Source organism: Nonomuraea sp. NPDC046570 (genome assembly GCF_040645915.1).
Taxonomy (GTDB): Bacteria; Actinomycetota; Actinomycetes; order Streptosporangiales; family Streptosporangiaceae; genus Nonomuraea.
In genome coordinates this window covers 1-56,130 of sequence record NZ_JBEYZF010000003.1, presented here as the reverse complement: position 1 = coordinate 56,130, position 56,130 = coordinate 1, and the positions used below count along the sequence as shown (strand labels likewise).

Here is a 56,130-nt window from a genome sequence, read left to right as displayed (position 1 = left end):
TCGGTGACGAGTTCGCGCATCTCCGGCTCGGAGAGCTCCGCCATCCGGGCGATCACCCAGTTGAACCGCAGGGACGACTCCTCGGGCAGGAGGAACTTGGCGGGCTCGGCCGCGATCAGGGCGTCGCGTTCCTCCTTCGGGAAGGCGAAGCCCATCAGCGTCTCGTCCCGCGAGAACGAGACGTAGACGATGCTCCCGACCCGGAACTTGACCCGATCCCTGATCAGGTGCTCCGACGAGCGCGGAAACCGGGACACCACCCGCCGTACGTCCTCGACCGTCACCATGCCGCGACCCTACTTGGTCGCCAGGCTGGCGGCGGCCTGCCGGGTGCCGCTCACTGCGGCCCTGACCGAGTCCGCCGTCGCCGACCTGCCCGAGCAGGTACGGCAGGCGAAGGAGGTCCTCGATGTGGCCCGCTGGTTCGGCAAGGGCCCCGGCGTGTACCTGCTGCCGGACGTGCTGGTCGAGTACCAGCTCACCCGCCCCACCGCCGCGACCCCCGCCTTGGCCGCCCTCCTGGACCCGCTCGACGGGCATCCCGAGCTGCTGGCCACGCTGGAGACGCACCTGGCGCTCGGCCGGGCCCGCCGCCGGACCGCCGAGGCGCTGCACCTGCATCCGAACACCGTCGACTATCGGCTGCGCAAGGCCGCGGGCCTGACCGGGCTCGACCCGTCCGACGACGCCCACCTGCAGCGCATCGCCGCCGCGCTGGCCGCGCGGAAGGCGTCAGGGCAGGCGCGGGCCGTACAGCCAGGCTGAGAAGAACGGGCCGAGCGGGTATGGGGTGTGGCGTTGGGCGTGGGAGACGAAGGTTTCGGTGGTGACGGTGCCGTGCCGGTGTTCGGCGGTCCAGGAGCGGAGCATGGTGAAGAACACCTGGTCGCCGAGTTCGTGGCGCAGGCCGTGCACGGTGAGCGCGCCGCGTTTGTAGACGCGGTCGTCGAAGAGCAGGTCGGGGCCGGGGTCGGCGAGCAGGAAGTCCTGGGGGAGGATCGTCAGGCGGCGGTGCCAGCGGCGGGCGTGCTCGGCGGCGGGCGGGCCGCCCGACTCCTCCGACCACAGCCACTCGGCGTAGGCGGCGAAGCCCTCGTGCAGCCAGATGTCGCGCCAGTGGCCCGCGGTCAGGCTGTTGCCGAACCACTGGTGGGCCAGTTCGTGCGCGACCAGCCGCTCGCTGCCGCGCCGCCCGTCCACGTGGTTCCTGCCGAAGATCGACAGTCCTTGCGCCTCGACCGGGATCTCCAGCTCGTCGTCGGTCACCACCACCGTGTACCGGTCGAAGGGGTAGGGGCCGAACCGGTCGGCGAACAGGGTCATCATCGCGTCCTGCCGCCCGAAGTCGTGCCTGGCCCGCGCCGCCAGTCCCGGCGGGCAGGCCAGCCCTCCGGCCAGCCGGTACCTGCCGATCTGCACGCTGGCCAGGTAGCTCGCCATCGGCTGCTCCTGGGCGTACACCCAGGTGGTGGCTCCGGCCGCGCGCCGTCGCTCGACGAGTTCGCCGTTGGCGACGACCAGGTACGCCGAGGCGGTGCTCACCGTGATCCGGTAGGTCGCCTTGTCGTCCGGTCGGTCGTTGCACGGGAACCACGACGGCGCCCCGATCGGCTGACCGGCCACCAGCGCGCCGTCGGTCAGCTCCTCCCAGCCGAGCCCGCCCCACACGCTCTGCACCGGTCTCGGGGCACCTGCGTACCGCACCTGGACGGCCAGCCGTGTGCCGGACGGCCGGGCGGAGGCGAGGGTGAGGCGCAGTCTGCCCTGCTGGTGCGTGTACCGCACTGCCGCGCCGTCCACCGTCACCCCTGACACCCGGAACGGGCCGAGGTCCAGGGTGAGGTCGGCGGTGCTCTCGGCCAGGACGACCGACAGTACGGCGATGCCGTCCAGCCAGTTCGTCGTCACCCGGTAGCGCAGCGACAGGTCGTAGTGCTCGACTCCGAACGCCCGGTCGCCGTGGCCGGGAAAGTAGGAGCTCAGCGCCATGGCGTGATCGGGTTGCCGAACCATCGCGTCCCCTCCGGCACCGACTCGCCGCGCATCACCAGCGACGCCGGCCCCACGGTCGTGTGCGCGCCCACCGACGCCGCCGGCAGCACCACCCCGTGCGGGCCGAGCGTCGCCCCCGCGTCGAGTCTTACGGTGTCGATGCTCATGACCCGGTCGTGGAACAGGTGCGTCTGCAGGACGCAGCCGCGGTTCACGCACGCGCCGTCGCCCAGGCTCACCAGGTCCGCCTCGGGCAGCCAGTAGGTGTGGCAGGAGACCCCATGACCGATGCGTGCCCCGAGTGAGCGCAGCCACACGTTCAGCGGCGCGGTGCCCAGCCAGGGTTCGGCGAACCAGGGCGCGGCCAGCACCTCCACGAACGTGTCGGCCAGCTCGGTACGCCACACGAACGAGCTCCACAGTGGCCGGCTGCCCGCCGTGATCCTGCCCGCCAGCAGCCACTTGGCCAGGCTCGCCGTCACCGCGGCGGCCGTCCCCGCCAGCGTCATGACGACACCGCCCAGCAGGGCGGCCACCGCGAAGCCGTACCCGGCCGCGAGCGCCTCGAAGGCCGCCACGACCAGCACCGCCAGCGCCACGGTCGCCATCACCGCCACCAGCCTGCACACCTCCACGAGCGCCCGCGCCGCCTTGAGCCGCGCGGGCGGATCGTAGGTGCGGCCCCGATCGCCTCTCTCGCTGGTACGGCGCAGCCGCACCGGCGGCATGCCCAGGTACGACGAGCCGGACTTGGCCTTCTTCGGTGTCGCCGACAGCACTCCGACCAGGCCGTCCTTGGGCACCTTGCGCCCGGCCGCGGTCATCCCGGAGTTGCCGAGGAAGGCCCGCTTGCCGATTCGGGCGGTGGCCAGGCGCATCCAGCCGCCGTCGAGCTCGTACAGCGCGACCATCGTGTCGTCGGCCAGGAACGCGCCGTCGCCGACGGAGGTCATCGTGGGCAGGGCGAGCACGGTGGACAGTTCCACGTCGCGGCCGACCCGCATGCCGAGGGCGCGTAGCCAGGCGGGGGTGAGGACGCTGGCGTACAGGGGGAACAGCCAGACGCGGGCGGCGGCCATCAGCCGGCCGGTCGCCCATGCCTGCCAGGCTTGGCGGCTGTGCACGGGGTGCTGTCCCGGGTGCAGGCACACGCTCAGCAGTCGCACGCTGACCAGGGTGATCAGGGCGAAGGCGGCCATGCCGGTGAGGGTGGCCAGGGGTACGCCGTACAGCGCCTGGAGCGGCGAGCCTTCCGGGGGTAGGAAGGCGAGGAGGACCGTGAGGCCGGTGAGGATCGCGGCGACCGGGGGCAGGCTCAGCGCGATCGCGGAGACGCCGTAGACGGTGATCCAGAATCTGGAGCGGGCGGGTCGTTCGGCGGGGCGCGACCTTCGGGCCTTGCCCTGGCGGGTGGCGGGTACTCCGGCCCAGCGTTCCCCCGCGGGGATCGTGCCGGCGACCGCTGTACCTGGCGCCACTTGGGCGTTCTTGCCGATTCTGGTGCCGGGTAGCAGTGTGGAGCGGGATCCGACGGTGGCGCCGGCGCCGATTCGGACGCCGCCGATGTGCAGCAGGTCGCCGTCGTACCAGTAGCCGCTCAGGTCCACCTCGGGCTCCACCGACGCGCCTCTGCCCAGGCGTAGCATGCCGGTGATCGGCGGGGCGGCGTGCAGGTCGGCGTCGTCGCCCACCTGCGCGCCGAGCAGTCTGGCGTAGTGCGCCATCCACGGCGCGCTCGCCAGGTCGGGTACGCCGAGCCTGGCCGCGAACCCCTCGGCGAACCACAGCCGCAGGTAGACCCCGCCGCCGCGCGGGTAGCTGCCCGGTCCGACCCCGCGCAGCAGCAGTCTGGCCACTGCGGCGGCCAGCGCCATCCTGCCCGGCGGCAGCACCACCAGCACCCAGCCGAGTGCCACCCACCACCAGGACAGCAGCGGCATCCAGGGCAGCTCGATCAGGTTGTTCGCCGTCGCCAGCAAGGTCACCCACCGCAGCGCCCCCACGGTGAGGAGCGGTACGGTCAGCGCCGCCTGCAGCAGTGCCTTCGTCTTGGGCATCGGCTGGACGGTCCGGCCGGTCGGCTCGGGCGCGTCTCTGGTCACGTCCGCGCGCATGGCGGTCAGGTGCGCGGCCAGTCCGCCGAAGGTGGGGTGCTCGTAGACGTCGGCGACGACGAGGCCCGGGTAGCGCTCGCGTAGCGCCGACACGAGTTTGGCCGCGGCCAGGCTGCCGCCGCCTTCGGTGAAGAAGTCGCCGTCGGGGCCGTCCGGGGCGGCCCCGAGCATGCTCTCCCAGTGCCCGGCCAGCCACGCGTCGACCCCGTCCGGCACGGCCGCGTCCATGTCCGTCGTCTCGTGGGGGAGTGGCCAGGGGAGGGCGTCGCGGTCGATCTTGCCCGAGGTGCGGGTGGGGAGGGAGTCCACGACGGCGATTTTGGGCACCAGGGGTGCGGGGAGGCGGTCCTTCAGCAGGTCGCGGGCGTGGGGGAGGTCGAAGTCGGGGTCGGTGACGAGGTAGCCGATCAGCAGGTGGTGGCCGCCGCCCGCGGTCCGTACCGCCGAGGCCGCGCCCGCGACGCCGGGCAGGGCGCGCAGGGCCGCGTCCACCTCGCCCAGTTCGATGCGGCGACCGCCGAGTTTCACCTGGTCGTCGGCGCGGCCCAGGAACAGCAGGCCCTCGGGCTCGGCGCGGACCAGGTCGCCGCTGCGGTAGGCGCGGGCCCAGTCCAGCGAGGGGAGCGGCGCGTACTTCTCGGCGTCCTTCACCGGGTCCAGGTAGCGCGCCAGCCCCACCCCGCCGATGACCAGCTCGCCGGTTTCGCCCATCGGCACCGGCTCACCGGCCGGGTCGACGACGGCGAGGTCCCAGCCGCGCAGGGGGAGCCCGATCCGCACCGGGCCCTGCCCGGTCAGCCTGGCCGCGCACGCGACCACGGTCGCCTCCGTGGGGCCGTAGGTGTTCCAGACCTCTCGCCCCGGTACGGCCAGCCGGTCGGCGAGTTCGGGCGGGCAGGCCTCACCGCCGAAGATGAGCAGCCGTACCCGGTCAAGGGTGTCCACCGGCCAGAGCGCCGCCAGCGTCGGCACCGTCGACACGGCCGTGATCTGCTGATCGACCAGCCAGGGGCCGAGGTCCATCCCGGTGCGTACCAGCGATCTGGGCGCGGCGACCAGGCAGGCGCCGTGCCGCCACGCGAGCCACATCTCCTCGCACGAGGCGTCGAAGGCCACCGAGAGGCCCGCCATCACCCGGTCTCCCGGCCCGAGCGGGGCGTCACGGAGGAAGAGCGCGGCCTCGGCGTCCACGAACGCGGCGGCGCTGCGATGCGAGACCGCCACCCCCTTGGGCTTCCCCGTGGAGCCCGAGGTGAAGATCACCCACGCGTCGTCGCCCGGGCCCGGCGCACGCGGAGCCGCGCCGGGGCCGGTGTCGGCGAGGAGGTGGAATTTGTCGGTGAGGACGGCTGATGCGGCGGCCTCGGCGAAGACCAGGTCGGCGCGCTCTTCGGGGTCGTCGGCGTCGACGGGGACGTAGGCGGCGCCGGCGGCCAGGACGGCCAGGATCGCGAGGTAGAGGTCCGCGGTGCCGGAGGGGATGCGGACGCCCACCCGGTCACCGGGGCCGATGTCGGAATCGCGTAGCTCCTGAGCCCGCTCCTCCACCTCGGCGCGCAGCTCCGCGTAGGTCAGGCGGCGGCGGCCGTCGTCCAGCGCGGGCGCGTCGGGATGGGCGCGGACGGTGGCGTCGAGGATGTCCAGCAGGGTACGCGAAGGTGCGGCGGGCGGGCCGCCGGGGAAGACCGCCGCAGAGGCGATCCGCACGGAGTCGTCCAAGGACGGTGGCAAAGCGCTACTCCTGAACTGGGGCGGGCCTGGTTCGCCGCCCGGGGGGCCAACGGCGCGAATTTGCCGACTATTCCACGGTTTTCGGCGTTGATCGAGCCTAGCGTCCACTATTCAAGACATATCCTCTTAAAGGGTGAGATTCTGGTTAATCTTTGCCTGTCGCGAGATGAACAAGGGAGTTCCCCATGAAGGCTGTATACACGCATGGTCATCACGAGTCGGTGCTGCGCTCGCACCGCTGGCGTACCGCGGAGAACTCCGCCGCCTACCTCCTGCCGCACCTGCGCGACCACATGACGCTGCTGGACGTCGGCTGCGGCCCCGGCACGATCACCGCCGACCTGGCGGGCCTGGTCGCGCACGTCACCGCCGCGGAGGTGAAGGACGAGGCGCTGAACCTGGCCAGGGCGGAGGCCGCCGCCAGGGGCACGGCCAACGTGGGCTTCGCCGTGACCGACGCGCACGCCCTGGACTTCCCCGACGACACCTTCGACGTGGTCCACGCCCACCAGGTGCTGCAACACGTCGGCGACCCGGTGCGGGCCTTGCGGGAGATGCGCAGAGTGACCAGGCCGGGCGGTCTCGTGGCGGTCCGCGACAGCGACTACGCCGCCTTCGCCTGGTACCCGTCACCGGCCGTGCTGCAGGAGTGGATGGCCCTCTACCAGAAGGTCGCCAGAGCCAACGGCGGCGAGCCCGACGCGGGCCGCCGACTGCTGTCCTGGGCGCGCGAGGCCGGCTTCGAGGACGTGACGGCGACTTCCTCGACCTGGTGTTTCGCCACCCCGGAGGACCGCGCCTGGTGGGGCGGCATGTGGGCCGAACGCATCCTGAAGTCCGACATGGCCGCCCAGGCCCTCGCCTCCGGCGCGGCGACGGAGGACGACCTGCGCCGCATCTCCGACGGCTGGCGCGGGTGGGCCGCCGCGGAGGACGGCTGGATGTCCGTCCTCCACGGCGAGATCCTCTGCCGGGTCAGCTGACCAGGCGGCCTTCGCGCAGGTCCACCCGGGTGCCGGTGAAGCGGGCCCGGAAGCGGCGGTCGTGCGAGACCACCAGCAGCGACCCCGCATACCCGGCTAGGGCCTCCTCGAACTCCTCGATCAGCCCGAGCGAGAGGTGGTTCGTCGGCTCGTCCAGGATCAGCAGGTCCGCGGGACGCGTCACCAGGCGGGCCAGCTCCAGCCGCCGCCGCTGCCCCACGGACAGGACGGCGGCGGGCTTGGGCAGGTCCTCCTCGGCGAACAGGCCGAGCGCGAGCAACGCCTGGGCGTGCTCGTCGATCGGCCCCGGCAGCCCCTCGGCGAACACCCCCAGCACGGACCTGCGCGGCGCGGTCACGGGCACCTCCTGGCGCAGGTAGCCGATCCGGGGAGGCCGCAGCACCTGGCCCGAGTCGGGCGCGAGGTCGCCCGCCAGCACCCGCAGGAGCGTGGTCTTGCCCGCCCCGTTGGGACCGGTGATCAGCATCCGCTCGCCCGGCGCCAGCGTGAAGGCGTCGACCTGGAGCCGGTCGCCGACGACGACCCCCTCCAGGGAGGCGGCCAGCCGGTCGCCGCCTTCGAGCCGGGCGGTGAAGCGCAGCGGGTCGGCGGGGCGGGCGACCGGGTTCTCCGTCAGGCGGCGCAGGCGTTCGCGGGCGTTGCGCACCACGCCGGACAGGCCCGCCTCGTGCGACCTGCGGTGCCCGGCCGTACGCGGACGGTCGGTGGAGCGCTCGCCCGCGGCGAGCCGCTCGATGCCGCTCTCGGCCAGCCGGGACTGCCGCGCGATCTCGGCCCGCCACTCCTCGTGCTCCTGCAGCCTGCGCCGCCGGTCGGCGGACTTGGCGGCCAGGTAGCCCTCCCAGCCGTCGCCGTAGCGGGCGACGGCCCGCAGGTCGCGGTCGACTTCGAGGATGGCGGTGGCGAACCGGTCCAGGAAGGCCCGGTCGTGGGTGACGGCGACGACGGTGCCGCGGTGGCCGCGCAGATGGTTCTCCAGCCAGGACACGGCCTGCTCGTCGAGATGGTTGGTCGGCTCGTCGAGCAGCAGCAGCTCGGGCCCGGAGGCCAGGACGCAGGCCAGCGCCAGGCGCGACTGCTCGCCGCCGGACAGGCCGCCGAGCGCACGGTCGCGGCCGATGCCGGACAGGCCGAGGCCGTGCATGGCGGCCTCGACCCGCGCGTCGGCCTCGTAGCCGCCGCGCGCCTCGAAGGCGGTCAGCAGCTCGCCGTAGGCGTCCATGTCCTCGGCCTCGGCCGCGGCGAGCATGCGCTTCTCCAGGTCACGCAGCTCGCCGAGCGCGGCGTCGACCGCGTCCTGGACGGTGTGGTCGCCGGGCAGGCCGAGCGTCTGGGCCAGATGCCCGACGCCCTCGGCTTCGACGGTCAGCTCGCCGCCGCCGGGGACGTGCGCGCCGGCGATGACGCGGAGCAGGGTGGACTTGCCCGACCCGTTCTCCCCGATGACGCCGACCCGCTCGCCCGTACGGACGGAGAAGGAGACGCGGTCGAGCACGACCTGATCGCCGAAGGAGACGGAAATATCGCGAAGAGTGAGTTGGCTCATGGATGAGCTCTCCAGGTTCACATCAAAGGTTCAGGGGATGCGGAAGCGGGCGGTGGTTAGAAGAACCACAGCCGGTTCGGCATACCTGAACATGAACCCATGTCTGCGACCGTACCGGATCGGCGTAAACGGGGCGAGCGAATTATCGGCCGAGCTGCCGCGCCCGCTGCCATCGCGGGTCGCGGTACAGCACCACGTCGGTGCCGTCGAGCAGCTCGTCCGGCGCGGAGAGCATGACGATCTCACCGGCGGCCTGGAGTTCGAGCAGCAGGTCGCGGACGCGGGGCCCGACCGGCAGCCGCCCCACGGGCAGGCCCAGCGCGGCCCGCACGGAGTCGGCGACCTCCGACAGATGGAAGGGGCCGTCGAGGCCCGCGACCATGCCGCGCACGACGCCGAGCGTGATGAGCCGCTCGGCCTCGGTGTAGGCGAGCTGCCAGACGATCTGCTCGCGGCGCCTGCCCGTGCCCGCGCACGACGGGCACTCGCGGGCGAAGTCCGGCACCACCGGCTCCGTGGCCGTGCCGAGGCAGGCCGTGCAGCGGTTGTTCTCCATCGCGTGCAGCTCGGCGGTGACCCGGTCGGCGAGGACGGTGCCGCAGTCGCAGGCGAAGCTGTCGCCGAGCAGGCCGCCGCTCTGGTGGGAGATCATGTGCTTGGTCATCGCAGGTGACTCTACCTCCGCCGCTTGGGCTTCCTCGGCTTGCGCCCCCGGGCGCCCGGCCGCTCGTCGGCCAGGCCGCGCAGCCGCCGCAGGGCCTTGCGCGCGGCGAACGTCACCGACTTGTCCGGATGGTGCTCGATCATGAAGGCCAGTACGTGCCCGGTGTCCTCGTGGTCGCCCACGGCCAGCATCGCCACCATGTCGGCCAGCTCCGCCGCCTGCCCGCCGGGGTTGAGCTCGGCCAGGATCTCCTCGGGCGCTCCGCCGAACTCGATCAGGGAGGCGGCCATGTCGGTGAGCACCCAGGCCACGTCCCCGCTGTCGTGCACTGCTGAAGCCTCGGCGTCGAGCCGCGTGGAGACCAGCGCCCCCAGTCTGGGCACCTCCAGCAGGCCGTCGAGGGCGGTACGGCCCTCCTCGCCGAGGTCGTCGGCCAGCAGGCTGAGGCCGATCGCCCGGCTGAGCGGGCTCACCTCGGCCAGCGCGGCGGCGACCTGCCCGGCCGCCTCGCCCGGCTCGCGGCCCGCCAGCCACCCGGCCAGCTCCTCCGCCTGCTCGGGCGCGGGGTAGCAGCGCAGGGAGTACAGGAGCGTCGCGGCGTCGGCGTCGGCCAGCGAGCCCACCTCGGGCACGTCCTGGCCGGTCATGTCGTAGAAGTACTCCCGGCCCGCCCACAGGCCGAGCGGGGTCAGGGCGACCCGGTCACCGCGCCGCTCGACCAGGCCCAGCGCCTGCAGCGGCTCGTGGCCGGGCAGTTCGGCCGCCTCCATCGGCACCCGCAGCGCGAACAACTGCAGCAGCGGCAACCCCGTCGTCTCCCCGCCCAGCTCCTCGGGGTGCAGGACGGCGTAGCAGACGTCCGTCCAGACCTCGAGCACCAGGTCGTCGGCGCCGTCCAGCAGGCGCGTCAGCGCGGGGCCCGGTGTGGCGGCGGTCTCGGCGTCGTCGAGGTCGAGGAAGGCCGTCCCCGTGGCCAGCGCCCAGAACCAGTCCGCGTCGTGGCCGAAGCCGGGCACGGCCTCGGAGGTCACCGGCGCGCCCATGGACGTGGCCCAGCGGCCGAGGCGGATCAGGTCGGCGGCCAGCGGGGCGGCGCGGACGGCCGCGGCGAGTTCGGCCGCGGGCGCCAGCCGTACGGGCGGGAGGAGAGGCACTTCTGAGGAATCCACTGACCTATAGTGTCGGACGCCGCGCCCCATTTAGTCCCGCAACGAGGGGCCACCGTCCCCCGTGCGAGCCGAAGGAAGCCTCCGACATATGAGTGACCGAGTACCCGCCGACCTGCTGGAGATGGCCGACGCGCTCGTGCCGGGCGCCCCGCTCGGCGCGGCGAGGCTCGCCCGGGGCGGGATCCACGACGTCGTCCTGCTTCCCGGTGTCGCGGCTGTGCGGATCAGTCGGCGGCCGTCGGGCGCGGAGGCCCTGCCGCGCCGTACCGAACTGCTGCGGGTGATCGCGGCCTGCGGGCTGCCGTTCGCGGTGCCCGAGCCGTTGACACCGGTGACGATGTTCGGCGATCGTGCGGCCGTCGCCGTGTCGTGGATCGACGGCGCCGGACTGCGCGACGGCGAAGGCGATCCGGCCAAGATCGGCGAACTGCTCGGGGCTTTGCGGGAGTTTCCCGTCCCCCCGGACCTGCGGGCCCTGCTGGCCGTGCCGCGCAGGTACGAGGGTGCTGACAGCTGGGCCGGCATCCTGGCCGAGGAGGTCATCCCGCGCTTCCCCGAGAAGTGGCGCGAGGAAGGCCGGCGGCGCCTGGAGGAGGCGCTGGCCCTGGAACCGGTTCCGGATTCGCTCGTTCACGGCGATCTCGTCGGCGGCAACGTCCACTGGAGTGAGGACGGCAAGCTGATCGGCGTCCTCGACTGGGACCGGGCCCACCTGTTCGACCCGGCGATCGACGCCGCTTTCATGGGGTGGCACGGCTGGGACACCCTGCGCCAGGCCGTCGACGGCGACACCTACCGGCGGGCCCGGGTCTGGGAGAGGACGTTCGGCGTCAACCAGCTCGTCGCGGTTCTCGAACTCGGCGGCAAGCCCATGGCCAGCGCCGACAGCTACGCGAAGCACATCGTCGCGTGGCTGGAAGAGGAAGCCGGCCGGGACCTGCCCGATCGCGGGTGACCTACTCGCAGGTCTTCGTCTTCGGCGTGCAGAACGTGACCTCGGGGTAGCGCGTCGACGGCTTGTCCAGCAGGGGGTGCGGCCTCTTGCGCAGGTGCAGGTCGAAGAAGGCAAGGGTGTAGCCGCGGGTGATCTCCAAGGAGCGGGCCCCGGACAGGCCGGCGCCGTGGGCGATGCCGAGCTGGTCGGCCAGCAGGGAGATGTCGGTGAAGGAGGCGTGCTCCGCGCCGGTCACCACGAGCCAGCGCTTCCAGCCGGTCAGGCGTTTCCAGTCCCGCTCCCACGTGGGGTCCTCGTCTCCCGGCTTGTGCATCGCCTGCTGGCCCAGGAACAGGAACGGCCGTGACAGCCCGCTCTTCGGGATCGGGGCGAAGGTGGTGCCGTCCATGTTGATCCCGGCGCGCACCCGCTCGTCCTTCACCATGGCGGCCAGCGCGCTCGCGCCTCCGACGGAGTGACCCGCCATCCCGATCCGGGACGGGTCGATCAGGGGGGCGCCCGTCCACTTCGGGCGTGCCCCGGTCAGCTCGTCGAGGACGAAGGAGACGTCGGCCGCCCGGCTCCCCACCCCCTTCCTACCGAACTCCTCGTTCTTTTCGGCCCCGCACGCGACACAGGTGGTGACCCGGCCGTCGGGGAAGGTCGTGGCGAAACTCTCATACGTGTGATCGATCCCGGCGACCACGTAGCCGTTGCTCGCCAGATCCTCGGCCAGGGCCGACAGTGAGCCGCGCGGCATGCCGAAGCCGGGGGAGAGCACCACCAGGGGCAGACCGCGCCTACTCCCCGCCGGTTTCGCGTCGGTGAACGCGTTGGTCCGCATCCTGCTCAGCGCGTCGGCCGGCACGCCGGATATCCGCCCGCCTCTCAGGATCAGCTCCGACTCCTTCGGCGTCACGTACGGCGCCCGCCGCCCGCCCGGAGACTTCGCCGGATACCACAGGGAGACCATGAGCTCCCGCGCTTTCGCCGTAGGGACCCAGGGGTCGGGGCGGGAGAGGTCCTTCAGATGCAGGGAGGTGGTGCCGACCGGATGGGGGCCGGTCGGCTTGGGCAGAGACGGCGCCTTGCCCGGCGCGGCCGAAGCGGCGGCGGCATGAGACGCGGAGGGGGCGGGAGCGGATGCGCAGGAGGCGGACGCCATGACGGCGAGCACCGCGGCGAGGCCGCCATGGAGGATCGGGTTCCGGTGCGCCGGTGCGCTCTTCGGCTCTGTCACATGGCCCATGGAGTGTCCGTTCTTCCGGTCGGGAGGGCCGCCTCCGCGGCCTGATGACGTGAACGAAGCTAGGCGCGGCCGGCGTTCACGCGCGTCGGCCATCGCGCCGACATCGGATACCTCCCAAGGAGGACCCGGCCGGGGTGTCATCCCCGCGATGTACACCCCGGGGACATGAGCCTGGTCACTGAGGCGGATGTGGCCGAAGCGCGCAGCCGTGACAATGTGCCAGTGGAAACAGACGAACGACGGCTGTGGCGGCAGTACGTGCTCGACGTGCTGCGCCCGGAGCGGAAGCCCGCCAGGCCGTCGCGCGGAGCGCTCGTCGCCGACGGGGTGCTCGCGATCGTGCTCACCGTCGCCGCGGTGGTCGCGGCGGTGCGACTCACCGGCGGTGACCCGCTCCTCGGCGAGCAGACGCGGTACATGATCGAGCCTGTGCTGTTCCCGCTCTCCGCACCGCCGAGCATCGGCCCTCCGGACTACGAACCGCCCATGGTCCTGGTGGCGCTGACGGCGCTGCCGTTGGCGGCGAGGCGCCGGTATCCGCTCATCACCTTCTGCGTGGTGCTGTCCGCGGCACTGGTGGCAGCCGCGGGCGCGACCTGGATCACCGTTCTGACCTGCGCCATCGCCGCCTACGGCGCCGTCGCCTACAGCCGCGACCGGGTGCCGGCGGTAGCCGGTCTGGCGCTCGCCTCCGTGCTGGCCGGGTTCGCCTTCCGAGACGGCGCCCCAGGGCTGCCGAGCTGGCTGGGGCCGTTCGTCGTGCTGCTCAGCGCCGGCGTCGCGGCGAGCTTGGTCCGGTTCTGGCAGGAGCAGCTCAGGGCCGGGCGGCACCGGCTCGCCGCGTTGCGGCTGTCCCAGGAGGAGGCCACGCGCAGGGCGGTCGAGGCGGAGCGCTCCCGGATCGCCGGCGAACTGCACGACGTCGTGACCCACAATGTGAGCGTGATGCTGATCCAGGCCGGGGCGGCCCGCAGGGTCATGAAGGCGGCGCCCCAGGAGTCGGAGCAGGCCCTGCTCGCGGTCGAAGCCAGCGGCCGGGCCGCGATGGCCGAACTGCGTCACGTCATGGGCCTGCTCGCCGGGCCGGAGAGCGAGCGCCCCGGCGACACGCTCGAACCGCAACCCGGACTCGAGCAGCTCGACACCCTCGTCGAACGGGTACGCGCCGCCGGGATACCGGTGAGCGTCACGCTGTCGCCCCCGGCCTGCCCTCTGCCTCCCGGAGTCGACCTGGCCGCCTACCGCGTCGTCCAGGAAGCCCTGACCAACACGATCAAGCACGCGGCCGGCGCGACGGCGTCCGTCGAGATCGGCCACCACGGCGACTGGCTGGAGATCGAGGTCACCGACACCGGCGGGGTGGCGGGAGGCCCCTCGCGGACCGGCGACGAGCTCGGCGGGCTCCGGCCGTCGCGGACCGGCGAGGGCCGCGGGCTCATCGGGCTGCGCGAGCGGCTCGCCCTGTACGGCGGAACCCTGGACGCCGGACGGAGAACCGACGGCGGATACCGGCTCAGAGCCCGGCTCCCGTGGACGGCCGCGTGACCCCGCCGCCGCGCGTCGTCATCGTCGACGACCAGGCGCTGGTGCGCACCGGGTTCCGGATGATCCTCGCCTCCGACGGCATCGACGTGGTGGCCGAGGCGGCCGACGGAGCCGAGGCGGTCGCGGCCGTCCGGCGCACCAGACCCGACGTCGTCCTCATGGACATCCGGATGCCGCGGATGGACGGCCTCGAAGCCACCCGCCGGATCCTCACCGGCGGCGCGGACGAGACCCGCGTACTCATCCTGACCACCTACGACCTCGACCAGTACGTGTACGCCGCCCTCACCGCGGGCGCCAGCGGCTTCCTGCTCAAAGACGTCACGCCCGAACACCTGGTGGCCGCGGTACGGCTGGTGCGCTCCGGCGACGCCCTGCTCGCGCCGACGATCACCCGCCGTCTGGTCGAACGCTTCGCCCGCCGCGACGACGCGAAGGCCACCCTCCACCGTGACCTGTCCGAGCTGACGCCACGCGAACTCGAGGTGCTGCGCCTGCTCGCCACCGGCCTGAGCAACGCCGAACTCGCCGATCGGCTGACCCTCAGCGCGACCACGGTGAAGACCCACGTCACCCGCATCCTGTCCAAACTCGGCCTCCGCGACCGCGTCCAGGCCGTGGTACTCGCCTACGAGACCGGACTGATCTCCCCGGGCGGCCCTGGATGATCCGCGCGCATCGACTCTCCGGCCGCCTCGCTGAGAATGCCGCGGGCGATCTCCACGAAGCGGGTGACCAGCGGATGGGCGTCCTTGGCCGGGAAGACGATCATCAAGGGCGCCGGTGGCGCGTTCTTGAGCTTGATGTAACGGATGTCCGGATGCGAGTAGCGGCGCACCGACTCGGGCGCCACCCCGACTCCGTGGCCCGCGGCGACAGCCTCCAGCCACTCGTCGAAATTGTCGGCCGTGCACCGGATGGTCGGACGGCGGCCCTCCGGCCAGAGATCGGGTGTGGTCGTGCCCGTCAGCGTGTTGGCCACCAGCGGCCACTCCGGCAGCTCCGCCCAGTGCAGCACCCGCCGCCTGGCCAGGGAAGAGCTCCTGGCGACGGCGGCCACCCTGGCCTCATGCCGCAGCAGGTGGCCGTTGGGGTGCTCGCCGTGTAGCACCGCCACGTCACAGTCACCGGTGTCGAGCCCGGCCAGCGGGGTGTCCCTGCGCACCAGCCGCACTCTCGCGCCGGTGACCGTCTCGAACGCCTGACTCACCCGGGGCCAGCCATCCGGGAGCAGCCAGGTGAAGCCGAGCCGTACCAGAGAGCCCGCGCAGGGCGCGCGCAGCGCCTCGTCCAGACGCGGCAGCAGGCCCGCCAGGTCCTCGCGCAGCCGCCGCCCCGCCTCCGTCAGTTCGACCCGCCGCGTTGTACGGTCGAACAACCGGGCACCCACGGCCTCCTCCAGGGCACGGATGGTCCGGGAGAGCACCGGTTGCCCCAGCTGCAGGCGGGCGGCCGCGTAGGAGAACCCGCCTTCTTCCGCCACCGCCATAAAGGCCCGCAAATGCCGCAGCTCAACGCCATCCATGCTTCACAAGCATAAATCCAGCGTCGGGCGCATTTCCCTTCACCGCTGAGCGCTTCCTACGCTCCGCCGCATGATGCGCAAAGTCCTCGTCCTGGCCACGGGCGCGTTCGCCCTCGGCCTGGACGCGTACGTGATGGCCGGACTGCTGCCCGTGATGGCCGCCGACCTCGGCACGACGATCGCGGTGGCCGGGCAGACCGTGACCGCCTTCACCCTCGCCTACGCGATCGCGGCCCCGCTGTTCGCCACCGCCCTGGCCGCCGCGCGTTCGCGGACCGTGCTGGTGCTCGCGCTGGCGGTGTTCACCGCGGCCAACGCTCTGACCGCCGTACTGTCCTGCCTGCCGCTGCTCCTCGCCGCGCGCGTGATCGCCGGTGTGGGCGCCGGGCTGTACTCCTCCCAAGCCAGCGCCGCGGCGGCCGAACTGGTGCCTTCACGGTCTCGCGGCCGGGCGCTCGGCCTGGTCATGGGCGGGATGAGCGCCGGGACCGTGCTCGGCGTCCCGCTCGGCGTGCTGCTCGCCGAACAAGCGGGCTGGCGGGCCACCATGTGGCTGATCACCGCACTGGGCGCGGTGGTGGCGGTCGCGGTGTACGCCCTGCTGCCCTCGGCGTCGACGGGCCCGGTCGCCTCCGCCAGGGAACGGCTGGCGGTGCTGGTCGACCGGCGGATCGGCGCCGTGGCCATGGTGTCGTTCCTGGCCGCGGTGGCCAGCCTCGGGCTCTACACCTACCTCGCGCCGGTGCTCGAGGACGCGGGCGGCATCCACGGCGTGACGCCCTATCTGTGGGCCTGGGGCATCGGCGGGGTGCTGGGCAGCCTGGCCATCGGGCCCATCGTCGACCGGTACGGCCGCGCGTCCGGGCTGGTCGTCGTCATCCTGGCGACGCTGCTGCTCACCCAGGCCCTGCTCCCGGTGTTCGCGCACGCTTCGGCGCCCGCGGCGGCGGTGCCGCTGCTCGTATGGGGCGCCGCCGGGTGGGCACTGCAGGTGCCGCAGCAGCAACGACTGCTCGACCTGGGCGGGGAGCGGCGCGGCCCGGTGGCTGTGGCGATGAACAACTCGGCCCTCTACCTGGGCAGCGCGGCCGGCTCCGGCTTGGGCGGGGCCGCCATCTCCGCAGGACTGCCCGCGTCCGCTCTCCCTTGGGCCGCCGCAGCCGTGGCCGCCCTGGCTCTGCTGACCCACCTCCTGACCACCCGACGCCAGGCACACCTCGCCACGCGCCAAAGCGCGGCACTCTGCGACGGCGCCTGAAAGATTTGGACTCTTTGTCCAAGCTGGATGTATAGTCCAAAGATGCGGAAAGTGGATGCGGGTCGAGACCCTCGTGTGCGGACATGGGCGCCGGTGTGCCAGGCCGTCGCGCTGTTGCTCGGCCCGTACGCCGAGGTCGTCCTGCATGATCCGGAGACCGACCGGGTCCTGGAGATCTGGAACCCGATGGGCTCCCGCGGCCCGGGGGATCCTTCGCTGCTCGGCGAACTGGACGAGCTCGACCCGTCGGCGCAGGACGTGTACGGGCCCTACGAGAAACTGATCGCGGACGGCCGTCGTCTGTCATCGGTCAGCGCGGTCCTGCGGGATGCGCAGGACCGGCCGTCGGCGGTGCTGTGCATCAATCTCGACCGCACACCACTGGAACAGGCCGCGGCGGTCCTGTCCGCCTTCGGCGCACCGACCGTGCAGCGTCCCGAGCCCTTGTTCGAGCAGGACTGGTACGAGCGCATCCAGCATGTGATCGGCAGCCATGTCCGCGAAACGGGTCGCCCGGTCGAACGCATGACCCGCCAGGACCGCCTGGCCATCCTCGGCCGGATGGATGAGGTCCGGGTGTTCGCGGTGCGCCGCGCCGTCCCGGTCGTCGCTGGTGCGCTGCGGGTGTCCCGGTCCACCGTCTACGGCTTGCTGGCCGAGCTCAGAGCACCAAGCGCAAAGGACTGACAACCATGACCCGGCTGCCCGACTTCCGGCTGGAGACGTACTTTTCCCGCTGGGAGTTCACCGCCCGCCACCACCTGACCGCCTCCGACGTCCAGACCATGACGCTCAGCGAGTTGCTCGGGCTGGCCGACGACAAGGACCGCGACGCCTTCGAGAACCTGTCTCTGGGCTACACCGAGACCTTCGGCGACCCGGCCCTGCGTGAGGCGATCGCCCAGACGTACGAGCGCGCTGACGCAGACGACGTCATCTGCTTCGCGGGCGCCGAGGAAGCCCTCTACCTGGCGATGAACGTCCTGCTCGACGCGGGTGACCACGCGGTGGTGGTGACCCCGAACTACCAATCCGCCGAGACCGTGCCGCTGGCGCTGTGCGAGGTCACCGGCGTGGCTCTCGCCGCGGACCAGGACTGGGCCCTGGACCTCGACCAGGTGGCGGCGGCGATCCGGCCGAACACCCGGGTCGTCTCGGTGAACTTCCCCAACAACCCCACGGGAAAGGTCATCGACGCCGCCGATTTCACCGCGCTGGCCCGCCTGTGCGACGAGCGCGGCATCCATCTGTTCAGCGACGAGGTCTACCGCGGCCTCGAGCGCGACCCGGCCCGCACCTTGCCGCAAGCCGCCGACCTGTCCGAGCGCGCACTGTCATTGAACGTGACCTCGAAGTCCCTGGGCCTGCCCGGGCTGCGCATCGGCTGGATAACCTGCCGCGACCGCGCGCTGCGCTCGCGCCTGGAGCGGGCCAAGCACTACACCACCATCTGCAACTCCGCGCCGAGCGAGGTCCTGGCCCGCATCGCGCTGAAGGCCAGAGAGACGATCCTGGAGCGCAACCGGGCCCTGATCAGGACCAACCTGCCGGCTTTCGATGAGTTCTTCGCCGAGTTCGCAGACGACTTCGAGTGGCAGGCGCCGGACGGCGGATGTGTCGCCTACCCCCGTTACCTCGGCGCCGACGGGGTGGAGGAACTCTGCACCCGCCTGGTGGAGGAAGCCGGCGTCCTGCTGCTGCCGGCGAGCATCTACCGCTCCGAACTCACCGCCACCCCCGCCGACCGTTTCCGCATCGGCATCGGCCGCCACAACCCGGAAGAAGGCCTGGCCGCCTTCGCCGAGTGGATGCGAGCGCGCCGATGACTCTCCCCGTTTTCGACACGGCCGCCATCACGAAGGCCGCCACGTCGCAGCTGGTCCTCGACACCATCCGTGACGCGCTGATCGCTCATGCCGAAGGCCGCACGATCGTGCCGCCGCCGCTGCACATGGACTTCCCCGAAGCCGAGGGGGACTGTCACGTCAAAGCGGGGTGGATCACCGGCGCCACCGACTTCACCGTCAAGATCGCGACCGGCTTCTACGGCAACCCCCGCCTCGGCCTTCCGTCCAACCACGGCCTGGTCTGCGTCGTCAGCGCCCGCACCGGGCAAGTACGCGCGCTCCTCGATGACCGCGGTCTGCTGACCGCCTGGCGCACCGCCGCCGCGGGCGCGTTGATCACCCATGCCATGGCCCGGCCCAGTGCCGTCACACTGGCCGTCTTCGGCACCGGCGAACAGGCCCGCCTCCAGGTGTCCTGGCTGGCCAAGCTCCGCCCGGTCAGCATGGTGCTGGTCCACGGCCGTAATCCGCAAAGAGCCGACGCCCTGTGCGACGAGCTCAACGCAAGCGGCCTGCACGCCCGACCCGCATCGGCACAAGAGGCGACCGCCGCCGACATGATCATCACCACGACTCCGGCAACGGCCCCCGTCCTGGATGCCGCCCAGGTTCGCGAGGGCGCGCACGTGACCGGCATCGGCACGGACATGCCGCACAAGAACGAGCTGCCACCGGCGCTCTTTCACCGCGCACACCTCATCGCGACCGACGACCACGCCCAGTGCCTCGACCATGGCGACTTCGGCCACGCAGTCCGCGCCGGGGCCGCCGCCCAGGACGGCGACATCGCGGTCGGCCTGCTGCTCAAAGCGTCCGTCGACCGGCCGGACACGGCGATCACGGTCGCCGACCTCACCGGTGTCGGAGCGCTCGACGCGGCACTCGCCTCGGCCGTCCTCGGCCGGCTCCAGCTGTGAGTGTCCGACAGTGACCACGAGCAAAGGTCTTTTAGGAAGGAACCATGTGCACGCACCAGCCTCCGTGCCCCTCCGCATATGCCGCCCGTATAACGCTTTGTTAGAGCGCGTTACGTGACTGGGGCGGAGTCCAGGCCGAGAATGACCTCTATCGAGGCTGAGAGGCGCAGAGGTAGAACACCTCGGGATCGCCGTCATCGAGGCCGTGGAGCATTCCGACCGATCGCCAGCCGAGCCGCTGGAGTAGCCGCTGCATGGGCTGGTTGGACAAGTTGGTCGAGGTGAACAGCTTCGCGGTCAAGCACGAAGCCGCTGCGGCGCGCAGAAGCCTTTCGCCGATGCCGTGACCTCGGACGGACTCGGCCACCATGAGCATCGCCACAAAGCCCTGCTCGAAGAAGGTGTACTCCACGACGCAGTAGCCGACCGGCCCGACCGGAGTGTCAGCGACAAGGACCGATCCCTCGCGACACCAACGTTCAACGCTGCTGCGCCGCTGACCACCATCGGATCTCGCCACCGGGTCGAGGGCCACAAGGGCGTCCGCATCTACAGTGGTGCCGACTCGGACAGCAAGGTCATGGGTGTTCATGGGCGGGATCTTCTCACCTCGCGCGTGAAACCCGACATCGTTACGGCGTGTCCAGGAGGGGGATGACTCTGCGGTATTTGCCGCCCGGTGACTGCTGTGGTGGCTCCTCCGCGCGTTCCAGCGCGACCTCGCCGACCTTGTGCTCGGTGAGCAGATGGACGCCCTTGTCGCGCGCGCTCTGCCAGACGCGGTCGGCGTCGGCGCCTTCCGCGGGCTGTAGCCGTACGCGCAGGATGGTGGGCGCGGGCGTCGACCGGCTCCAGGACAGCCCAGTCGCTGTTGACGTGGTACCAGCCGTGCGCGCGCCGACGCTGAGGAATCCCCCAAGCCGTCTGCCCGCCCGACCTGCGCCCGCCGCGCTCGGTGTGGCACCCGGTCCTGGCCGTCGCCCTCTCACTAAAAGGTTGTGAGCCTCATGTGCGCGTTTGGCTACCGTAGCCCTTCATGACAGCCTCTGACTGGCGTGTGACTAACCGTGCAAACTGGGATGAGCGTGTCCCGATCCACACGGCAAGCGACTTCTACGATGTGCCCGGCTTTGTCGCAGGCAAGGACGTACTCCGCGACTTCGAGCTTGCCGAAGTCGGAGATGTCGACGGCAAGACCCTGCTTCACCTGCAGTGCCACATCGGGCTGGACACACTGTCGTGGGCCCGCCGTGGAGCCACCGTCACCGGGCTCGACTTCTCCGAGCCGGCCGTGGACGTGGCCAGTGGACTCGCCCAGCAGATAGGCGCGACCAAGGCCCGCTTCGTCACCGCTGACGTCTACGACGCCGTCCGCGCGCTCGACGGGCAGACCTTTGACATCGTCTACACCGGTTTGGGCGCCCTGTGCTGGCTTCCGGACATCGACCGCTGGGCTCAGACGGCGGCGGCCCTCGTCGCTCCGGGCGGCTTCCTCTACCTGGCCGAGTTCCACCCGTATGCCGACATCCTCTCTGAGGACGGTCGCACCATCGAGGCCGACTACTTCCGGCGCGATCCGACCGTCTGGGACGAGCCCGACACCTATGCCGACCGCAGCGCCGCAATGACCGCGAACGTAACGGTCGAATGGCGGCACGGCCTTGGCGATGTCGTCAGTGCTCTGATAGCGGCCGGTCTCCGCCTGGAGTTCCTCCACGAGCACGATTTCACCCTCTTCGCCCACTTCCCGGCCCTCGAACAGGACGCCGGCCGCTACCGCTTCCCTACAGGCCAGCCGAGCGTCCCGCTGATCTACTCACTCCGTGCGGCGAAGGGGGAGTAGGCGGGCACCTCGAAGGGTCGCCGATTCACGGACTGCCCATGGCGATGTGGATCATCTCGTGCAGATCGGCCGGGGTGGACACGCCGCCACACCGGGCGGTCCCCTTGCCGTCGTCGGCCTGCGGCGGCGACGGCGCCGCAGGTAGAGGCATGATCGTCGATAGGGGAGACCCTGCGGAGTGATGCGCAACGGGGCCCTGCGTCACCACTGTGCGTCACTTTTTGTGGTCAAATAACTGCGCAGAGTGTTCTCTCTGTAGTCGACCTATAGGAGTTCGATCATGCGTCTCGCCGCATCTTTCGCCATTCTGGCCGCCGCCGGCGCCCTGAGCCTCACCAGCGTCACCCCGGCCTCCGCTGCCGCCGGGACGCTGATCTTGTACTCGACGTCCGACCACCAGGAGTACGTCGACCCCCAGCCGGGCTGCTACCCGGCCACCGGACCCGACTCGGTCGTGATGAACGGCACCGACGGCCGCATCCTGATGTTCCCCGACGGTTTCTGCCGGACCCGGGTCTACTGGCCCGTGGAGTCCCACGAGCTCTCGATGGGACACACCGTCGGAAGCATCCGGGTCCTGGACTGACCCACGCCCGCCGCCACGCCGCCGGCCGGCCCTCAGGCCAGACCGGCGGCACGGCAGGCGGCGAGCCGGTCACCGCTTCCTCCTGTAGATCCGGAGGGGGAGCGTGCTTGATCTCTGAGACCCGCCACTCGGCTACGCGCCCCCGCCATCCGCAGCCGGGCGCGGGACCGATCCCCGGCCCCGCCCACGGACACGAGGAACTGGGCGACGATCCTGCTCATGTGGACCTGGGTAAGAAGGCCGCGAGTGCGGGGGCGATGGCCCGTGAGCGGCGGCTTCCAGCGCGATGATGCCGCCGCCGGAGGTTCCGTACAGGTGCGCCGCCCCGCCCGCCTCGTTGATGACGGCCTCGATGTCCTCGAACTCGCGCTCCACCGCGTAGAAGGCGGTGTCGCCGCGCCCGCGCTGGTCGCCCTCGGCGTACCGAGGGAGAGAACCCTGCCGCTCGCCCCGCTGCCCCTGGCCTCCGACGCCAGAGGGCAGGGCTCGACGCACTGACCACGCCATCGCCCGGCCGGGACCCGCGAAGTGATCAACCGGGCCGCCCACCTGCCAGGACGGCAGCCTCTCCGCCCGGCGAGCCGGTGTGTTACCTGAGATCAACGCCACATCCGTGCCCAAGCACAGATAGACATGTGTCAATATAGAGAGAGGTCGAGTTCGATACTCATCTATGCAGGAGGGCCGCGATGGAGATCCTGGAGTGCAGTCCGCCGCTGATGCGCGAGCCGTTGGACGCCGAGCGGGCCGCGGGGATCGCCAGAGTGTTCAAGGCGCTCGGCGATCCGGTACGGCTCCGCATCCTGTCCATCGTCGCCAGCCGTCAGGGCGGCGAGGTCTGCGTCTGTGACATCACCGCCGCGTTCGAGCTGTCGCAGCCGACCATCAGCCACCACCTGAAAGTGCTCAAGGATGTCGGCCTGCTCACCTCCGAGCGGCGCGCCTCCTGGGTCTACTACCGCCTGGTCCCCGAGACCCTCGGCGAACTGTCGGCCCTGCTGAACACGCCCGCCACCGCCTGAGGAAGCCCCATGCCCACAACTCCCACCCGGCTCGCGGCCAGGCGGACACCGGTGATCGGCGGGCTTTCCAGCCTGGACCGGCTCCTGCCGGTGTGGATCGGCCTGGCCATGGCTGCGGGGCTGCTGTTCGGCCGCCTGGTACCCGGGCTGAACACCGCGCTGGACGCGGTCAAGATCGGGGAGGTCTCGCTGCCGATCGCCCTGGGCCTGCTGCTGATGATGTACCCGGTGCTGGCCAAGGTCCGCTACGACCGCCTGCACACCGTCACCGGCGACCGCCGCATGCTGATCGCCTCGCTGGTGCTGAACTGGATCGCCGGCCCCGCGTTGATGTTCGCGCTGGCGTGGCTGCTCCTGCCGGACCTGCCGGAGTACCGCACAGGTCTGATCATCGTCGGCCTGGCCCGCTGCATCGCCATGGTGCTCATCTGGAACGACCTGGCCCGCGGCGACCGCGAGGCCGCCGCCGTCCTCGTGGCCATCAACTCGATCTTCCAGGTGGTCGCCTTCGCCGCCCTGGGCTGGTTCTACCTGGAACTGCTGCCCGGCTGGCTCGACCTGCCGCAGTCGGCGCTGCAGGTGTCCGCCTGGGACATCGCCCAGTACGTGCTCATCTTCCTCGGCATCCCGCTAGTCGCGGGCTACCTGTCGCGCAGCCTCGGCGAACGCGCCAAGGGCCGCGACTGGTACGAGACCCGCTTCCTGCCCCGCATCGGCCCCATCGCGCTGTACGGACTGCTGTTCACCATCGTCATCCTCTTCGCCCTGCAAGGCGACACGATCACCTCCCGGCCCGGCGACGTGGCGAGGATCGCGCTGCCGCTGCTGGCCTACTTCCTCCTCATGTGGGGTGGCTCGTTCCTGGCCGGACGCGCGATCGGCCTGCCGTACGACCGCACCACCACCCTCGCCTTCACCGCGGCGGGCAACAACTTCGAGCTGGCCATCGCCGTCGCGGTCGGCGTCTTCGGCGTCACCTCAGGCCAGGCGCTGGCCGGAGTGGTCGGCCCGCTCATCGAGGTCCCCGTGCTGGTCGCCCTGGTCTACGTCAGCCTGTGGGGCCGCCGCCTGTTCACCGAGGAGAGCACCCATGAGTGAGAACGTGCCCGGCAAGCCCAGCGTCCTGTTCGTCTGCGTGCACAATGCCGGTCGCTCGCAGATGGCCGCCGGATGGCTCACCCATCTCGCGGGCGACCGCATCGAGGTACGCTCCGCGGGCTCGGCCCCCGCCGACCGGATCAACCCGGTCGCCGTGGAGGCCATGAGCGAGGCGGGTGTCGACATCACCGGCGAGCAGCCCAAGATCCTCACCATCGACGCGGTCAGGGAATCGGACGTGGTCGTCACCATGGGCTGCGGTGACGCCTGCCCTATCTTCCCCGGCAAGCGGTACGAGGACTGGAAACTCGACGACCCCGCAGGGCAGGGTATCGAGGCGGTCCGCCCGATCCGCGACGAGATCCGCGCCAGGATCGAGAAACTCATCGAGAAACTGCTTCCTGCCTGAGCCGCCGCACTAGGGCCAAGGCGGTGTATACGGGTTGTAGGAAACAACGGATAGGGCGAAGTTGTAGCCGGCGGCTGAGTGCCCCCCACTCAAGGGGCAGACACCTTTGAAATTGGCGTCACCGTCATAAAAAAGGGTGAAGCAGCCTTGAGGGTTTTTCCCGCAGAACCGCCAGTTCATCTGAGTCCAAGGAGGTTCCCCAACATCGTGACGTAGGACATAGTTCTTGTCCTCCGCGGCCGAGTAGGTGTGGTCGCCGCCTTGTGAGCATCGGCCGTCGGGGTCGGGGTACCCCTCGAAATACATCGAGTGACACTTCGTGCAGCGCCGCCACTCGGTCTGCCAGTGGGGATCCCCGCCGGTGTTGAACTGGGCCGAGAACATCCACCCCAACGGCTGATGCAGACCACCTGCCGGGCAGCCCCCAGTCTGGTAACCGATCGGCAAGAACAGCGCGGCGCACCGGCCACATGTGCCTGGCGGACCTACAGCCTGTTGACCTGCTGCTTGAGCGGGTACTGCCGCGGCAGCGGTAACCGCTAACGCGGCTGCGGAGGCTCCTGCCAGCTTGAGCATCGAGCGTCGGGTAAGTCTGACCTCATCGGTCATGAACCCTCCTTGCCCCAACTCCTTTTCATGGGGATTTTGTGACGATGTTTCCGGCAGATGCCTGCGTCGAGGCTCACCGCAGAACTGTCACCACAGGGTGACGTTCCGCAGCAGAACCGACAACGGCTGGCTTTGAGATAACCATCAAACAAGACGAGGTCCAAGGGGGCATTGGGCTGGTCAGAGCCTTGCCCTCCGGCTCGACGGTCACCTCAGTCGAGCCATGATGCGGCCCGGACCTGCTGCACGCCCGGCTCAGAACCACCTGTTGTTGGCCATGCAGTCGGCGTATTGGTAGCTGTTGCGCGGGATGTGGTCGCAGGGCCCTGCGGATGCCGAGGCCGCGAACGCGGCAGCCGCAGGGCCCGCGACGCCGAAGGTGGCGGCAGACAGGGCAAGGAGTACGAGAAGGCGACGCATGGCGCTCCAATCAGCCATCGTTACATGAGGTAACGGTTCATAACGGAGTGTACGCGGACCGCTGTGAGCGCAGGCGGGCGCCCCCTCGCCGCCAAGCCGCCAAGGGCCCCCGGGTTTGAGGAGCGATGGAGCGATTTACCGCCCACGGCTGTACCGCTGCTCCCCGGCCACCGGTCTGGCCGGTATTCGCCCGCGATTGAACGCCAAAGAAGCGCCCCGCAGGTGCGAGTTCGGCGGTGTGACCGTGACGAATTCCGCGACGATCATCGGTTCGTCGAGTCCTTCACCCACCCGGCGACTGAGCGCTTGAAACATCACGTTATGAAGGGAGCCCAATTTCACATTCACCGCCACCACGGCCAGACGCGTGGCCACATTCGGCCAATACCTCCGGGCTGGTGGACCCTTCACCTTAGAAGGCGCACGCTCGGCCGGAGATTGCCGGACGGAAGGGTGCGGATATGGCCGAGAACGTCGAGAACAGGATGCGGGCCGGAGCTCGCAAGCCGAAGCCGGACAAGGAACTGCGGAAAGGGGACCGCGGAGCGGAGGTCGAGGCGCTCTACGGATATCTGAAGTACTTCGGGTACTTCCCGAACGAGGAGATCAGGGCGGGCAACCTGCTCCATCGCCCGGTGGTCCCGTTCGATCCGGAGGACGTCTCGAGCTATGACGATCGGATGGTGGCGGCCGTCCGGAAGTTCCAGCAGCAGCAGGGCCTGCCGCAGACCGGCGAACTGGGCAAGGAGACCCTCGCCCTCATACAGGAGAGCCGGTGCGGCCACCCGGACCAGCCCGTCAACGGGTTCGAGCAGTTCGTGATCCAGGGCAACCGGTGGCCGGGCCCCACGGTGACCTACAGCTTCGACAACTCCACTCCGGACCTCACTGCGGCCGAGCAGCGCGCCGCCGTGACGGCGGCCTTCGACCGCTGGTCCGCGGTGTGCGGCCTGAACTTCGCGGAGAACGCCGCGGGCGGCGACATCCGGATCGGCTGGTACAGCGCCGTGCACTGCCTGGGATCCGGCTTCGACGGGCCGAGTGGGGTGCTCGCGCACTGCTTCTTCCCGCCGCCGAACGGCGGGGACCTGGCGGGCGACTGCCACTTCGACGAGACCGAGAACTGGTCGGTGAACACCCCGGCGAGCGGCATCGACCTGGCCTCGGTGGCCCTGCACGAGCTCGGCCACGGGCTCGGGCTGTCGCATTCCACCAACCCCGCGGCGGTGATGTACGCCTACTACTCCTCGGCCCGGCGGGAGCTGCACGACGACGACATCCAGGGGATCCAGGCCATCTACGGGGCGAAGGTCAGATGGAAGTCCCTGGGCGGGGTGATCTTCGACCCGGCGGTGGCACGCAACCAGGACGGACGGCTGGAGGTGTTCGCGCGGGGCAGCGACAGCCAGCCGTACAGCATTGCGCAGACCACGCCGGGCGGAGCCTTCGCGAGCTGGCAGCCGCGCGGCGGGACGATCAACGGTGGCCCCTGCGTGGGGAAGAACCCCGACGGGCGGCTGGAAGTCTTCGCCCGCGGCACCAACGGCACACTCGTCCACTCCTACCAGAACACGCCCGGCGGGTCCTGGGGCGGCTGGTCCTCCCTCGGCGGAGTGATCAACGACCCCGTGGTCGCGGTCAACAAGAGCGGACGCCTGGAGGTGTTCGCGCGCGGCAATGACGGGGCGCTCTACCACTGCTGGCAGGACGCCTCCAGCGGCTCCGGCTGGAGCGGCTGGGCCTCCCTCGGCGGCGTCATCTCGGGGCCTCCGGCCGTCGCGGTCAACACGGACGGACGCTTGGAGGTGTTCGTCCGCGGCACCAGCGGCACCCTCTTCCACAAGTACCGAACGTGGCCGACACCACGACGAACTGGAACGGTAACTGGGAGTCCCTCGGCGGCAGCATCCTTGGCCCGCCCGCCGTGGGACGCAACGCCGACGGCCGGCTGGAGGTCTTCGCCCAGGGCACCGACAACTCCCTCCAGCACGTCTGGTTCGACCCCTCCAGCGGCTCCGGCTGGAGCGGCTGGGCCTCCCTCGGCGGGTCGGTCGGGCGTCCGGCCGTCATCGCCAACGCCGACGGCCGGCTGGAGGTCTTCGCCCGAGGCGCGGACAACTCCCTCATGCGCATCTGGCAGACCGCGCCCAACACCGCCTGGAGCGGCTGGTCGTCCCTGGGCGGCAGCCTGAGCGGCGATCCGGTGGCAGCCGCCAACACCGACGGCCGCCTGGAGGTGTTCGCGCGCGGCGCGGACGCGTCCCTGCTGCGCTACACCCAGTCCGCACCGGGTTCCTGGGCCTGAACACCCGTGGGCGGCCTCTCACGGGAGACCGCCCACATGCGCGACTGACGATGCTCACGACGACATCTCCTGCTCTGGCTCCGGCGAAACCCCTTCGTTCGATGGCTGCCCAAACGGCAGGCGGTGATAGGCGGTCAGAGCCAATGCCGCGATCGCGCAGGCCAGCGCGACCGCGCCGCCGTGGGCGGTGAAGGCGGCCACGAGCAGCCAGAAGGGCCGGGCCCGCACCGCGGCTCTGACCAGGTCGGCCCGCTGGGCGGGCTTGACCGTGGCGGACGCCCGGGTACGGCGGCGCAGAACGAAGGCGTGCAGCGGGATCGCGGTCGTGCCGTAGACGACGGCGAGGACGACCAGGGCGTGGCGCCAGCCGTACAGGCCGGTTAGCAGGCCGGTGAGCGGCAGGAAGACGGCGGAGGCGAAGCCTGCGACGATGGTGAGCGCGAGCAGCGCGTTGGCTCGGCTGTGGCCGGATGACGGAGAAGGCGTAGTAGAGGACGCCGTAGCCGATGGTCTGGGTGATGGCCAGGGCCGAGACGATGCGCCGGCCTCGGGAGGCTGTCTCGCTCACGTGGACACCCTGCCGGCCCCGCGGTTCAGCCGCAGCAACCATCGCCCTCGGGGGAGACGGGGATGGTGGACAGCAGGCCGCCGCTGACGCCGGTGGCCAGGCCGACGCGCTGCTCCTGGGCCTCGGCGAGGGTGGCGGAGCAGACGCCGGTCTCGGGCAGGTCGAGCCGGACTTCGCGGGCGGCCTCCCAGTCGCCCGCGAGGGCGGCGACGACCGAGCGGACCTGCTCGTAGCCGGTGGCCATCAGGAAGGTGGGGGCGCGTCCGTAGCTCTTCACGCCGACGGCGTAGTAGCCGGTCTCCGGGTGGGACAGCTCGTCGACGCCGTGGGCGGGCACTGTGCCGCAGGAGTGCTGGTTGGGGTCGATCAGCGGTGCGAGCCGCCTGGTCGAGCCCAGGATCGGGTCCAGGTCCAGGCGCAGCTCCGAGGCGATGGAGTGGTCGGGGCGGTAACCGGTGGCGCTGACGATCCGATCGACGAGCACGGTCTGCTCGGCGCCGGACGGGTCGCGGCTGACCACCTCGACACCATCGCCCGCGGTGCTGACGCGGTGGGTGAAGAACCCGGTCAGCAGGCGGATGCGGCCGGACTCGACATGGGCGCGCAGCCGGGTGCCGAGCGCGCCGCGCGCGGGCAGCGCGTCGGCGTCCCCACCGCCGTAGGTACGGCCGGCGCTGCCACCGCGGATGGCCCAGGTGATCGGGGTGTCCTCCAACTGGGCTAGGGCCAGCAGGGTGGTGGCGGCCGAGTGGCCGGCGCCGACGACCAGGGTGTGCCTGCCCTGGAAGCGGTCACGGTCGATGCCGAGCACGTCGGGCAGCGCGTGGTCGACGAAGAGGCCCGTCTCGCCGTGGGCGGGCAGGCCGGCGGCGCCCAGGGTGTTCGGGCTGGTGTAGGTGCCGGAGGCGTCGATGACGGCGCGGGCCCGCAGTTCCTCGCCGCTGTCGAGACGGATGAGGAAGGGCGCGTCGTCACGGCCGTTGGTGCGGACCCTGTCGTAGCCGAGGCGGCTCATCGCGCTCACCTTGGCGCCGAATCGCACACGGGAGCCGAAGAGCTTGGCCAGCGGGGCGAGGTAGTCCTCGATGAGCTCGGCGCCGGTGGGCAGCCGGTCCGGGTCGGGCGCGGTCCAGCCGTCGGCCTCCAGGAGGCGGTGCGCGGCGGCGTCGATGTCGAACTTCCACGGGCTGAAGACCCGCACATGCCCCCACTGGGCGACTGACGAGGCGGCCTGCCCTCCCGCTTCCAGGACCTGGAAGTGGATGCCGCGCTCGGCCAGGTGGGCGGCGGCGGCCAGGCCGACGGGGCCCGCGCCGATCACGACGACGGGCAGGCCACCGGTCTGCTCCTGGGCGGTGAACCGCTCGATCTCGATCGCGGCGGTGCCGCAGCAACCATCACTCATGACTGTTCTCCGGGTACGCGGGGTGGAGTAGCGGATCGACAGGCTTGTGGAGGCCCGGCAGGCGGTGTCGCAGACCTGCGAGCCGCTTCTGAATAGAAGTTTGTCTAAGTAGTGGCCATCATGACCACTACTTAGAAGGATGTCAAATTAGCGAGCCAGTCGAGGGCTGCGGGCTATATGTGGCTCTATGGCGCGCACAGCCTGTCCAGTTCGGCGATGTCCCGCTTGAGCGCTGCGGTGCCGGAGCCGCCCCAAGGGTGACTGTCGAGGAACCTCTGCGCGTCGGCGCGCACGGCCTGCCAGTTGGTGGCGCTTGTCGGTGCGCCTACGTTCTGCAGATCCTGCTTGGTCTGCGCCACCGCCTGGCTACAGGTGTCCGCCGACGATGCGGCGCCGGCCGGTGCCGCCTGGCCCGCAAGGGCGAGTGTGACGGCACATATGACGCCTGAGACCGCTGCCGTTCGAATCTTCACGTGCTTTGCCTCTCGCTCGGATGGAGACCCGACGGATCTCCCACCTCGCGTATATCGCGGAACGTAATGAATTGCGTACCAGACGTAACGTGTCGGATCTGAAGGATGGGCTGGCGTTTCATGCCCTTAAGGTCGGTCACATGCGCTTTGGAGTACTGGGACCGGTGACAGCCTGGACCGACGGCGGAGAGGCCGTCACCATCCCCGGCCTCAAGGTGCGCGCGCTGCTCGCCGACCTGCTCGCCCACGAGGGCCGAGTGGTGTCCGTCGACCGGCTGGTCGACGACGTGTGGGGTGACGAGCCGCCCGGCAACCCGGTGGCGGCCCTGCAGGTACGGGTCTCGCAGTTGCGCCGGGCGCTGGAGGAGGCCGAGCCCGGCGGCAAGAACCTGGTGGTCTCGCAGGCCCCCGGCTACGCCCTGCGAATCGGCCCAGACGCACTCGACGCCACGCGCTTCACCGCGCTGGTGAGCCAGGAGCGACTGGCCGAGGCACTGGACCTGTGGCGTGGCGACGCCTTCGCGGACTTCGCCGACTACGAGTTCCCGCAGCCCGCGATCGCACGCCTGGAGGAGGCCCGCCTGTCCGCCGCCGAGGCGCTCGCGGAGGTACGGCTCGCCGCCGGAGACCCGGTCGAGGTGACCGAACTCGTCGCCCGGCACCCGCTCAGGGAACGGCTGCGAGCCGTCCACATGAAGGCGCTCTACCAGACGGGACGGCAGAGCGCGGCGCTGGCGAGTTACGGCGAGCTGCGCGAGCGACTCGCCGAGGAACTGGGGCTCGACCCTTCGCCCGAGCTGGCCGAGCTGTACGCCAGGATCCTTCGGCAGGACCCCGCGCTGAGCGGCAGAGCCGAGCGCCCGGCGACGAACCTGCCCGCCGCGGTCAGCGGCCTGATCGGGCGTGGCGAGGCGGTGGCCGAGGTAGGAGCCCTGCTGGAGACGGCGAGGCTGGTCACGCTCACCGGCTCGGGAGGTGTGGGGAAGACCAGCCTGGCGTTGGAGGTCGCCCGGCACCTGACCGGCGCGCACCCCGACGGCGCGTGGCTGGTCGAACTCGCCCCCTTTGACCGGCACACGCCGTCGCTGGCCGAAGCGGTCCTCGTCGCGCTCGACATCCGCGAGGACTCCGCGGGCGGCCTGCGGCGGCTCGTCGAGGCGCTGCGCGATCGGCGGCTGCTGCTGGTCCTGGACAACTGTGAACACGTGGTCGACCAGGCGGCCGAACTGGCCGAGGTGCTGCTTCGCTCCGTGCCGGGGCTGCGGATCCTGGCGACCGGCCGCGAGCCGCTGAACGTGGCGGGTGAGGTGCTGTGGAGCGTGCCCGCGCTGGCGCTGCCGGAGGGGTCCGAGCTGCTCACGGTGGCGAAGGCCGACGCCGTGCGGCTGTTCATGGCCAGGGCGACCGCGTCGGCTCGCGGGTTCGCGCTCGACGCCCAGAACGCCGAGGCGGTCGCGCAGCTCGTACGCAGGCTGGACGGCATCCCGCTGGCGCTGGAACTGGCCGCGACCCGGGTCAGGGCGCTCGGCGTCCATGAGCTGGTGGCCCGGCTGGACGACAGGTTCCGGCTGCTGGCCGGCTTCCAGCGGGGGGCTCCCGCGCGCCAGCAGACGCTGATGGCGATGATCGACTGGAGCTGGACGCTGCTCACCGAACCCGAGCGGGTCGTGCTGCGCCGCCTGGCCGTACACGCCGACGGCTGCACGCTGGAGGCGGCCGAGGCGGTGTGCGCGGTGTCGCTGGACGCGGCTCCGGAGCTCGACGTGGTGGACGTGCTGACGCGGCTGGTCGACCGCTCGCTGGTGGTGGTCGTGGAAGGGCCGACCGGGGTCAGATACCGGCTCCTGGAGTCGGTGGCGGCCTACTGCCTGCACCGGCTGGACGACGCCGGCGAGGTCGAGCTGGTACGGCAGGCGCACGTCGACCACTACGCGGCGCTCGCCGTACAGGCTGAGTCGTATCTGCGAGGGCACGAGCAGGCGGGCTGGCTGCGGCGGCTGGACGTCGAGGCCGCGAACCTGCGGGCCGCCCTCGACGCCGCCCCGGCGGCCGACGCCCTGCGGCTGGCGAACTCGCTGGCCTGGTACTGGTTCCTGCGCGGCCGGCTCGGCGAGGGCCTGCGCTCACTGCGGCTCGCGCTCTCCACCGACAGCGAGCAACACGACCGCGACGCGCTCGCCGCCGATCGGGCCAAGGCGCGGGCCTGGCAGGCGGGCTTCGCCTTGCTGCTCGGTGAGGACGCCGACTGGGAGTCGGCCCTGGACATCGCCGACCCCGGTGACCTGGCCAGGGCGCAGTGGTTCCTAGGGCTGGTCATGGCCGACGTGCTGTCGGCGCGGACGCTGGTCGACAGCGCGCTCGCGACGTTCCGCGAGGTCGGCGACCAGTGGGGAGCGGCGGCGGCGCTGAGCACGCGCGCCCGCGACGCCTTCGCCCAGCGCGACCTGGAGGCCCTGGAACGCGACGGCGGCGAAAGCGCCAGGGTGTTCAGGGAGCTGGGCGACCGCTGGGGTCAGCTGCAGGCCACCGAGTGGCTCGGCGGGCTGACCGAGACGCGCGGCGACTACGAGCAGGCCACCCGGCTGTTCAGCGAAGGTCTGCGCATGGCCGAGGAGCTCGGGTTGTGGCCCGAGGCCGTGCGGCGGCTGGCCTGGCTCGGCTGGATGGCCATGAGCGTCCGCGACTACGAGTCCGCCATGGAACACAGCGGCCGGGCGCTGCGCCTGGCCACCGATCAGGGCTACCGGGAAGGGCAGATCTTCGCTGAGATGGGGTACGGCTTCGCCGCCCGCCGGGCGGGCCTGCTGGAGTTGGCGCAGACCCATCTCGACCATCTGCTCGACGGCGTCCCGCGAGACGGCGACCCTCCGCTGTTCCTGCCAAGCACCCTGGTCGAACTGGGCTTCGTCCACGAGCGGCGTGGCGACGCCGAGGGCGCGCGCGAGCTGTTCCTGGAGGCGATCGCCGCCGCCAGGACCGTCGGCGATCCCCGGACGACCGCGTTCGCCGTCGAGGGGCTGGCCGCCGTGTCGGCTCCGGAGCAGAGCGCCCGGCTGCTCGGTCTGGCCGCCGCCGCCAAGCGGGCACACCGCACCCCGCCCTCCCACTCGGAGCGGGACGAGGTGCGGCGGATCACCGGCAGGGCCAGGGACGCGCTGGGCGAGGAGGCGTTCGCCGCCGCCTACGCTCACGGCAGTGAGCTGACCTTCGACGACGTGGCCTTCGACAGCATGGCCTGAACGGTCAGGTGCTCGGCCAGCCGGTCGAAGAACTCCTGCCAGCCCGCCTTGGCCTGCTCCGCGTGCTCGGCGTCGGTGTTGACCCCGAACTGGTGGAACCGCATCGTGGTGCCGTCCGCGTGCTCGTGCAGGGTGAGGGTGGCCACCGAGGCGGGTACGTCGCCGGGATTGTCCGGGTCGCCGGTGGTGAAGACCAGCCGATCCGGCCCCACGACCTCCCGGTAGACGCCCCGCAGCGTGACCTCGAAGCCCTCCTCGCCCAGCAGGGTGGCCTGCCAGGCGCCGCCGGGGCGCACGTCCAGCACGACCCGGTCGGCGGGGGTGGTGAAGATGCGCGGCCCGAACCAGCGGGCGAAGCGCTCAGGCTCGGTCCAGGCGCTGTACACCTGCTCGCGCTGCGCGGCGAAGTCACGGACGATCTCGTACTCGGCGGTCTTCATCATGGTGGCCCTTTCAAGGCTTCTCGGCTCGCTCCAACACTGCCGTGCGCCCCTTACGGTCCCCCTCAGGTGTCCTTAAGCTCGAAAAGTCTTTGACGTACGGCGACGCCGCCCCCTAGAGTCGGCGCCGCACGCACCCGCAGCGAAGAAAGGAGGCCGGCGATGTACCGTTCGTCCCTGGCGCTTCCCGCTTCTCGCGTAGGTGGCGCCTCCCTGTAGGAGGCTTGGTGTTCTTTCGTTCCACCGTCGAGGCCGATCTCGACGCTCTACTCGCCTGCGCCGTCGACGAGCCCATCAGCTGGGCCGAGCCGCGCAGGCTCCGCGACTACCTGGCCGGTGGCCAGTACCGTCACGACCGGATCTGGGTCGCCGAGCACGACGGCCGGATCCTCGCCCGGGCCGTATGGTGGGGGTTCGCGGGCACCGGCAAACCGCTCGCGCTCGACTGCGTCTGGGTCCACGAGTCGGTGGACGACCGGGTGGCCCTGGCCGCCGACCTGCTGAAGGCCGCACATGAGGCGTTCGGCGACCGCCCCGAGTACCACATCTTCCTGCCCAACGGCTGGCGCGAGCTGCCCGAGGTGGCCGCCGCGCTGGCCTGGCGCAGGGAGGCCGCCGAGCGCGCCGGGCTGACCGGCGAGCTCGAACGGCTGCGCTACGAGTGGACCCCGCGGGCGGGTGTCGCCGAGCCCACGGGGCGGCTGGTGTTCCATCCCGAACCCGACGACCAGGTGTTCCTCGACGTCTTCGCCCAGGTCGCCGAGGGCAGCCTCGACGTCGACACCGTCAGGTCGCTGGCCTCCTCCTCCGCCGAGGAGCAGGCCCGTGAGACGCTGGAGACGTACACCGCCATGAAGGGCGAGCGCGACTGGTGGCGCCTGGCCCGGACGGCGGAGGGTGAGCTGGTGGGCTTCGCCCTGCCGTCCGCCAACGACGGCGGGCCGGTCGTCGGCTACCTGGGCGTGGTGCCGGGGCAGCGCGGGCGCGGCTACGTCGGCGAGCTGCTCGACGAGATCACCCGGTTCCTCGCCGCCCGGGGTGCCCAGCGCATCGCGGCCGACACCGACACCACCAACCTCCCGATGGCCGGGGCGTTCGAGCGGGCCGGATACCGCAACTTCGCGGTCCGCCTGGTCCTGTCCCCAGAGAATCCCTTCTAACCGACTGGTTTAATGGGTTATTGTGGTCTCAGTGGACTCCATAGGAGACTGAGCGCATGAGCCCGATCGAGGCCGCGGTACAAGCCGGGCGGTGGATTCGCTCGGCCGCGGTCGACGACGCGCGCGGGCGGCACTGGCTGGCGGGAGCCGGCGGGGCAGCCGCCCTCCCGCATCGGCCCGCCTCGCTCTACTCGGGCGCGGCGGGCATCGTCCTGTTCTTCCTGGAGCTCGCCGCCGTCGACGCCTCCTACCTCGACGACGCGGCCCGCGGCGCCCGCTACCTGTCGGCGGTCTGGCCCGAGCAGGGCGACCCGACCCTGCACGACGGGCTGGCCGGCATCGTCTTCGCCCTGGCCGAGGCGGGCTGGGCGACCGGCGACGACTCCTTCTCCCTGGCCGCCGCCGACGCCGCCGACGAACTGGTACGGCGGGCCGGCCCCACCGGCTGGACCGGCGACCCCGCCCAGCGCGGCGACGGCGGCATCGTGCTGGCCCTGCTGCACGCCTCGGCGATCCTCGGCGTCTCCGCCTACGAACGGGTCGCGGTCGAGGCCGGCCTCAGAATCGCCCGCGCCCCCGTGCCGGGCCACCGCTTCGGCGCCGAGCCGTCCCAGGACCTGCCGGTCGACGCGGTCAGCCCCGGCTTCCTGTCCGGCACCTCCGGCACCGCCTTCCTGCTCGCCCGCCTCTACGGGGTGACCGGGGAGCGGTCGTTCCTGACCGCGGCGCAGCGCGGCGCCGCCTTCGTCAAGGCGGTCAGCGAGGTCAGCGGGTCGTGCGCGCTGGTGCCGCACCACGTCCCGCAGGGCAGGCACCTGCACTACCTCGGCTTCTGCTCGGGGTCGGCCGGCGTGGCCAGGATGTTCCACGAACTGCACCGGGTCACCGGAGACGCGGCGGACCTCGAATGGGTGGAGCGGCTGGCGCACGGCATCATGACCAGCGGGGTGCCGGGCCGGGCCACCGACGGGTTCTGGGACGTCAAGTGCCAGTGCTGCGGCGCGGCCGGGCTGGTGGAGCTGTTCGTCGGGCTGTGGGCGGCCAGCGGGCGGGAGCCGTACCTGGACTTCGCCAGGACGCTCGGGCGGCACCTGGCCGCGGCCGGGGAGGACGGGCGGTGGCGGCAGGCCTACCGCAGGCTGCGGCCCGCCGAGATCACCGCCGACACCGGGTACATGGTCGGCTCGGCCGGGATCGGCGCCGCGCTGCTGCACCTGGACGCCGCCGAGCGCGGCGACCTGCGGCGGCTGATCCTGCTGCCGGACAACCCCTTCCCCGCCATCCCCGCCGCCTCGCTCAGACGCCTCCCCTCCGATCCGTAGGCCTTGCGTGGTTTCGCCCGCCCGTGGCGTGGGAGGTCTTCCCGGGTGGACGAGGTGTGGGATCTGGTGGTCGTCGGCGGCGGCCCCGCGGGCTCGGCGGCGGCCCTACGCGCCCTGCAGGTACGGCCCGCCGCCCGGGTTCTCCTGCTCGACAAGGCGGACTTCCCCCGCGACAAGGCCTGCGGCGACGGCATAGCCGCCCACTGCCGCGACGAACTGGCCCTGCTGGGGCTGCCCGACCTGATCGCCGACTACCGGCCGACGCCGCGCCTGTCCGTCGTCTCGCCCGGCGGCACGCGGGTCTCGGCGGAGGCGGCCAGGCCCAACCACGTCGTCCCGCGCAAGGTCTTCGACGCCCGCCTCGTCGCGGCAGCCCGGCTGCGAGGCGTCGAGGTCCGCCGCCACCGCGTCCGCACCCTGGCCGCCCACGGCCCGCACGTCGTCCTCGACGGCGTCATCACCGCGCGTGCCGTCGTCGCCGCCGACGGGGCCAACTCGGCCGTGCGCCGCCTCATCGGCCTGCCCCCGCCGCCCGACCGGCACACCGCGATCGCCGTACGCGGCTACGCGGACGTGCCCGAAGGCGACGACGTCCAGCTCATCGCGATGCAGGAGCAGGGCTGGCCCGCCTACGCCTGGTCGTTCCCGATCGGCGACGGCACCGCCAACGTCGGCTTCGGCATGCTGCTGCCCCGGCTGCACGCCACCGGCCTGCCGGGCCGCCAGGTCCTGCACGGACGGCTCGCCCACCTGCTGCCCCACCTGCCCGCCCGCGACCTGCGCGCCCACCTGCTGCCGCTGTCCCCCGGACGGCCGAGGCCGGGCGCCGGGCGGGTCCTGCTCGCCGGGGACGCGGCCGGGCTCATCAACCCGCTCACCGGCGAGGGCATCTTCTACGCGATGCTGTCCGGCAGACTCGCCGCGGAGGCCGCCGTCCAGGCCGCCGACCCGCTGCCCGCCTACCGCCGGGCGATGCGCCGCTCGCTCGGCCGCCACCTGCGCACCACCGACGTCCTGGCCCGCGCCGCCCAGTCGCCCGGCTTCATCGACGCGGCCATCGGCGTCGCCGCGACCCGCAAGGAGGTCTTCGACCTGCTGGTCGAGGTCGGCCTGGGCAAAGGCACGGTCCCGCCGGGGATCGCGCTGGCCGTACTCCGCCGCTGGCTCACCGGACGCTAGCCGGTGAGCGCGGCCCCGTTGCCGACCAGCAGGGCCACGTCGACCGCGGCCACGCCGATCGCGGCCGTGAACGGCGCCTTCGGATACCGTGCGCTCGCGGGCAGACCGGCGCCCGCCAGGACGCACGCCGCGGCCAGCGCCGCCCACCCGAGGCCCGCCCCGCCCCGCGGCCCGAAGGCGAGCAGGCAGGTCGCGGCCAGCAGCGGCACGGGCAGCAGCAGCTTGACCCGGGCCGCGCCCAGCCGCTGCGGCCAGCCGCGCACCCCGGCGGCCAGGTCGGCGGGGATGTCCGGCAGCACGTTCGCCAGATGCGCCCCGACGCCGAGCAGCGCCGCCGCCGACACCGCCCACCAGGCGGGCCACGGCTGACCGGGCAGCCCGAGCGTGACGAACGCGGGCAGCGCCCCGAAGCCCACCGCGTACGGCAGCCACGACCACGCGGTCGCCTTCACCCCGAGGTCGTAGGCCCACGCGGCGCCGACCCCGGCCAGATGCACGAGCCCGGCCGCCGGACCCGAAGCGAACGACAGCGGCACGCAGCACAGCAGCGCGGCGAACGCGGCGGCCCGCACGGTCACGGCGCCCACCGCGCCCTCGACGATCGGTTTGCCCGCGCGACCCGCCCCCGCGTCGCGCCCGGCGTCCACCGCGTCGTTGCACCAGCCGACCGAGAGCTGGCCGCTCAGCACCGCCGCCGCCACCAGCACGCACCCGGCGGCATCACGCCCGCTCGCCACCGCCAGCGCGGTCACCAGGGCGGTGACCGCCACGGTCGGGCCGGGATGGCAGGCCCGCGCCAGCCCGATCACCGTCACAGCACCGATCCTAGGCGGATTCCCCAGCCCGTCCACGGGTATAGCCGGGCTGAACCGGTCGCCTACCGCTCGGGGGAACCCACATGACCCGTAATGTCCCGCGCGGAGGAATCCAGCCGATCACCAGCCATCCGTACGGGACGACCCCCGGCACCCCCGCCGGGACAGGCCGATGACCCGCATAGCCTCCGTCAGCGGCGTGCTGCCCCCCAACCGCTACACCCAGTCCGAGCTGACCGACCTGGCGGCGCGGATGTGCCTGCCGGACGGCGTCGGCCGCCGCCTGCTCGACCGCCTGCACGCCGCAGCCAGGGTGGAGACCCGCCACCTGGCCCTCCCGATCGAGCAGTACGGCAAGCTCGACGGCTTCGGCGCCGCCAACGACGCCTTCATCACCGCCGCCGTCGACCTGGGCGCGCAGGCGGTCGGCGAGGCGCTGGACGCGGCGGGCCTGACCCCCGGCGACGTCGACCTGATCATGTTCACCTCGGTGACCGGCGTCGCCGCGCCCTCCGTGGACGCCAGGCTGGCCGGGCGGCTGGGCCTGCGCCCCGACGTCAAGCGGGTGCCCGTGTTCGGGCTGGGCTGCGTGGCCGGCGCCGCGGGCATCGCCCGCCTGCATGACTACCTGCGCGGCTGGCCCGGCCACGTCGCCGTGCTGCTGTCGGTCGAGCTGTGCTCCCTCACCCTGCAGCGCGGCGACTCCTCGACCGCCAACCTGGTGGCCGGGGCCCTGTTCGGCGACGGCGCCGCCGCGGTGGTGGCCCTCGGCGCGGACCGTGCCGGCGGCCGGGGGCCGGCCGTGGTAGCCACGCGCGGCCACCTTTACCCGGACTCCGAGCACGTGATGGGCTGGGATGTCCGCGACAGCGGGTTCGGCGTGGTGCTCGACGCGGGCGTCCCCGACGTCGTCCGCACCTACCTCGCCGACGACGTGCACGCCTTTCTCGGCGACCACGGCCTGACCACGAAGGACGTGACCGCCTGGGTGTGCCACCCCGGCGGCCCCAAGGTCCTGGAAGCCGTCGCCGAAACCCTCGACCTGCCGTTCGGAGCGCTGGACCTGACGTGGCGCTCCCTGGCCGCCAACGGCAACCTGTCCTCGGCCTCGGTGCTGCACGTCCTGCGCGACACCCTCGCCCTGCGCCCACCCGAACCGGGAACCCCCGGCCTGCTCATCGCGATGGGCCCCGGCTTCTGCTCCGAACTCGTCCTCCTACGCTGGTAGCGGCCCGATGACCTGGTACGTTCTCCTCGTTCTGGCGGTCGGCGCGGAACGCCTCGCCGAACTCGCCGTCGCGCGCCGCAACACCCGCTGGAGCCTGGAACGCGGCGGCATCCGGTACGGCCAGGGCCACTACCCGTTCATGGTGGCCCTGCACACCGGCCTGCTCGCCGGCTGCCTGCTGGAGGCGGCCCTGGCCGACCGCCCGTTCCTGCCATGGCTCGGCTGGCCGATGCTCGCCCTCGTCATCGCCGCCCAGGGCCTGCGCTGGTGGTGCATCACGGCTCTCGGCCCGCGCTGGAACACACAGGTGCTCGTGGTCCCGGACCTACCCCTGGTGACCACCGGCCCCTACCGGTACGGCTGGCTGCGCCACCCCAACTACGTCGCGGTCGCCGTCGAGGGCGTGGCCCTCCCTCTGACGCACACCGCCTGGATCACCGCCCTGACCTTCACCCTCCTCAACGCCGCCCTGATGGTGGTGCGGATCCGCTGCGAGAACACCGCCCTCGCCACCGCCTCGAACGCGGCGACGTGATCGGCGGGCTTCAGCGGAGGAGGGGGTGGGCGACGTGATCGACGTGCTGGTGGCCGGGGGCGGGCCCGCCGGGCTGGCGACCGCCATCCACGCGGCGCTCGCCGGGCTGGAGGTCGTGGTCGTCGAGCCGCGCTCCTCGCCGGTGGACAAGGCGTGCGGTGAGGGCTTGATGCCGAGCGGCGTGGCCGCGCTGCGGGCGATGGGCGTGGAACCGTACGGCAGGCCGCTACACGGCATCGAGTACCTCGACAGCCGCCGCCGCGCCCGCGCCACGTTCTCACCGGGTACCGGTGCGGGTGTGGGGCTGGGCGTCCGGCGCACCGTCCTGCACGCCGCCCTGTCCCGCAGAGCCGCCGATCTCGGCGTGACCACCGTCACCGGCCGGATCACCGCGGCCCGCCAGGACGAGAAAGGCGTCGAAGCCCAACTCACCCGGCCTCCCGCAGGAGACCTCCAAGCCCACCGGGGCGAGGAGACGCGCTCGCGTGAGGAGTGGAGAACAGGCGGGGGGATGCGGGCGCGGTGGCTGGTGGCCGCCGACGGTCTGCACTCGCCGCTCCGCGAGGCGCTGGGGCTCGCGCTGCCGTACGCGGGCCAGCGGAGATACGGCCTGCGCAGGCACTACGAGATCGCCCCTTGGACGGACTTCGTCGAAGTGCACTGGTCGGGCACGGGGGAGGCGTACGTGACCCCGGTCGGCGACGATCTCGTGGGTGTGGCGGTGCTCAGCTCGCGGCGCTGCGGCTTCGACGAGCACCTGGCCGCCTTCCCCGACCTGCGTGCCCGCCTGGACGCCCCACCCGCCACCCCGGTACGCGGCGCGGGCCCGATGCGGCAGCGCGTACGCGCCCGGGTGGCCGGCCGGGTGCTCCTGGTGGGCGACGCCGCCGGATACACCGACGCGCTCACCGGCGAGGGCATCTCACTGGCGGTACTCTCCGCGAAAGCCCTGGTCGGTTGCCTGACGAAGGGGAGGCCCGCCGACTACGAGCGCGCCTGGCGCCGACTGTCGCTGGCCCACCGCCTCCTCACCGGCGCGCTTCTGCACGCCGCCCGCCGCCCCGGCACCGCCAGCCTGGTCGTCCCCGCCGCCCACCACCTGCCCGCCCTCTTCACCGGCGCCGTCCGCGCCCTGTCCTGACCACGCCCAGGACGCGGACCGAAGCGAGCGGTGATGTGCGCCGGGTGTCGCGCAATGTGGGTGAGGTGAGGGTGGCGAAGGTCGGGTGGGTGCGGTTTCGCTGGTCGCGTGCGGTGGCCCGGCGGGGTGAGGTCGTATCGGGTCGCCCTGGATGCGGCGGGGCGTTGGCATGTGGCGTTCGCCGCGCTCCCCGAGCCGCGCCCCCCTCCTGGTAATGGTGGGGTTGTCGGTGTGGACCGTGGCGTGAGTGTGTCGGCGGCGTTGTTCACCGGCGAGTTGCCGAACGCGCCCACGCTGCGCGACCGAAGATCAATCCGCGTTTCACGTCGCGGACCTGCAACGCCTGCAGGCATGTCGCCGGGGAGAGTCGTGAGAGCCAAGCGCTCTTCCTGTGGGGTAGTCGCCGTTGGAATCCCCCGCCTTCACTTCAGGCGGGGGAGGATGTCAAAGGTGAGCCGCGCGCACCTCCATCAGGAACTCCTCCACGGCCGCACGGCCGGGCTCCTCGGGCAGCACGCTGCCCGGCAGCGCCCCGGACAACCGGGTGGCGAGGTCGGCGCGCCAGGCGTCGACCTCCGCCCAGGTCAGCTCGCCGCGCCGGACCGCGAGAAGCCGGTCGCGGTGGCCGCCCACCTCCAGGAGCGGCTCGCCGCGCTCGACCAGGCTGAGGCCGCTGAGCAGCAGCCTGATCATGTGCATCGCCTGCTTCCACCTGGGGCGCGCCGGGTCGAGGCGGCGGAACTGGGCGTCGGCGTAACCCGCGAACGAGCGGTGCGCCCGCCTGGACAGGAACGCCGTACGCAGCGCCCGCAGCCGCTCGCCCTCCGGCGTGACCCGCTCGACGATCGGCGACCACAGGCACTCCAGCACCGTCGGGTTGGCCTCAAGCGCCAGCACGCAGAAGCGCTCCACCTCCCACGAGAACTGCTCGGGTAGCGGCCCGTCGCGATGCGTCGGCGGCTTGTCCAGCCGCCAGAAGTCCCGCGTCGGCGCCACGAACACACCCCGCCGGTCGACGTCGGAGGAGGCGGTGTCCAGACCGTAGGCGCGCGACCCCACCACCACCGACAGCACGAGATCATCCATCGGGGCAGGCTACTGGACACTCCCGCTCCGGTGACCTCGAGGTTCTACCTGATTCCCGTGGAGACTCGGCCTCGGCCTGGCCGCATAGAGACGGTGAAGAACCTCTCGTTCCGCGGCTGCATCCGTGGGCCCATGGGAGATCCTCTTGGGCCGGCGCGCTGCCGCTTCGGGAGGCGGTTGTCCGTCCACCGCGGACGATGAAGGGGAAAGGGGAGTACCCGCTCCTTTCCACTCTCAACGTATAGCGCACCGGGGGGCTTGCGGCAAGACCCGGGTCGTGCCCCAGAATGGGCGGCCGAAGCCAGGACCTGCGTAAATGGGGGATGCGAAGTGCGTGTGTTGTTGTCGACGTATGGGTCGCGGGGGGACGTCGAACCGGTGGTGGCACTCGCGGTGCGGTTGCGGGGACTCGGCGCGGAGGTGCGGGTGTGCGCGCCGCCGGACTTCGCGGAGCGGCTGGCCGAGGTCGGCGTGCCGCTGGTGCCCTTCGGCCAGTCGGCGCGCGTACTGACGACTGTGGCGCCGCCGCCGTCGTCGGCGAACCTGCCCCAGCGGGCGGCCGAGTTGATCGCCAGCCAGCTCGACGCCGTCACCGCGGCGGCCGAGGGGTGTGACGCGTTGGTGGCGACCGGCATGATGCCGGCCGTGGCCGGCGCGCGGTCGGTGGCCGAGAAACTGGGCATCCGCTACGTGCACGCGACCTTCCAGCAGCTCACCCTGCCGTCGCCGCACCACCCGCCGCTGGCGTATCCGGGCCGGCCGTTCCCGCCGGACGTGACCGACAACCGGGTGCTGTGGGAGCTGGACGCCCAGAGCATCAATGCGCTGTTCGGTGAGGCGCTCAACACCAACCGGGCGTCGATCGGCCTGCCCCCGGTGGACGACGTTCGCGACTACGCCATGGGCGACCAGCCGTGGCTGGCGACGGACCCGGCCCTGGACCCGTGGCAGGAGACGCCGGACCTCGACGTCGTACAGACCGGCGCGTGGATCCTGCCCGACGTTCGCCCACTCCCGGCCGAGTTGGTGGCGTTCCTGGACGCCGGCACACCACCGGTGTATGTGGGCTTCGGCAGCATGCCCATGCGCGCATCGACGGACGCCGCCCAGGTGGCCGTCGAGGCGATCCGAGCGCAGGGCCGCCGCGCGCTCGTCGCCCGTGGCTGGGCCGACCTGGCCCTGATCGACGACCGGGACGACTGCTTCGTCGTCGGCGAGGTCAACCATCAGGTCCTGTTCGGCCGGGTGGCCGCCGTCGTGCACCACGGCGGCGCGGGTACGACGACGACGGCCGCCCGGGCTGGCGCGCCTCAGGTGGTGGTACCCCAGGCGACGGACCAGCCGTACTGGGCCGGCCGGGTGGCCGAGCTGGGCATCGGCGCGGCACACGACGGTCCGACTCCGACCACCGAGTCCCTGTCAGCCGCGCTCAGGACCGCCTTGGCCCCTGAGACCCGCGCACGAGCGGCCGCCGTGGCCGGCACGATCAGCACCGACGGGGCGGCGGTGGCCGCGAAGCTGCTGCTCGACGCGGTCAGCCGAGAAGAGGCCGCGAATGTCCGCGCGTGAACCATGCGGGTCGTTGAGCTGGGAAAGTGCCTCGTCCACCTCTGATCGGAGTTAGTAGCGTGAACCCCCTGACTACCAGTGCGTTCGACCTTCTCGACCACCTCGCCCCCAAGGCCGACGCGACGCTGATCGCCGGCGATGAGCAGCACTTCGCGGCCATCGCGGAGAGCCTCGAGCAGTCGATCGCCGACCTGTCCGACCGCCTCGACGCCGAGCGCAAGTCGCCCGGCGGCAAAGGCCGGCAGGCGATGGACCGGGACATGGAGATCCACCGGCTGAGCGCTCGCCTGCGCGCACTGCGTCGATTCGGTTTGGACCTGTGCCTCGGACACATGGTCAGCTTGGACAACCCCGAGCCCGTGTACGTCGGACGACTTGGCCTCACGGACAGCGCGGGTCGTCGGCTGCTGCTCGACTGGCGCTCCCCAGCGGCCGAGCCGTTCTTCGGAGCGACCCACGCCAACCCGATGGGTCTGGCAAGCCGCCGCAGGTATCGCTGGACCCGCGGCCGGATCAGCGACTACTGGGACGAGGTGTTCACCTCGGACGGGATTGAAGGGCACGCCGCGCTCGACGACCAGTCCGCCTTCATCGCCAGCCTGGGCAGCAACCGGTCGCCCCGGATGCGCGACGTGCTCGGCACCATCCAGGCCGACCAGGACGCCATCATCCGGGCGGGATCCCGCGGCGCTCTCGTCGTCGACGGCGGTCCGGGTACGGGGAAGACCGTCGTCGCTCTGCACCGCTCCGCCTACCTCCTCTACTCCGACCCTCGCCTCGGTCACCGCCGGGGCGGCGTGCTGTTCGTCGGTCCGCACCAGCCCTACCTGGCCTACGTCGCCGACGTCCTCCCCAGCCTCGGAGAGGAAGGCGTGCAGACCTGCACCCTGCGGGACCTCGTAGCCGAGGGAGCCGCGGCGGCGATCGAGGCCGACCCGGACGTGGCCCACCTGAAGTCGTCCGCGAACCTGGTGAAGGCGATCGAGCCGGCCGTCAGGTTCTACGAGAACCCGCCCACCAAGGGGATGACGATCACGACCCACTGGTCCGACATCTGGCTGAGCGCCGACGATTGGGCCGAGGCGTTCGAAGCGGCAGAGCCCGGTACTCCGCACAACGAGGCGCGCGACCAGATCTGGGAGGAACTGCTCACGATCCTGATGGACAAGCACGACGGCGACGCCTCGGCCGGCCTGCTCCGCAAGTCGCTGCTGCAGAACAGGGAGCTGCTCACGACCTTCAACCGCGCGTGGCCGCTGATCGAAGCGGCAGACCTCGTCGGAGACCTGTGGTCGGTACCCGCCTACCTGCGGATGTGCGCTCCCTGGCTCAGCCCCGATGACGTTAAGAAGCTGCAGCGCGAGGACGCCCAGGCGTGGACGGTGTCCGACCTGCCGCTCCTGGACGCGGCGCGGCAGCGGCTCGGCGACCCGGAGGCGTCGCGACGTAGGCGCCGCCATGAAGCCTCTGTCGCCGCCGAACGCGAGCGCATGGCCAGGGTTGTCGACAACATGCTCGAGGCCGATGACGACGGTGAGGGTGTGGTGACGATGCTGCACGGACAGGACATACGGGACGCCCTGGTCGACGAGACCGCATCGCCCAGCGCCGAACCGGACCGGCTCGCCGGGCCGTTCGCGCACATCGTCGTGGACGAGGCTCAGGAACTGACCGACGCAGAGTGGCAGATGTTGTTGCTCCGCTGCCCGTCCCGGAGCTTCACCATCGTCGGGGACCGTGCCCAGGCCAGGCACGGGTTCACGGAGTCGTGGCAGGAACGGCTCGAGCGGATCGGGCTCGACCGGATCAACCTGGCCTCCTTGAGCATCAACTACCGGACGCCGGAAGAAATCATGGCGGAAGCCGAGCCGGTCATCCGGGCCGTGCTCCCGGACGCCAACGTGCCGACCTCCATCCGCAGCAGCGACGTCCCCGTCGTACACGGATCTGCTTCGGATCTGGGCTCGATCCTCGACACCTGGCTCGCCGCGCACGCCGACGGGATCGCCTGCGTCATCGGCGATCCCACGTTCCGGGCGACGTCCCGCGTCCGGTCGCTGACCCCGGAGCTGTCGAAGGGGCTCGAGTTCGACCTGGTCGTCCTCATCGACCCAGAGGCGTTCGGCAAGGGCATCGAAGGAGCGGTCGACCGCTACGTCGCGATGACCCGAGCGACCCAGCGACTCGTCATCCTCACGAGCTCCTGACGTCGGCCGAGACCTCGTCGAGCTTGTGCGGGACAACCTCATCACCATCCCTCGCGAAGATCGGCTTCCTCGGACGCCGGGGGGTGCCGGATACGGACGGGCTTTGGCCGGATCGGCAGGCTGTCGTCCGCGGCGGCCTGCCCGGCTTCTGCGAGCGCCCGGTAGAGATCTTGCTGGGGTCGTCGTACTTCGCAGGGGCTTCGAGCTGGCGGAGTACGGCACCGGGCCGCGCCGAACTCGGCTGGAGATAGGTCCCGCCCGTTCGAGCCACGACTGCGCGCTCAGCTGACGGCAGCGCCGAACCACTTGGGCAGCTGGCTGAGCAGATCCTGCTGGTCTTCACCGACCCACGCCACGTGGCCGTCCGGCCCTCACCGTGCCGATTGAGCATGTGGTGCCCGAGTGCTGGCAGGAGGCGGTGGTCGACGAACGCGGCTGGATCGAGCGCGATCGCCAACAATTCTTCGCGAATGAGTGTTTGCGAATGAGTGTTTGCGGTTTAGGCTTCGGGGCATGACCGAACCCCGCGAGAGCGTGGTCGTCCTCGACGCCAAAGGCCTGCGGGCACTGGCCCACCCGGTGCGGGTGCAACTCGTGGACCTGCTGCGCAGACATGGCCCGTCCACCGCCACCCGCCTGGCCGAGCGCCTGGGGGTGAATTCGGGTACGGCCAGCTACCACCTGCGCAGGCTCGGCGCCGCCGGATTCGTGGAGGAGGACACCGAGCGAGGCAACGCCCGCGAGCGCTGGTGGCGCTCGGTCCACCTCGTCACCCGTCTCACCGACGACGAGCTGGCGGAGCGGGAGCCCGAAGCGGTGCTGGCCTACATGCAGTCCATCGCCGCCTTGTACAACCTGCGCACCCAGCGGACGCTGAACGACCTGCAGACCATGCCAGGGCAGTGGCGGCGCGTGCTCAACCTCAGCTCCTTCGCACTGCGTCTCACCCCGGAGGAGGGGCAGCGGCTGCGCGAGGAACTGGAAGAGACCATCTCCCGCTACCGCCGCGACATGCCCGGCGAGGCGGCGCCCGAGGGCGCTGCGCGGGTCTCGCTGATCACGCAGCTCCTGCCTGAGCTGCCGGAGGGCGCGTGATGGGATCGCGCGGGTCCTTACGCCCGATGGCCGGCCTGCTCGCGGCCATGACGGTGTCGCTGACCGGCACGCGGGTGTCGGCCATCGCGCTGCCCTGGTTCGTACTGACGACGACCGGGAGTGCGGTGCAGACGGGGGTGGTGGCATTCGCGGAGATGGCCCCGTACGTGCTGGTCAAGGCGCTGACCGGGCCGCTGGTCGATCGGGTCGGGCCGCGCCGGATCTCATGGATCGGGGACGTGGTGAGCGCTGCGGCGGCTGGGGCTGTGGTCCTTCTGCACGCGCTGGACCTGCTGCCGCTGGGTGCGCTAATCGCCCTGGTCGCGGTGGTCGGCGCGGCCCGTGGTCCAGGGGACCTGGCCAAGGAGATCATGGTTCCCGAGGCGGCCGAGCGAGGGCGGGTGCCGCTGGAGCGAGCCACCGGTCTGATGGGCGTGACCGAGCGGCTGGCCCAGACGGTGGGGCCCGCGGCGGGGGGCACGGTGGTGGCGCTACTCGGGCCGCTGGCCAGTCTGGGCATCAGCGTCACCTGCTTCGCGCTCGGCTCCGTGGTCGTGGCGTGGGCGTTGCCCCGCGGCATGGGGCACCGCGCGCCGGCGCAGGAGGTGACGGAGGGGTACTGGCGGCGGTTCGGCCAGGGCTTCGCGTTCCTGCGCGGCGAACCGCTGCTGCTCTCCGTGGTCGTCATGGTCGGCGTCACGAACTTGCTCGACGCGGCCTTCAGCCAGGTACTCGCGCCCGTGTGGGCCAAGGAGTCCGGCCACGGCCCCGCCCTGGTCGGTCTGAACAGCAGCGTGATGGGGTTGACGGCCGTCGGCGGCAGCCTGGTCGCGGCCGCCGTGGCGCACCGGATGCGGCGCAGGCCGGTGTTCTTTGTCGCGTTCCTGCTCGCCGGGCCGTCGCGGTTCCTCATCCTGGCGGTGGACGCGCCGGTGTGGGCCATGGTGGCGGTGTTCGCGGTGGGCGGGTTCGCCGTCGGGTTCCTGAACCCGATCCTTGGGGCGATCTCCTACGAGCGGGTGCCGCGGCGCCTGTTGGGCCGGGTCAACGCGCTGAGTGACTCCCTCGCATGGGCCGGGATACCGCTCGGAGGGCTGGTGGGCGGGGTGGCGGTGGCGGCCGTGGGGCTGGCGCCGGTGCTGCTCGCGAGCGGGGCGACCTACGCGCTCACCACGAGCCTGACGGGGCTGCGGCCCGAATGGCGGGAGATGGACCGGCTGCGCGGCCAGGGCCCACCCGCCGTACCAGCGCCACGGGAAAGCACTGACACGACGACATAGGCAACGCTGATCAACGGTCACCCTGATCACGCCGGCGCCCCGGTGCTCGCCACGACCGCCACGCTCACCGCCGCCCTGGCCAAGACCAACAAGGAGCTGACCAAGGCCAACCGTGGCCTGGAAAAGGACCTCGCCGGTGTCGGCAGTACTGGCAGCCGTTGCGCGCCACGGTCAGCCATGGTTATGCGGCACCTCGCCCCTGAGGTTGTCAGTCATCTGGGCGGCATGGATGGCGACCAGTGCGGTCTGCAGGCGTGGCGGTCCACGAGCCGAAGGCCCGTCCTCACCAGCACCCAGCCGAGCCGCTCCTCGAAAGCACTGATGACCGACGCGGGGGCGACCAGGCGGGCTTTGCGCTGCCGGTCAGCCTCCTCCCATAGCTCACGGGCTCGTACGCCTTCAACGAATAGGTATAAGTCTGGATGCATCGTGATCTCCTGGATGGTCGTCATGGTCGGAACGGGAAGCCGTACGTGTGCACGGCGACGTACTCACAGCTCTGTACGCGCGACAGCGGCCGTGGCTGGTGAACATGGCCGGTAAGTGGGTCTGTGCGGACTTGTGGTAGCACCCTGTGATCCTTCGGTCAGATGCGGGGCGGAGCATCCGCGCTCGGAGAGGGCGACGCCGTGGTGTGCTGGGCTGTCGTCGTGGCGGTCGCAGCAGTCGGTTTGCCGCGGTGGATCCATAGGAGGGCTCCTGTCAGCAATACGGCTCCTGCCAGCAACCAAGGAATCGGGCCGGGCGGCAGGACACCTATGAGTAAGCCAGTGAGGGCGCAGGCAAGTTGCAAGGCGAGAGACTGGACGGATAAGGCGGTAGCGCGGCCCGCACTCGTGACCCGGCGGTGCAGGAGGTCGTTTTCGCTCGGGCCCGCAGAGCCGAGCCCGAGGTAAACCAGGCCGTAGCCGGTGGCCGCGAGGGCTGTCGCGGGTGCTCCGGTGGATGCTGCGGTGGCGCCGAGGAGTAGCAGTCCGCTGGCGCTGGTCCCAAGGCTTGCCAGGACCGCGCGCTCGCCGCTGCCTGCCAGGCGTGCGATGAGCGGTGCGAGGTGGCTCCCGAGACCTGAACAGAGGAAACCGGCGCAAGCAAGCGCGGCGAAGACCACCGCGCCAGACTCGGATGCGCCGGTCAGGGTCGCGACGCGGCCCGGTGTGAGCAGTTCGATGGCGGCCAGGGCACTGCCGGCGGCTGCTGCGCTGAGGAGGATACGGCGGACCATCGCGTCGCGTCCGCCCAGGCGCAGTCCACTGGCGATGGTGGCAGGGATGCCTCGTAGAACGCCGTGCAGAGTGGCCGCTGGCCGAGGTGGCTCGCGCAGGGCTGTCATGACGTACAGCACGAAGGCGATCTCGATAGCAGCGGCCAACAGCAGCGGGACCGATAGAGGAAGAACCAGGCCGGAGGTTGCTTCGCTCAGTCGCGTACCCACGTCCGGGCCGGTTGCCAGCAGCCAGGGTACGGCGCCGCCGAGCAGGGTGCCGGTGGCCAGCGCCGCCGATGTTGCGGACTTCCCTCGGGCTAGACCGGGGCGCAGGTCGGCGCCAGGGCCGGAGTGCGCATGGACGATGTCGACGTACCAGGCCTCGGCTGGTCCGCTGGACAGGGCTCGGCCCGCCCCCATGAGGGTCATACCGCAGGTGAGCACCCAGGGTGTGGTGCCCAGACCCAGGAGCATGAAAGCGGTCAGGTTCAGCAGACCGGCGGCGGCCAGGACGGTTCGGCGTCCAAGAACGTCGGACAGCCCTCCTGTGGGCAGCTCCAGCGCGGCGGCGGTGAGAGAGTGCGCGGCGAAGAAGCCCGCGATGGCGACGAGGGACATGCCACGTTCGGTGAAGAGCAGGATCAGGGGCGCGATGGTCAGCCCGGCTGGCAGCCAGAAGAGCACGCAGGCTGTGACATAGCGGCGACGTGCGGCGCGCATGCTCAGCGGCTCGGTCACGATGCGTCCTCGTCCGTAGACACGGGAACGGAGGCGTCCGGATCAAGGTCGGGATCGTGCGGTGCCAGGGGCAGCCCGGCGATGAGGAAGACGACCTGCGCGACGCGTGGATCGCCCGCGTCTCGGGTGGTCAGTTCCTCCACTTTCCGATCGAGCACCTGCCGCAGCTCGGTGAGAGACTCGGGGGTCAGCCGGAGCAGCAGGTCGGATATATCCGATGGTTCCAGCCACTCTTGGCCGAGCCGCCCGGCAGCGATGTCGGCCTCATGCCGGACGAGGGACGCCTCCAGGTGCTCGATCTGGCGCCTGCGTGTGAAGCTGACGAAGGCGCGGCTTTCGGGCGCGGCGTCCATCGCCTTGTTGCTCCAGGACGTCACCAAGTGCACCGCCCGCCAGCGGCGCTCTCGCCTGTCGCGGTGCTCGGCCTCGGCGACGAACGCATACTGCGCCAGAACCCGCAGGTGGTAGCTGGTGGAAGCGGATGTCTGTCCGGTCCTGGCCGCGAGTTCGCTCGCGGTGGCAGGTCCGTCTTGTCGCAACAATCCGAGCAGCCGGATGCGCAAGGGGTGCGTGAGTGCCTTCAACGCGGCGGCGTCCTGCTCAGGATCGAGAACACGCTTGTGCTCTTCACTGGCCATGGCCAAAGAGTAGATCCACCAACCGTCTTTCCCAAAGTATTTTTGCAAAAAATCTTTGGGAAAGATGCTGCAGTGACGCTCGGCGCAAAAGTGGGGGCCGTGACGCGTCGCCCCCAAGTCCACCAATCGGACGTCACGTTAGAACAGGGCAAACATCGCCTAACGTGATGTAAGGCTTGAATCGGTCGTTGTCTTGAATTATTCGTGTTTGTGTAGGTAGGTTGGCGCTATGACCGCATCCCTGCCCCTGACCACTGCCGAGGAGCTGCGTGGTGCGGGTCTGCGGGTGACGGCTGCCCGCGTCGCGCTGCTCGATACCGTCCGCGGCGGTGACCACCTCGACGTCGAGACGGTCGCCTCCAGGGTGCGCGATCGCGTAGGCCATATCTCCCTTCAAGCCGTGTATGACGCGCTCCATGCGCTCACCGCGGCTGGACTCGTACGCCGTATCGAACCGCCCGGTAGCCCGGCCCTGTACGAGGGGCGCATCGGGGACAACCACCACCACATCGTGTGCCGGTCGTGTGGTGTCGTCGCCGACGTCGACTGCGCGGTCGGTGAGGCGCCCTGTCTGACCGCCTCCGACGACCGCGGCTTCTCCATCGATGAGGCCGAGGTCATCTACTGGGGCCTGTGCCCGGGCTGTTCCCCCGCCCGTACGTCATGAGCACCGTGATCCGACTAGCTCGGAAGGATTCCCATGTATGAGAACAATGATGCAATCGTCGTAGACGCGAAGACGGAGGGCGGAGGTGGCTGCCCGGTCGCGCACGGGCGCGCCGCACACCCGACCCAGGGCGGCGGAAACCGCCAGTGGTGGCCGGAGCGGCTCAACGTGCGGATCCTCGCCAAGAACCCCGCCGTGGCCAACCCCCTCGGCGCGGAGTTCAACTACGCCGAGGCGTTCAAGACCCTCGACCTCGCGGCCGTGAAGCAGGACATCCTGGAGGTGCTGACGACCTCGCAGGACTGGTGGCCGGCCGACTTCGGCCACTACGGCCCGTTCATGATCCGGATGGCGTGGCACAGCGCGGGCACCTACCGGATCAGCGACGGCCGCGGCGGCGCCGGGGCCGGCCAGCAGCGCTTCGCCCCCCTCAACAGCTGGCCGGACAACGGGAACCTCGACAAGGCTCGCCGCCTGCTGTGGCCGGTCAAGAAGAGGTACGGCAAGAGCCTCTCGTGGGCCGACCTCATGATCCTCGCCGGCAACGTCGCCCTGGAGTCGATGGGCTTCAAGACCTTCGGTTTCGCCGGCGGTCGTGAGGACGTCTGGGAGCCCGACGAGGACGTCTACTGGGGTCCCGAGTCCACCTGGCTCGGCGACGAGCGCTACACCGGCGACCGGGAGCTCGAGAACCCCCTCGCCGCGGTCCAGATGGGCCTCATCTACGTCAACCCGGAGGGTCCGAACGGCAACCCGGACCCTCTCGCCGCGGCGCGTGACATCCGTGAGACGTTCCGCCGGATGGCGATGAACGACGAGGAGACGGCCGCCCTGATCGCGGGCGGTCACACCTTCGGCAAGACGCACGGTGCGGGCCCAGCTGACGAGGTCGGCCCCGCCCCCGAGGCTGCCTCGATCGAGGAGCAGGGCCTCGGCTGGAGGAACACCTACGGCACCGGTAAGGGGGGCGACACGATCACCAGCGGTCTCGAAGGTGTATGGACGAACACCCCGGTGACGTGGGACAACAGCTTCCTCGAGATCCTGTACGGCTACGAGTGGGAGCTGTTCAAGAGCCCTGCCGGCGCGCACCAGTGGAGGCCGAAGGACGGCGCCGGGGCGGGCACCGTCCCCGACGCCCACGACCCGTCGAAGAGCCATGCCCCGACGATGCTGACGACCGACCTCTCGCTCCGCGTGGACCCGGTCTACGAGCAGATCACGCGACGCTGGCTCGACAACCCCGACGAGTTCGCGGACGCCTTCGCCCGGGCGTGGTTCAAGCTGACCCACCGCGACATGGGCCCGGTCGTGCGCTACCTCGGCCCGGAGGTCCCGGCCGAGACGCTGCTGTGGCAGGACCCCCTCCCCACGGTGACGCACGAGCTCATCGACGCCGAGGACGTCGCCTCCCTCAAGGGCCGGATCCTCGCCTCGGGCCTGTCGGTGTCCCAGCTCGTGTCCACCGCGTGGGCGTCGGCCTCGTCCTTCCGCGGCAGCGACAAGCGCGGCGGCGCCAACGGTGCGCGCGTCCGCCTCCAGCCGCAGAGCGGATGGGAGGTCAACGACCCCGACCAGTTGGCGACGGTGCTGCGCACCCTGGAGGGGATCCAGGAGGCCTTCAACGCCGCCCAGACCGGCGGCAAGCAGATCTCGCTCGCCGACCTGATCGTGCTCGCCGGCGGTGCTGCCGTCGAGCAGGCCGCGAAGGACGCCGGCTTCGACGTCGAGGTCCCCTTCACGCCGGGCCGCGTGGACGCCTCGCAGGAGCAGACCGACGTGGAGTCGTTCGCCGCGCTCGAGCCGATCGCCGACGGGTTCCGCAACCACCTCGGGAAGGGCAACCGGCTGCCGGCCGAGTACCTGCTGATCGACCGGGCGAACCTGCTCAACCTGAGCGCCCCCGAGATGACGGTCCTCGTGGGCGGCCTCCGCGTCCTGGGCGCGAACTCCCAGCAGTCGCCGCTCGGCGTCTTCACCACGGCCCCCGGGTCTCTGACCAACGACTTCTTCGTCAACCTGCTCGACCTGGGCACGACGTGGAAGGCGACATCCGAGGACGCGAACACGTTCGAGGGTCGCGACGCCGCCACGGGCGAGGTCAAGTGGACCGGCAGTCGTACCGACCTCGTCCTCGGGTCGAACTCCGAGCTGCGCGCGCTCGCCGAGGTCTACGCGAGCGATGACGCGAAGGAGAAGTTCGTCAACGACTTCGTCGCGGCGTGGGACAAGGTCATGAACCTCGACCGGTTCGACCTCGCCTGATCATGACGTCCAGGTCGGCCCGCACCGGCAGACCTGGACGTCCCCGGTCCGAGGGGTCTCGACATCGTCCGCCTCCAGCGCGACGTTGTCTCCCAGCAGATCTACGAGGTCGACGCCAGACCAGCGGAGGTGGAGGGGTATCGGCTTGAGCGTGCTGGGTCCGCTGTCGTCACCGAGCCGGCACAGGCCGCGAGTGGGGTGGTGGTCCCACTGGCTTCCACTGTGCCGGCGGCTCAGCAGGTCGCGGACATCGCCCAACACCTGCAGCGGGTCGTTGTACACCAGATCCAGCAGTGTGTCGTTCATGGCCTGCCGGAGCTGGAGCATCTCGGCGCGAGGCACTGCGTGGCCGGCGAGGCGTGCACACAGATCTTCGACGAGAGTCGTCTTCCCGGTACCGTACGCTCCGGAGACTCCGATCCGCATTCGTGACGCTCCTCACATACTCATTCGCGCGCTGGATGGCCCACAGGTTTGTCACGTTGCATGGACGTCCAGTCGATCTTCTTATCCGCTGAGTTCAGCCCCGGCGAACGGGCCCGCCACGGCGTCATTGTCCGCAGTGTTAACAAGTTGCCTCGCCTGGGTGCTGACGGGCAGGGTGTAGACGATGTTGGGAACACAGATCAAGTTGCCCGTCAGCGACGGTGTGCTGTCGGGGTTGGATTTCGGCGGCCAGGGGACAACGGGCGTGTTGCTGGTCCACGGCAGTGGTCATAATGCCGCGGTATGGACGGATGTGGCGTCCCGTCTGGTGGAGCACTGTCACCCGGTGGCGGTGGACCTGCGTGGGCACGGGCAGAGCACGCCTGCGTCGAGCACGCCCGAGCAGTACTGGCGGGACCTCGGCGACGTCGTGGAGGCCTTGGAGTGGGACCGTCCCGTGCTGGTGGGTCATTCCACGGGTGGGTACGCCGTGACCGCGGCGGCCGCCGCCGGCCTGGTGGACGCGGCGGCGTTGTGCGTGGTCGACGGCATGGTGCTCGACGACCGGGGCACGGCGACACTCGCCCAGGCCCAATGGCAGGGCCCGGAGGCGGCGGAACGGCTACGGGAGATGTTCCGCTACGGCTGGCGGGCCGGCGAACAGCAGATGCACGCGTACGTCGAGCAGTGCGTGCGTGAGAGCGGAACCGACTGGCTCAACGCCGGAGCACGCCCTGAGCTGGTGCGTGAGGTCATGCGGCGCGCCTTCCTGCGTCGTGCGGACGGGCTCTGGGAACGCCGTCCGACCATCGAGGAGATTGCCGCCGTCAGCGCTCCAGACCCTCACGCGGTGATCTATCCGAGCGTGGATGTGTACGCGCATGTCGGGCGCCCGATCACGTTCGTGTTGCCCGACCGTGGCTTCTACGCCCAGCGCCGCGACGAGATGCAGGTCGTGGTCGATGCCGCTCCGGGCCGCGAACTGATCGAGATCGCGGCCAACCACAACGTGCCGATGACACGGCCGGCCGATCTGGCCACGGTCATCGTCGAGCTGGTACGCCGCCACCCCTGATCGCCGCGCTCCAGACGCCGGACGAGCGACCTGGCAGTGTCATGGGCACAAAAATCGGTTCGGGAGTTCTCAGTCACGGACGCGAAGGCGGGCCCCTACGGGATCACAACCGGGCCCGACGGCGCGACTCTACTTCGATAATCGAAGTAGATGCTACTATTTTCGTAGTTCAGTTTGGCCGACTACGGACGTGGTGGCGATGGCGAGCGCGAAGATCCCTGAGAAGACCTCCGAGAAGGTCGGCGAGAAGGTCGGCGAGAAGGTCGGAAAGCGTACGTACGGGCAGGCGTGTCCCATTGCCCACGCGCTCGACATGATCGGCGAGCGCTGGGCACTGCTGGTGGTGAGGGAACTGCGTCTCGGGCCACGCCGCTACGCTGACCTGCAGGCCGCCCTGCCCGGACTGGGCCCCAGTGTGCTCGCACAGCGGCTACGTGCTCTCGAGGCGGTCGGCGTTCTGCGCAGGCGTACGCTGCCACCGCCTGTGGCCGGTAGGACGTACGAGCTGACCGAATGGGGCGCCGAGTTGGAGCCGGTGTTCGCGGCGCTTCGGACCTGGGGCATGCGCTCACCGGTCGTGCCACTGAC

General features: G+C 71.1%; 50 protein-coding genes and 3 pseudogenes (1 of these 53 only partly in view). 33 read left to right on the top strand and 20 right to left on the bottom strand.

Annotated elements, in window-relative coordinates:
* Nucleotides 1–287 carry the 5' portion of an MmcQ/YjbR family DNA-binding protein gene (locus ABZ911_RS06400; RefSeq protein WP_358052535.1) on the bottom strand. It extends 82 nt beyond the left edge of the window, so the window shows 287 of its 369 coding nt (coding positions 1–287); its start codon is at nucleotides 285–287; its stop codon lies off the left edge, out of view.
* Between ABZ911_RS06400 and ABZ911_RS06395 the strand changes: the two genes are divergently transcribed.
* Nucleotides 286–765, top strand: coding sequence for a helix-turn-helix domain-containing protein (locus tag ABZ911_RS06395; protein WP_358052533.1), 480 nt, complete (start codon nucleotides 286–288; stop codon nucleotides 763–765). The two genes, ABZ911_RS06400 and ABZ911_RS06395, sit on opposite strands and share 2 nt — an antisense overlap.
* On the opposite strand, the gene ABZ911_RS06390 is transcribed toward ABZ911_RS06395, so the two are convergent.
* Together ABZ911_RS06390 and ABZ911_RS06385 are read right to left on the bottom strand one after the other, a co-directional pair.
* Nucleotides 733–2,013: a M1 family metallopeptidase gene (locus tag ABZ911_RS06390; protein ID WP_358052531.1), complete on the bottom strand. Its 1,281-nt coding sequence runs from the start codon at nucleotides 2,011–2,013 to the stop codon at nucleotides 733–735. The two genes, ABZ911_RS06395 and ABZ911_RS06390, sit on opposite strands and share 33 nt — an antisense overlap.
* Nucleotides 1,980–5,813 (bottom strand): Pls/PosA family non-ribosomal peptide synthetase, encoded by a 3,834-nt coding sequence (locus ABZ911_RS06385; protein WP_358052529.1) that lies wholly within the window; start codon nucleotides 5,811–5,813, stop codon nucleotides 1,980–1,982. Before ABZ911_RS06385 ends, ABZ911_RS06390 begins: the two co-directional genes overlap by 34 nt.
* A gap of 209 nt (nucleotides 5,814–6,022) precedes the next feature.
* Here ABZ911_RS06385 and ABZ911_RS06380 point away from each other — a divergent pair, with 209 nt between their 5' ends.
* Nucleotides 6,023–6,820 carry a class I SAM-dependent methyltransferase gene (locus tag ABZ911_RS06380; RefSeq protein WP_358052527.1) on the top strand — a complete coding sequence of 266 codons (798 nt, stop codon included), beginning with the start codon at nucleotides 6,023–6,025 and terminating at the stop codon, nucleotides 6,818–6,820.
* On the opposite strand, the gene abc-f is transcribed toward ABZ911_RS06380, so the two are convergent.
* The 3 genes from abc-f to ABZ911_RS06365 form a co-directional block, all read right to left on the bottom strand.
* Nucleotides 6,813–8,387, bottom strand: a complete 1,575-nt coding sequence (gene abc-f, locus ABZ911_RS06375) for a ribosomal protection-like ABC-F family protein (RefSeq protein WP_358052525.1) — start codon at nucleotides 8,385–8,387, stop codon at nucleotides 6,813–6,815. The genes ABZ911_RS06380 and abc-f overlap by 8 nt on opposite strands.
* A 142-nt stretch (nucleotides 8,388–8,529) precedes the next feature.
* Nucleotides 8,530–9,051 carry a hypothetical protein gene (locus tag ABZ911_RS06370; protein ID WP_358052523.1) on the bottom strand — a complete coding sequence of 174 codons (522 nt, stop codon included), beginning with the start codon at nucleotides 9,049–9,051 and terminating at the stop codon, nucleotides 8,530–8,532.
* An 11-nt stretch (nucleotides 9,052–9,062) separates the two neighbouring features.
* Nucleotides 9,063–10,220 carry a hypothetical protein gene (locus ABZ911_RS06365; protein WP_358052521.1) on the bottom strand — a complete coding sequence of 386 codons (1,158 nt, stop codon included), beginning with the start codon at nucleotides 10,218–10,220 and terminating at the stop codon, nucleotides 9,063–9,065.
* 88 nt (nucleotides 10,221–10,308) lie between these two features.
* On the opposite strand from ABZ911_RS06365, the gene ABZ911_RS06360 reads away from it, so the two are divergent.
* A complete protein-coding gene (locus ABZ911_RS06360) occupies nucleotides 10,309–11,175 on the top strand; it encodes an aminoglycoside phosphotransferase family protein (RefSeq protein WP_358052519.1) in 867 nt (288 codons plus the stop codon).
* Between the two features lies 1 nt (nucleotide 11,176).
* Here ABZ911_RS06360 and ABZ911_RS06355 read toward each other — a convergent pair whose 3' ends face one another.
* Entirely contained in the window at nucleotides 11,177–12,403 is a 1,227-nt protein-coding gene (locus ABZ911_RS06355) for an alpha/beta hydrolase (RefSeq protein ID WP_358052517.1), read from the bottom strand.
* Nucleotides 12,404–12,625: 222 nt separating this feature from the next.
* Between ABZ911_RS06355 and ABZ911_RS06350 the strand changes: the two genes are divergently transcribed.
* Both ABZ911_RS06350 and ABZ911_RS06345 read left to right on the top strand, forming a co-directional pair.
* The gene (locus ABZ911_RS06350; RefSeq protein WP_358052515.1) at nucleotides 12,626–13,948 is read left to right on the top strand and encodes a histidine kinase; all 1,323 of its coding nucleotides are present in this window, start codon (nucleotides 12,626–12,628) and stop codon (nucleotides 13,946–13,948) included.
* Nucleotides 13,933–14,616 carry a response regulator transcription factor gene (locus tag ABZ911_RS06345; RefSeq protein WP_358052513.1) on the top strand — a complete coding sequence of 228 codons (684 nt, stop codon included), beginning with the start codon at nucleotides 13,933–13,935 and terminating at the stop codon, nucleotides 14,614–14,616. The genes ABZ911_RS06350 and ABZ911_RS06345 overlap by 16 nt, the downstream gene beginning before the upstream one ends.
* Here the strand turns inward: ABZ911_RS06345 and ABZ911_RS06340 are convergent.
* Entirely contained in the window at nucleotides 14,577–15,473 is an 897-nt protein-coding gene (locus tag ABZ911_RS06340) for a LysR family transcriptional regulator (RefSeq protein WP_358052511.1), read from the bottom strand. The genes ABZ911_RS06345 and ABZ911_RS06340 overlap by 40 nt on opposite strands.
* Before the next feature lie 70 nt (nucleotides 15,474–15,543).
* On the opposite strand from ABZ911_RS06340, the gene ABZ911_RS06335 reads away from it, so the two are divergent.
* The 4 genes from ABZ911_RS06335 to ABZ911_RS06320 are packed head-to-tail and all read left to right on the top strand — an operon-like array spanning nucleotide 15,544 to nucleotide 19,495.
* Entirely contained in the window at nucleotides 15,544–16,731 is a 1,188-nt protein-coding gene (locus ABZ911_RS06335) for an MFS transporter (RefSeq protein ID WP_358052509.1), read from the top strand.
* Nucleotides 16,732–16,773: 42 nt separating this feature from the next.
* On the top strand, nucleotides 16,774–17,418 hold the full coding sequence (locus tag ABZ911_RS06330) for a PAS domain-containing protein (RefSeq protein WP_358052507.1): 645 nt from the start codon (nucleotides 16,774–16,776) through the stop codon (nucleotides 17,416–17,418).
* A 5-nt stretch (nucleotides 17,419–17,423) separates the two neighbouring features.
* Nucleotides 17,424–18,557: a pyridoxal phosphate-dependent aminotransferase gene (locus ABZ911_RS06325; RefSeq protein WP_358052505.1), complete on the top strand. Its 1,134-nt coding sequence runs from the start codon at nucleotides 17,424–17,426 to the stop codon at nucleotides 18,555–18,557.
* A complete protein-coding gene (locus tag ABZ911_RS06320; protein WP_358052503.1) occupies nucleotides 18,554–19,495 on the top strand; it encodes a hypothetical protein in 942 nt (313 codons plus the stop codon). Before ABZ911_RS06325 ends, ABZ911_RS06320 begins: the two co-directional genes overlap by 4 nt.
* Before the next feature lie 148 nt (nucleotides 19,496–19,643).
* Here ABZ911_RS06320 and ABZ911_RS06315 read toward each other — a convergent pair whose 3' ends face one another.
* Together ABZ911_RS06315 and ABZ911_RS06310 are read right to left on the bottom strand one after the other, a co-directional pair.
* Nucleotides 19,644–20,087, bottom strand: coding sequence for a GNAT family N-acetyltransferase (locus ABZ911_RS06315; protein ID WP_358052501.1), 444 nt, complete (start codon nucleotides 20,085–20,087; stop codon nucleotides 19,644–19,646).
* A 40-nt stretch (nucleotides 20,088–20,127) separates the two neighbouring features.
* Nucleotides 20,128–20,484, bottom strand: coding sequence for a hypothetical protein (locus ABZ911_RS06310; RefSeq protein WP_358052499.1), 357 nt, complete (start codon nucleotides 20,482–20,484; stop codon nucleotides 20,128–20,130).
* Nucleotides 20,485–20,531: 47 nt separating this feature from the next.
* On the opposite strand from ABZ911_RS06310, the gene ABZ911_RS06305 reads away from it, so the two are divergent.
* Entirely contained in the window at nucleotides 20,532–21,338 is an 807-nt protein-coding gene (locus tag ABZ911_RS06305) for a methyltransferase (protein WP_358052497.1), read from the top strand.
* Between the two features lie 25 nt (nucleotides 21,339–21,363).
* Here ABZ911_RS06305 and ABZ911_RS06300 read toward each other — a convergent pair whose 3' ends face one another.
* On the bottom strand, nucleotides 21,364–21,489 hold the full coding sequence (locus ABZ911_RS06300; RefSeq protein ID WP_358052495.1) for a hypothetical protein: 126 nt from the start codon (nucleotides 21,487–21,489) through the stop codon (nucleotides 21,364–21,366).
* A gap of 129 nt (nucleotides 21,490–21,618) precedes the next feature.
* Between ABZ911_RS06300 and ABZ911_RS06295 the strand changes: the two genes are divergently transcribed.
* From ABZ911_RS06295 to ABZ911_RS06260, 8 genes and pseudogenes are all read left to right on the top strand, one after another.
* Nucleotides 21,619–21,924 carry a hypothetical protein gene (locus ABZ911_RS06295; RefSeq protein ID WP_358052493.1) on the top strand — a complete coding sequence of 102 codons (306 nt, stop codon included), beginning with the start codon at nucleotides 21,619–21,621 and terminating at the stop codon, nucleotides 21,922–21,924.
* A 246-nt stretch (nucleotides 21,925–22,170) separates the two neighbouring features.
* Nucleotides 22,171–22,422, top strand: coding sequence for a hypothetical protein (locus ABZ911_RS06290; protein WP_358052491.1), 252 nt, complete (start codon nucleotides 22,171–22,173; stop codon nucleotides 22,420–22,422).
* 191 nt (nucleotides 22,423–22,613) lie between these two features.
* On the top strand, nucleotides 22,614–22,946 hold the full coding sequence (locus ABZ911_RS06285) for a metalloregulator ArsR/SmtB family transcription factor (protein WP_358052489.1): 333 nt from the start codon (nucleotides 22,614–22,616) through the stop codon (nucleotides 22,944–22,946).
* 9 nt (nucleotides 22,947–22,955) lie between these two features.
* The gene (gene arsB, locus ABZ911_RS06280; protein WP_358052487.1) at nucleotides 22,956–24,044 is read left to right on the top strand and encodes an ACR3 family arsenite efflux transporter; all 1,089 of its coding nucleotides are present in this window, start codon (nucleotides 22,956–22,958) and stop codon (nucleotides 24,042–24,044) included.
* Nucleotides 24,037–24,453: an arsenate reductase ArsC gene (locus ABZ911_RS06275; protein WP_358052485.1), complete on the top strand. Its 417-nt coding sequence runs from the start codon at nucleotides 24,037–24,039 to the stop codon at nucleotides 24,451–24,453. Before arsB ends, ABZ911_RS06275 begins: the two co-directional genes overlap by 8 nt.
* Before the next feature lie 1,490 nt (nucleotides 24,454–25,943).
* Nucleotides 25,944–27,245: pseudogene (locus ABZ911_RS06270) on the top strand (matrixin family metalloprotease); the annotation flags it as partial.
* A gap of 89 nt (nucleotides 27,246–27,334) precedes the next feature.
* Nucleotides 27,335–27,493: pseudogene (locus tag ABZ911_RS06265) on the top strand (hypothetical protein); the annotation flags it as partial.
* 114 nt (nucleotides 27,494–27,607) lie between these two features.
* Nucleotides 27,608–27,787, top strand: coding sequence for a hypothetical protein (locus tag ABZ911_RS06260; RefSeq protein ID WP_358053283.1), 180 nt, complete (start codon nucleotides 27,608–27,610; stop codon nucleotides 27,785–27,787).
* A gap of 54 nt (nucleotides 27,788–27,841) precedes the next feature.
* On the opposite strand, the pseudogene ABZ911_RS06255 reads toward ABZ911_RS06260, so the two are convergent.
* The 3 genes and pseudogenes from ABZ911_RS06255 to ABZ911_RS06245 form a co-directional block, all read right to left on the bottom strand.
* Nucleotides 27,842–28,285 (bottom strand): annotated as a pseudogene (locus tag ABZ911_RS06255) (MFS transporter); the annotation flags it as partial.
* Nucleotides 28,286–28,380: 95 nt separating this feature from the next.
* Nucleotides 28,381–29,760 (bottom strand): FAD-dependent oxidoreductase, encoded by a 1,380-nt coding sequence (locus ABZ911_RS06250; RefSeq protein WP_358052483.1) that lies wholly within the window; start codon nucleotides 29,758–29,760, stop codon nucleotides 28,381–28,383.
* A gap of 185 nt (nucleotides 29,761–29,945) precedes the next feature.
* Nucleotides 29,946–30,119, bottom strand: coding sequence for a hypothetical protein (locus ABZ911_RS06245; protein WP_358052481.1), 174 nt, complete (start codon nucleotides 30,117–30,119; stop codon nucleotides 29,946–29,948).
* A 254-nt stretch (nucleotides 30,120–30,373) separates the two neighbouring features.
* Here ABZ911_RS06245 and ABZ911_RS06240 point away from each other — a divergent pair, with 254 nt between their 5' ends.
* Nucleotides 30,374–33,472 (top strand): BTAD domain-containing putative transcriptional regulator, encoded by a 3,099-nt coding sequence (locus ABZ911_RS06240; protein ID WP_358052479.1) that lies wholly within the window; start codon nucleotides 30,374–30,376, stop codon nucleotides 33,470–33,472.
* On the opposite strand, the gene ABZ911_RS06235 is transcribed toward ABZ911_RS06240, so the two are convergent.
* Nucleotides 33,421–33,915 (bottom strand): SRPBCC domain-containing protein, encoded by a 495-nt coding sequence (locus tag ABZ911_RS06235; RefSeq protein WP_358052477.1) that lies wholly within the window; start codon nucleotides 33,913–33,915, stop codon nucleotides 33,421–33,423. The genes ABZ911_RS06240 and ABZ911_RS06235 overlap by 52 nt on opposite strands.
* Nucleotides 33,916–34,139: 224 nt before the next feature.
* Here ABZ911_RS06235 and ABZ911_RS06230 point away from each other — a divergent pair, with 224 nt between their 5' ends.
* The 3 genes from ABZ911_RS06230 to ABZ911_RS06220 are packed head-to-tail and all read left to right on the top strand — an operon-like array spanning nucleotide 34,140 to nucleotide 37,573.
* A complete protein-coding gene (locus ABZ911_RS06230; protein ID WP_358052475.1) occupies nucleotides 34,140–35,072 on the top strand; it encodes a GNAT family N-acetyltransferase in 933 nt (310 codons plus the stop codon).
* 56 nt (nucleotides 35,073–35,128) lie between these two features.
* On the top strand, nucleotides 35,129–36,394 hold the full coding sequence (locus ABZ911_RS06225; protein WP_358052473.1) for a lanthionine synthetase LanC family protein: 1,266 nt from the start codon (nucleotides 35,129–35,131) through the stop codon (nucleotides 36,392–36,394).
* Between the two features lie 45 nt (nucleotides 36,395–36,439).
* Entirely contained in the window at nucleotides 36,440–37,573 is a 1,134-nt protein-coding gene (locus ABZ911_RS06220) for an NAD(P)/FAD-dependent oxidoreductase (protein WP_358052471.1), read from the top strand.
* On the opposite strand, the gene ABZ911_RS06215 is transcribed toward ABZ911_RS06220, so the two are convergent.
* Complete coding sequence (locus tag ABZ911_RS06215) at nucleotides 37,570–38,388, bottom strand: UbiA family prenyltransferase (protein ID WP_358052469.1); 819 nt, start codon at nucleotides 38,386–38,388, stop codon at nucleotides 37,570–37,572. The two genes, ABZ911_RS06220 and ABZ911_RS06215, sit on opposite strands and share 4 nt — an antisense overlap.
* Nucleotides 38,389–38,560: 172 nt before the next feature.
* Here ABZ911_RS06215 and ABZ911_RS06210 point away from each other — a divergent pair, with 172 nt between their 5' ends.
* The 3 genes from ABZ911_RS06210 to ABZ911_RS06200 are packed head-to-tail and all read left to right on the top strand — an operon-like array spanning nucleotide 38,561 to nucleotide 41,292.
* Entirely contained in the window at nucleotides 38,561–39,616 is a 1,056-nt protein-coding gene (locus ABZ911_RS06210) for a 3-oxoacyl-[acyl-carrier-protein] synthase III C-terminal domain-containing protein (RefSeq protein ID WP_358052467.1), read from the top strand.
* Nucleotides 39,617–39,623: 7 nt separating this feature from the next.
* On the top strand, nucleotides 39,624–40,151 hold the full coding sequence (locus ABZ911_RS06205) for an isoprenylcysteine carboxyl methyltransferase family protein (protein WP_358052465.1): 528 nt from the start codon (nucleotides 39,624–39,626) through the stop codon (nucleotides 40,149–40,151).
* Between the two features lie 25 nt (nucleotides 40,152–40,176).
* Complete coding sequence (locus ABZ911_RS06200) at nucleotides 40,177–41,292, top strand: NAD(P)/FAD-dependent oxidoreductase (protein ID WP_358052463.1); 1,116 nt, start codon at nucleotides 40,177–40,179, stop codon at nucleotides 41,290–41,292.
* 444 nt (nucleotides 41,293–41,736) lie between these two features.
* Here the strand turns inward: ABZ911_RS06200 and ABZ911_RS06195 are convergent, their stop codons facing one another.
* A complete protein-coding gene (locus ABZ911_RS06195; RefSeq protein WP_358052462.1) occupies nucleotides 41,737–42,378 on the bottom strand; it encodes a nucleotidyltransferase domain-containing protein in 642 nt (213 codons plus the stop codon).
* 330 nt (nucleotides 42,379–42,708) lie between these two features.
* Between ABZ911_RS06195 and ABZ911_RS06190 the strand changes: the two genes are divergently transcribed.
* The 4 genes from ABZ911_RS06190 to ABZ911_RS06175 all read left to right on the top strand — a co-directional run bounded on the left by ABZ911_RS06190 (nucleotide 42,709) and on the right by ABZ911_RS06175 (nucleotide 48,529).
* Nucleotides 42,709–43,947, top strand: coding sequence for a glycosyltransferase (locus ABZ911_RS06190; RefSeq protein ID WP_358052460.1), 1,239 nt, complete (start codon nucleotides 42,709–42,711; stop codon nucleotides 43,945–43,947).
* A gap of 59 nt (nucleotides 43,948–44,006) precedes the next feature.
* On the top strand, nucleotides 44,007–46,154 hold the full coding sequence (helR, locus tag ABZ911_RS06185) for an RNA polymerase recycling motor ATPase HelR (RefSeq protein WP_358052458.1): 2,148 nt from the start codon (nucleotides 44,007–44,009) through the stop codon (nucleotides 46,152–46,154).
* A gap of 513 nt (nucleotides 46,155–46,667) precedes the next feature.
* Nucleotides 46,668–47,249 carry a helix-turn-helix domain-containing protein gene (locus tag ABZ911_RS06180; RefSeq protein WP_358052456.1) on the top strand — a complete coding sequence of 194 codons (582 nt, stop codon included), beginning with the start codon at nucleotides 46,668–46,670 and terminating at the stop codon, nucleotides 47,247–47,249.
* A gap of 26 nt (nucleotides 47,250–47,275) precedes the next feature.
* Nucleotides 47,276–48,529, top strand: a complete 1,254-nt coding sequence (locus tag ABZ911_RS06175) for an MFS transporter (protein WP_358052455.1) — start codon at nucleotides 47,276–47,278, stop codon at nucleotides 48,527–48,529.
* Between the two features lie 586 nt (nucleotides 48,530–49,115).
* Here ABZ911_RS06175 and ABZ911_RS06170 read toward each other — a convergent pair.
* Entirely contained in the window at nucleotides 49,116–50,471 is a 1,356-nt protein-coding gene (locus tag ABZ911_RS06170) for a hypothetical protein (protein ID WP_358052453.1), read from the bottom strand.
* Nucleotides 50,468–51,109, bottom strand: coding sequence for a helix-turn-helix domain-containing protein (locus ABZ911_RS06165; RefSeq protein WP_358052451.1), 642 nt, complete (start codon nucleotides 51,107–51,109; stop codon nucleotides 50,468–50,470). The genes ABZ911_RS06170 and ABZ911_RS06165 overlap by 4 nt, the downstream gene beginning before the upstream one ends.
* Before the next feature lie 229 nt (nucleotides 51,110–51,338).
* Between ABZ911_RS06165 and ABZ911_RS06160 the strand changes: the two genes are divergently transcribed.
* Both ABZ911_RS06160 and katG read left to right on the top strand, forming a co-directional pair.
* A complete protein-coding gene (locus ABZ911_RS06160) occupies nucleotides 51,339–51,776 on the top strand; it encodes a Fur family transcriptional regulator (protein ID WP_358052449.1) in 438 nt (145 codons plus the stop codon).
* Between the two features lie 33 nt (nucleotides 51,777–51,809).
* Nucleotides 51,810–54,041: a catalase/peroxidase HPI gene (gene katG / locus ABZ911_RS06155; protein WP_358052447.1), complete on the top strand. Its 2,232-nt coding sequence runs from the start codon at nucleotides 51,810–51,812 to the stop codon at nucleotides 54,039–54,041.
* Here katG and ABZ911_RS06150 read toward each other — a convergent pair whose 3' ends face one another.
* On the bottom strand, nucleotides 54,042–54,467 hold the full coding sequence (locus tag ABZ911_RS06150) for a hypothetical protein (protein ID WP_358052445.1): 426 nt from the start codon (nucleotides 54,465–54,467) through the stop codon (nucleotides 54,042–54,044). It abuts the gene before it with no gap.
* Nucleotides 54,468–54,651: 184 nt separating this feature from the next.
* On the opposite strand from ABZ911_RS06150, the gene ABZ911_RS06145 reads away from it, so the two are divergent.
* Nucleotides 54,652–55,542 carry an alpha/beta hydrolase gene (locus tag ABZ911_RS06145; protein WP_358052443.1) on the top strand — a complete coding sequence of 297 codons (891 nt, stop codon included), beginning with the start codon at nucleotides 54,652–54,654 and terminating at the stop codon, nucleotides 55,540–55,542.
* Between the two features lie 199 nt (nucleotides 55,543–55,741).
* Nucleotides 55,742–56,130 (top strand): helix-turn-helix domain-containing protein (locus tag ABZ911_RS06140; protein ID WP_358052441.1); only part of this gene is annotated, 389 nt, incomplete at its 3' end.

Coding starts and splice junctions, on each gene's coding strand:
- ABZ911_RS06395 (WP_358052533.1), top strand. CDS start 286: ATGCCGCGACCCTACTTGGTCGCCAGGCTGGCGGCGGCCTGCCGGGTG.
- ABZ911_RS06390 (WP_358052531.1), bottom strand. CDS start 2,013: ATGGTTCGGCAACCCGATCACGCCATGGCGCTGAGCTCCTACTTTCCC.
- ABZ911_RS06380 (WP_358052527.1), top strand. CDS start 6,023: ATGAAGGCTGTATACACGCATGGTCATCACGAGTCGGTGCTGCGCTCG.
- abc-f (WP_358052525.1), bottom strand. CDS start 8,387: ATGAGCCAACTCACTCTTCGCGATATTTCCGTCTCCTTCGGCGATCAG.
- ABZ911_RS06370 (WP_358052523.1), bottom strand. CDS start 9,051: ATGACCAAGCACATGATCTCCCACCAGAGCGGCGGCCTGCTCGGCGAC.
- ABZ911_RS06360 (WP_358052519.1), top strand. CDS start 10,309: ATGAGTGACCGAGTACCCGCCGACCTGCTGGAGATGGCCGACGCGCTC.
- ABZ911_RS06355 (WP_358052517.1), bottom strand. CDS start 12,403: ATGGGCCATGTGACAGAGCCGAAGAGCGCACCGGCGCACCGGAACCCG.
- ABZ911_RS06340 (WP_358052511.1), bottom strand. CDS start 15,473: ATGGATGGCGTTGAGCTGCGGCATTTGCGGGCCTTTATGGCGGTGGCG.
- ABZ911_RS06335 (WP_358052509.1), top strand. CDS start 15,544: ATGATGCGCAAAGTCCTCGTCCTGGCCACGGGCGCGTTCGCCCTCGGC.
- ABZ911_RS06330 (WP_358052507.1), top strand. CDS start 16,774: ATGCGGAAAGTGGATGCGGGTCGAGACCCTCGTGTGCGGACATGGGCG.
- ABZ911_RS06325 (WP_358052505.1), top strand. CDS start 17,424: ATGACCCGGCTGCCCGACTTCCGGCTGGAGACGTACTTTTCCCGCTGG.
- ABZ911_RS06320 (WP_358052503.1), top strand. CDS start 18,554: ATGACTCTCCCCGTTTTCGACACGGCCGCCATCACGAAGGCCGCCACG.
- ABZ911_RS06315 (WP_358052501.1), bottom strand. CDS start 20,087: ATGAACACCCATGACCTTGCTGTCCGAGTCGGCACCACTGTAGATGCG.
- ABZ911_RS06305 (WP_358052497.1), top strand. CDS start 20,532: ATGACAGCCTCTGACTGGCGTGTGACTAACCGTGCAAACTGGGATGAG.
- ABZ911_RS06300 (WP_358052495.1), bottom strand. CDS start 21,489: ATGCCTCTACCTGCGGCGCCGTCGCCGCCGCAGGCCGACGACGGCAAG.
- ABZ911_RS06295 (WP_358052493.1), top strand. CDS start 21,619: ATGCGTCTCGCCGCATCTTTCGCCATTCTGGCCGCCGCCGGCGCCCTG.
- ABZ911_RS06285 (WP_358052489.1), top strand. CDS start 22,614: ATGGAGATCCTGGAGTGCAGTCCGCCGCTGATGCGCGAGCCGTTGGAC.
- arsB (WP_358052487.1), top strand. CDS start 22,956: ATGCCCACAACTCCCACCCGGCTCGCGGCCAGGCGGACACCGGTGATC.
- ABZ911_RS06275 (WP_358052485.1), top strand. CDS start 24,037: ATGAGTGAGAACGTGCCCGGCAAGCCCAGCGTCCTGTTCGTCTGCGTG.
- ABZ911_RS06260 (WP_358053283.1), top strand. CDS start 27,608: ATGCGCATCTGGCAGACCGCGCCCAACACCGCCTGGAGCGGCTGGTCG.
- ABZ911_RS06250 (WP_358052483.1), bottom strand. CDS start 29,760: ATGAGTGATGGTTGCTGCGGCACCGCCGCGATCGAGATCGAGCGGTTC.
- ABZ911_RS06240 (WP_358052479.1), top strand. CDS start 30,374: ATGCGCTTTGGAGTACTGGGACCGGTGACAGCCTGGACCGACGGCGGA.
- ABZ911_RS06235 (WP_358052477.1), bottom strand. CDS start 33,915: ATGATGAAGACCGCCGAGTACGAGATCGTCCGTGACTTCGCCGCGCAG.
- ABZ911_RS06225 (WP_358052473.1), top strand. CDS start 35,129: ATGAGCCCGATCGAGGCCGCGGTACAAGCCGGGCGGTGGATTCGCTCG.
- ABZ911_RS06210 (WP_358052467.1), top strand. CDS start 38,561: ATGACCCGCATAGCCTCCGTCAGCGGCGTGCTGCCCCCCAACCGCTAC.
- ABZ911_RS06205 (WP_358052465.1), top strand. CDS start 39,624: ATGACCTGGTACGTTCTCCTCGTTCTGGCGGTCGGCGCGGAACGCCTC.
- ABZ911_RS06195 (WP_358052462.1), bottom strand. CDS start 42,378: ATGGATGATCTCGTGCTGTCGGTGGTGGTGGGGTCGCGCGCCTACGGT.
- ABZ911_RS06180 (WP_358052456.1), top strand. CDS start 46,668: ATGACCGAACCCCGCGAGAGCGTGGTCGTCCTCGACGCCAAAGGCCTG.
- ABZ911_RS06175 (WP_358052455.1), top strand. CDS start 47,276: ATGGCCGGCCTGCTCGCGGCCATGACGGTGTCGCTGACCGGCACGCGG.
- ABZ911_RS06165 (WP_358052451.1), bottom strand. CDS start 51,109: ATGGCCAGTGAAGAGCACAAGCGTGTTCTCGATCCTGAGCAGGACGCC.
- ABZ911_RS06160 (WP_358052449.1), top strand. CDS start 51,339: ATGACCGCATCCCTGCCCCTGACCACTGCCGAGGAGCTGCGTGGTGCG.
- katG (WP_358052447.1), top strand. CDS start 51,810: ATGTATGAGAACAATGATGCAATCGTCGTAGACGCGAAGACGGAGGGC.
- ABZ911_RS06150 (WP_358052445.1), bottom strand. CDS start 54,467: ATGCGGATCGGAGTCTCCGGAGCGTACGGTACCGGGAAGACGACTCTC.
- ABZ911_RS06145 (WP_358052443.1), top strand. CDS start 54,652: ATGTTGGGAACACAGATCAAGTTGCCCGTCAGCGACGGTGTGCTGTCG.